Annotated in this window: 41 protein-coding genes, 1 tRNA gene and 1 pseudogene; 20 read left to right on the top strand and 23 right to left on the bottom strand. The window is 69.3% G+C overall.

Annotated features, from left to right (window positions below; genetic code table 11):
• Nucleotides 1-155 precede the first annotated feature (155 nt).
• The 8 genes from ACK4JY_RS13110 to pnp all read left to right on the top strand — a co-directional run bounded on the left by ACK4JY_RS13110 (nucleotide 156) and on the right by pnp (nucleotide 6,796).
• On the top strand, nucleotides 156-668 hold the full coding sequence (locus ACK4JY_RS13110; protein WP_409606412.1) for a hypothetical protein: 513 nt from the start codon (nucleotides 156-158) through the stop codon (nucleotides 666-668).
• Nucleotides 669-706: 38 nt separating this feature from the next.
• A complete protein-coding gene (locus tag ACK4JY_RS13105) occupies nucleotides 707-1,390 on the top strand; it encodes a hypothetical protein (protein ID WP_409606410.1) in 684 nt (227 codons plus the stop codon).
• A complete protein-coding gene (locus ACK4JY_RS13100; protein WP_409606408.1) occupies nucleotides 1,387-2,088 on the top strand; it encodes a DUF2459 domain-containing protein in 702 nt (233 codons plus the stop codon). The genes ACK4JY_RS13105 and ACK4JY_RS13100 overlap by 4 nt, the downstream gene beginning before the upstream one ends.
• Before the next feature lie 137 nt (nucleotides 2,089-2,225).
• Nucleotides 2,226-2,597: a hypothetical protein gene (locus ACK4JY_RS13095; protein WP_409606406.1), complete on the top strand. Its 372-nt coding sequence runs from the start codon at nucleotides 2,226-2,228 to the stop codon at nucleotides 2,595-2,597.
• 61 nt (nucleotides 2,598-2,658) lie between these two features.
• Nucleotides 2,659-3,102, top strand: coding sequence for a 30S ribosome-binding factor RbfA (gene rbfA / locus ACK4JY_RS13090; RefSeq protein WP_409606404.1), 444 nt, complete (start codon nucleotides 2,659-2,661; stop codon nucleotides 3,100-3,102).
• Nucleotides 3,102-4,034 carry a tRNA pseudouridine(55) synthase TruB gene (gene truB / locus ACK4JY_RS13085; RefSeq protein ID WP_409606402.1) on the top strand — a complete coding sequence of 311 codons (933 nt, stop codon included), beginning with the start codon at nucleotides 3,102-3,104 and terminating at the stop codon, nucleotides 4,032-4,034. Before rbfA ends, truB begins: the two co-directional genes overlap by 1 nt.
• Before the next feature lie 11 nt (nucleotides 4,035-4,045).
• Nucleotides 4,046-4,315 carry a 30S ribosomal protein S15 gene (gene rpsO, locus ACK4JY_RS13080; protein ID WP_409606400.1) on the top strand — a complete coding sequence of 90 codons (270 nt, stop codon included), beginning with the start codon at nucleotides 4,046-4,048 and terminating at the stop codon, nucleotides 4,313-4,315.
• Nucleotides 4,316-4,564: 249 nt separating this feature from the next.
• Nucleotides 4,565-6,796 carry a polyribonucleotide nucleotidyltransferase gene (pnp, locus tag ACK4JY_RS13075; protein ID WP_409606398.1) on the top strand — a complete coding sequence of 744 codons (2,232 nt, stop codon included), beginning with the start codon at nucleotides 4,565-4,567 and terminating at the stop codon, nucleotides 6,794-6,796.
• Nucleotides 6,797-6,870: 74 nt separating this feature from the next.
• Here the strand turns inward: pnp and ACK4JY_RS13070 are convergent, their stop codons facing one another.
• Together ACK4JY_RS13070 and ACK4JY_RS13065 are read right to left on the bottom strand one after the other, a co-directional pair.
• The gene (locus ACK4JY_RS13070) at nucleotides 6,871-7,425 is read right to left on the bottom strand and encodes an ActR/PrrA/RegA family redox response regulator transcription factor (RefSeq protein WP_409606396.1); all 555 of its coding nucleotides are present in this window, start codon (nucleotides 7,423-7,425) and stop codon (nucleotides 6,871-6,873) included.
• A gap of 70 nt (nucleotides 7,426-7,495) precedes the next feature.
• A complete protein-coding gene (locus ACK4JY_RS13065; protein ID WP_409606394.1) occupies nucleotides 7,496-8,989 on the bottom strand; it encodes an ActS/PrrB/RegB family redox-sensitive histidine kinase in 1,494 nt (497 codons plus the stop codon).
• A gap of 52 nt (nucleotides 8,990-9,041) precedes the next feature.
• On the opposite strand from ACK4JY_RS13065, the gene ACK4JY_RS13060 reads away from it, so the two are divergent.
• Together ACK4JY_RS13060 and ACK4JY_RS13055 are read left to right on the top strand one after the other, a co-directional pair.
• Entirely contained in the window at nucleotides 9,042-9,668 is a 627-nt protein-coding gene (locus tag ACK4JY_RS13060; protein WP_409606392.1) for an SCO family protein, read from the top strand.
• Between the two features lie 117 nt (nucleotides 9,669-9,785).
• Nucleotides 9,786-10,075: pseudogene (locus ACK4JY_RS13055) on the top strand (DUF6471 domain-containing protein).
• Here ACK4JY_RS13055 and ACK4JY_RS13050 read toward each other — a convergent pair.
• Nucleotides 10,072-10,563 carry an ImmA/IrrE family metallo-endopeptidase gene (locus tag ACK4JY_RS13050; RefSeq protein ID WP_409606391.1) on the bottom strand — a complete coding sequence of 164 codons (492 nt, stop codon included), beginning with the start codon at nucleotides 10,561-10,563 and terminating at the stop codon, nucleotides 10,072-10,074. The pseudogene ACK4JY_RS13055 and the gene ACK4JY_RS13050 overlap by 4 nt on opposite strands.
• Nucleotides 10,560-10,775, bottom strand: coding sequence for a hypothetical protein (locus ACK4JY_RS13045; protein ID WP_409606390.1), 216 nt, complete (start codon nucleotides 10,773-10,775; stop codon nucleotides 10,560-10,562). The genes ACK4JY_RS13050 and ACK4JY_RS13045 overlap by 4 nt, the downstream gene beginning before the upstream one ends.
• Before the next feature lie 435 nt (nucleotides 10,776-11,210).
• Between ACK4JY_RS13045 and ACK4JY_RS13040 the strand changes: the two genes are divergently transcribed.
• Nucleotides 11,211-12,491 (top strand): polyhydroxyalkanoate depolymerase, encoded by a 1,281-nt coding sequence (locus ACK4JY_RS13040; RefSeq protein WP_409606388.1) that lies wholly within the window; start codon nucleotides 11,211-11,213, stop codon nucleotides 12,489-12,491.
• Complete coding sequence (locus ACK4JY_RS13035; RefSeq protein WP_409606387.1) at nucleotides 12,457-13,173, top strand: M48 family metallopeptidase; 717 nt, start codon at nucleotides 12,457-12,459, stop codon at nucleotides 13,171-13,173. Before ACK4JY_RS13040 ends, ACK4JY_RS13035 begins: the two co-directional genes overlap by 35 nt.
• Before the next feature lie 186 nt (nucleotides 13,174-13,359).
• Here the strand turns inward: ACK4JY_RS13035 and ACK4JY_RS13030 are convergent, their stop codons facing one another.
• Complete coding sequence (locus ACK4JY_RS13030; RefSeq protein WP_409606385.1) at nucleotides 13,360-15,459, bottom strand: transglycosylase domain-containing protein; 2,100 nt, start codon at nucleotides 15,457-15,459, stop codon at nucleotides 13,360-13,362.
• Between the two features lie 118 nt (nucleotides 15,460-15,577).
• Complete coding sequence (locus tag ACK4JY_RS13025; RefSeq protein WP_409606383.1) at nucleotides 15,578-16,519, bottom strand: alpha/beta fold hydrolase; 942 nt, start codon at nucleotides 16,517-16,519, stop codon at nucleotides 15,578-15,580.
• 113 nt (nucleotides 16,520-16,632) lie between these two features.
• Between ACK4JY_RS13025 and ACK4JY_RS13020 the strand changes: the two genes are divergently transcribed.
• Nucleotides 16,633-17,763, top strand: coding sequence for a Rieske 2Fe-2S domain-containing protein (locus ACK4JY_RS13020; protein WP_409606381.1), 1,131 nt, complete (start codon nucleotides 16,633-16,635; stop codon nucleotides 17,761-17,763).
• Between the two features lie 135 nt (nucleotides 17,764-17,898).
• Complete coding sequence (locus tag ACK4JY_RS13015; RefSeq protein WP_409606379.1) at nucleotides 17,899-18,741, top strand: alpha/beta hydrolase family protein; 843 nt, start codon at nucleotides 17,899-17,901, stop codon at nucleotides 18,739-18,741.
• Nucleotides 18,742-18,873: 132 nt separating this feature from the next.
• On the opposite strand, the gene ACK4JY_RS13010 is transcribed toward ACK4JY_RS13015, so the two are convergent.
• Complete coding sequence (locus tag ACK4JY_RS13010) at nucleotides 18,874-19,539, bottom strand: TetR family transcriptional regulator (RefSeq protein ID WP_409606377.1); 666 nt, start codon at nucleotides 19,537-19,539, stop codon at nucleotides 18,874-18,876.
• Nucleotides 19,540-19,745: 206 nt separating this feature from the next.
• On the bottom strand, nucleotides 19,746-21,575 hold the full coding sequence (locus tag ACK4JY_RS13005) for a cation:proton antiporter (RefSeq protein ID WP_409606375.1): 1,830 nt from the start codon (nucleotides 21,573-21,575) through the stop codon (nucleotides 19,746-19,748).
• 154 nt (nucleotides 21,576-21,729) lie between these two features.
• On the opposite strand from ACK4JY_RS13005, the gene ACK4JY_RS13000 reads away from it, so the two are divergent.
• Nucleotides 21,730-23,871, top strand: a complete 2,142-nt coding sequence (locus tag ACK4JY_RS13000) for a M13 family metallopeptidase (RefSeq protein WP_409606373.1) — start codon at nucleotides 21,730-21,732, stop codon at nucleotides 23,869-23,871.
• A 469-nt stretch (nucleotides 23,872-24,340) separates the two neighbouring features.
• On the opposite strand, the gene hisS is transcribed toward ACK4JY_RS13000, so the two are convergent.
• The 5 genes from hisS to ACK4JY_RS12975 all read right to left on the bottom strand — a co-directional run bounded on the left by hisS (nucleotide 24,341) and on the right by ACK4JY_RS12975 (nucleotide 29,188).
• Nucleotides 24,341-25,849 carry a histidine--tRNA ligase gene (hisS, locus tag ACK4JY_RS12995; protein WP_409606371.1) on the bottom strand — a complete coding sequence of 503 codons (1,509 nt, stop codon included), beginning with the start codon at nucleotides 25,847-25,849 and terminating at the stop codon, nucleotides 24,341-24,343.
• A 59-nt stretch (nucleotides 25,850-25,908) separates the two neighbouring features.
• A complete protein-coding gene (locus tag ACK4JY_RS12990; RefSeq protein WP_409606369.1) occupies nucleotides 25,909-27,150 on the bottom strand; it encodes a DUF418 domain-containing protein in 1,242 nt (413 codons plus the stop codon).
• Nucleotides 27,151-27,278: 128 nt separating this feature from the next.
• Nucleotides 27,279-27,848 carry a phthalate transporter gene (locus ACK4JY_RS12985; RefSeq protein WP_409606367.1) on the bottom strand — a complete coding sequence of 190 codons (570 nt, stop codon included), beginning with the start codon at nucleotides 27,846-27,848 and terminating at the stop codon, nucleotides 27,279-27,281.
• Complete coding sequence (locus tag ACK4JY_RS12980) at nucleotides 27,845-28,723, bottom strand: 3-hydroxybutyryl-CoA dehydrogenase (RefSeq protein ID WP_409606365.1); 879 nt, start codon at nucleotides 28,721-28,723, stop codon at nucleotides 27,845-27,847. The genes ACK4JY_RS12985 and ACK4JY_RS12980 overlap by 4 nt, the downstream gene beginning before the upstream one ends.
• A gap of 135 nt (nucleotides 28,724-28,858) precedes the next feature.
• Nucleotides 28,859-29,188: a YggT family protein gene (locus tag ACK4JY_RS12975; RefSeq protein WP_409606363.1), complete on the bottom strand. Its 330-nt coding sequence runs from the start codon at nucleotides 29,186-29,188 to the stop codon at nucleotides 28,859-28,861.
• A 138-nt stretch (nucleotides 29,189-29,326) separates the two neighbouring features.
• Here ACK4JY_RS12975 and ACK4JY_RS12970 point away from each other — a divergent pair.
• Together ACK4JY_RS12970 and ACK4JY_RS12965 are read left to right on the top strand one after the other, a co-directional pair.
• Nucleotides 29,327-29,402 (top strand) — tRNA-Ala (locus ACK4JY_RS12970).
• 168 nt (nucleotides 29,403-29,570) lie between these two features.
• Nucleotides 29,571-30,038, top strand: a complete 468-nt coding sequence (locus ACK4JY_RS12965; protein WP_409606361.1) for a peptidase S1 — start codon at nucleotides 29,571-29,573, stop codon at nucleotides 30,036-30,038.
• 59 nt (nucleotides 30,039-30,097) lie between these two features.
• On the opposite strand, the gene ACK4JY_RS12960 is transcribed toward ACK4JY_RS12965, so the two are convergent.
• The 5 genes from ACK4JY_RS12960 to ACK4JY_RS12940 form a co-directional block, all read right to left on the bottom strand.
• Nucleotides 30,098-30,385: an HPr family phosphocarrier protein gene (locus tag ACK4JY_RS12960; RefSeq protein WP_409606359.1), complete on the bottom strand. Its 288-nt coding sequence runs from the start codon at nucleotides 30,383-30,385 to the stop codon at nucleotides 30,098-30,100.
• Nucleotides 30,382-30,786 (bottom strand): PTS sugar transporter subunit IIA, encoded by a 405-nt coding sequence (locus tag ACK4JY_RS12955; protein WP_409606357.1) that lies wholly within the window; start codon nucleotides 30,784-30,786, stop codon nucleotides 30,382-30,384. The genes ACK4JY_RS12960 and ACK4JY_RS12955 overlap by 4 nt, the downstream gene beginning before the upstream one ends.
• Nucleotides 30,787-30,875: 89 nt before the next feature.
• Nucleotides 30,876-31,319, bottom strand: coding sequence for an HPr kinase/phosphorylase (locus ACK4JY_RS12950; protein ID WP_409606355.1), 444 nt, complete (start codon nucleotides 31,317-31,319; stop codon nucleotides 30,876-30,878).
• Nucleotides 31,316-32,959 (bottom strand): sensor histidine kinase, encoded by a 1,644-nt coding sequence (locus tag ACK4JY_RS12945; protein WP_409606353.1) that lies wholly within the window; start codon nucleotides 32,957-32,959, stop codon nucleotides 31,316-31,318. Before ACK4JY_RS12945 ends, ACK4JY_RS12950 begins: the two co-directional genes overlap by 4 nt.
• Entirely contained in the window at nucleotides 32,928-33,632 is a 705-nt protein-coding gene (locus tag ACK4JY_RS12940; RefSeq protein ID WP_409606351.1) for a response regulator transcription factor, read from the bottom strand. The genes ACK4JY_RS12945 and ACK4JY_RS12940 overlap by 32 nt, the downstream gene beginning before the upstream one ends.
• Nucleotides 33,633-33,746: 114 nt before the next feature.
• Between ACK4JY_RS12940 and ACK4JY_RS12935 the strand changes: the two genes are divergently transcribed.
• Entirely contained in the window at nucleotides 33,747-35,519 is a 1,773-nt protein-coding gene (locus ACK4JY_RS12935) for a hypothetical protein (RefSeq protein ID WP_409606349.1), read from the top strand.
• 61 nt (nucleotides 35,520-35,580) lie between these two features.
• Here ACK4JY_RS12935 and ACK4JY_RS12930 read toward each other — a convergent pair whose 3' ends face one another.
• The 4 genes from ACK4JY_RS12930 to zapE all read right to left on the bottom strand — a co-directional run bounded on the left by ACK4JY_RS12930 (nucleotide 35,581) and on the right by zapE (nucleotide 39,077).
• A complete protein-coding gene (locus tag ACK4JY_RS12930; RefSeq protein ID WP_409606347.1) occupies nucleotides 35,581-35,916 on the bottom strand; it encodes a zf-TFIIB domain-containing protein in 336 nt (111 codons plus the stop codon).
• 206 nt (nucleotides 35,917-36,122) lie between these two features.
• Nucleotides 36,123-37,310, bottom strand: coding sequence for an NAD(P)/FAD-dependent oxidoreductase (locus ACK4JY_RS12925; RefSeq protein ID WP_409606345.1), 1,188 nt, complete (start codon nucleotides 37,308-37,310; stop codon nucleotides 36,123-36,125).
• Between the two features lie 43 nt (nucleotides 37,311-37,353).
• Nucleotides 37,354-37,884: a YbjN domain-containing protein gene (locus ACK4JY_RS12920; protein WP_409606343.1), complete on the bottom strand. Its 531-nt coding sequence runs from the start codon at nucleotides 37,882-37,884 to the stop codon at nucleotides 37,354-37,356.
• A gap of 68 nt (nucleotides 37,885-37,952) precedes the next feature.
• Complete coding sequence (zapE, locus tag ACK4JY_RS12915; RefSeq protein WP_409606341.1) at nucleotides 37,953-39,077, bottom strand: cell division protein ZapE; 1,125 nt, start codon at nucleotides 39,075-39,077, stop codon at nucleotides 37,953-37,955.
• 279 nt (nucleotides 39,078-39,356) lie between these two features.
• Here zapE and ACK4JY_RS12910 point away from each other — a divergent pair, with 279 nt between their 5' ends.
• A complete protein-coding gene (locus tag ACK4JY_RS12910; protein WP_409606339.1) occupies nucleotides 39,357-40,403 on the top strand; it encodes an aspartate-semialdehyde dehydrogenase in 1,047 nt (348 codons plus the stop codon).
• 38 nt (nucleotides 40,404-40,441) lie between these two features.
• The gene (rarD, locus tag ACK4JY_RS12905) at nucleotides 40,442-41,371 is read left to right on the top strand and encodes an EamA family transporter RarD (RefSeq protein ID WP_409606337.1); all 930 of its coding nucleotides are present in this window, start codon (nucleotides 40,442-40,444) and stop codon (nucleotides 41,369-41,371) included.
• Here the strand turns inward: rarD and ACK4JY_RS12900 are convergent.
• Complete coding sequence (locus ACK4JY_RS12900; protein WP_409606335.1) at nucleotides 41,368-42,504, bottom strand: serine hydrolase domain-containing protein; 1,137 nt, start codon at nucleotides 42,502-42,504, stop codon at nucleotides 41,368-41,370. The genes rarD and ACK4JY_RS12900 overlap by 4 nt on opposite strands.
• Nucleotides 42,505-42,680: the final 176 nt, after the last annotated feature.

Here is a 42,680-nt window from a genome sequence, read left to right as displayed (position 1 = left end):
TCGGGGGGTGTTCTGTGGGGGCCGCCGGCCCGCCGGGGGGGCCGCGGCTCCATCCGCCGCCCCCACCCGGCCTCGCCCATGGCTCGGCCACCCTCCCCGGGACGGGGAGGGAGAAGCGCCGTCGTTTCGCCTTATGCATTGGGGATGAAACCAGCATGCGCCGCCTCCTGATCATCGCCGCCCTGCTCTCCATCGCCGGACCGGCCATGGCCGAGACCCGCTATCTGGCGTTTGACGCCTCCGACCGGGTCACCCAGGCCCTGACCCGGGGCGTGACGCTGGAGGCCGACCGCGGCCTGTTCGGCGCCATCAGCGTTCGGCGGATCATCTCCACCTCGCAGCGCGGCTCGGCCGAGATCCGGCGCGGCGGCCCGGACGCCGTGCGCCGCGTCCTGCCCGATGGCGCCCGCGAGACGTCGGTCTACGCCATCGCTCCCGAGGGCGACGGTCGCGGTCTGTCGCGCGCCCTGTGCCCCAGTTCGGACGAGGTCTGGCTGGTGATGGGCCGGGTCCGCATGGGCCGCCCGCTGACCCTGCACGCCGTCGGCCGCTGGTCGGACGGGACTTTCCGCCACTGCGTCCAGCTGTCCTACGCCTGGCGCGGCGAATGGGCCCTGCCGCCGGGCACGGGCGTCGCCGAAGATTCCGGCGCCCCTGTCGGGCGATAGGCGTTCACCTGCCCGCCCGCCCTCGCTAGGTTGCGGCCATGACCGCCGCCACGGCCCGCCCCCCGACCGCAATGAAGCGCCTCGCCGGCGTGCTGTCGTTCGTCTGTCTGGTGCTGTTCCTGCTGGCCATCGAGCAGAAGCATACGGTCGCCGCCGTGGACGCCGTGCGGGCGGAGGCCGGGCCCGCCGCGCGCCGGGTGGCTGACTGGGCCGCCGGCCTGTCCTCGGGCGCGGCGGACGGATTTGGCGAGCTGAGGTCCAAGGTCGCCCGGCAGGCCGCCTCGTGGCGCGCTGCACCGCCCGCAGCGCCGGTGCACGATGGGGTCGCCGCCGACGGGACCCGGTCCGCCCCCGGCGTCGCGCCCCCCGCCGCGGGATCGCTGGCGCTGGTCGGCGCCGAGCTGCGCTTCGGGACGGGCGAAAGCATCCGGACCCGCCCGCTGCGCATCGCCCGGGGACGCGACAGCTTCGCCCCCGGCCAGACCTTTGCGGCGCGGCTGAGTGCGCCGGCCGACGCCCAAGTGGAACTGCGCGAGGTCGTGGCCCCGGCCCGGGGCCAGCCGGTCCCGCCGCTGACCCTGTGCGGCGGCGAGCCCGCCGGCGTCGCCGCCCTGCTGTATCGCCCGGACCGGACCGAGCTGATGCTGTTCCGCACCGGTACGGTCGGGCCCGACACCCCGCCCGCGGCCCTGTGCGGCGTGTGGAGCTTCCCGGTCCGATGAGGCGCGGTCGCCGTTCCCGCACCGGCCTCGGCGCCCTGATCGCGGCCGCCCTCGTCGGCTTGGTCGCCGCCCTGTGGACCTGGACCACGCCCGGCGACCCGATCCGCTGGCGCGCCGCCGCCGATGCGCCCGGCGTGGAGCTGCATCTGCTCGACAACGGCTTCCACACCGATCTGGCCGTGCCGCGCGCGGCGCTGGAGGCGCGCGGCGGACCTCTGGCCGGGGCGGTGCGCGGCCTGCCGGCCGGGGACTGGATCCTGATTGGCTGGGGCGACGCCAAATTCTATGTCGACCAGAGCCCGATGGAGAGCCGCCTGCCGGACGGGGCGCGGGCCTTCTTCCGGCCCGGCAACCGGTCGGTGATCATGCTCGACCCGGTCCAGCGCGACCCCCGGGCCCTGTTCGCAAAGGAGCGGCGGCGCAGCGTCCGCGTCACGCCCGCCGGCTTCGATGCCCTGGCCGCGCATGTCGAGCGGTCGCTGGACCTGTCGACCGGGTCGCCTCGGGTCGCCGCCGCCCGGGAAGGCGACGACGCCCGCTTCTTCGCCAGCCGTGAGCATTTCTCGATCGTCCGTCTGTGCAACCACTGGACGGCGGGCGTACTCAACGCCGCGGGGTTGCCGGTGCGGCCGGCCCGGTCCATCGTCTCGTCCGAACTGGTCGCCGCCATGGACCGTGCGGAGCAAACCGCCCCTTAACGACGGGATGGCAGGGTGGCCGCATGTCCGCCGCAAACACCCGTCCCCAGCCGTCGTTCCGTCGCGCCGCCCTGACGACTCTGTCCGCTTCTGCGTGCGGGGCCCTTGGCGGGTCACTCGGCCTTATTCTCTGGACGATGCTGTCCAGGAACGGATTGCCGGGCGGTCCGTTCGCTGGCCTCTTCTCCGGACTGATCCTTTGGCTGTTCACAGCGCCGTTCGCCCTCTTTCTCGGCGCGCTGCCGGCCTTCGTAGGGGTGATGCTGGTCGGCTGGCCCGTCGCCCTGCTGCTGAATATCCGGGGTTGGTTCGGTCCCGTCCCGATGATGTTCGTAGGTGCGCTTCTCGGGAGCGTCGCTGGATTCGGGATTCTGCCCATTGCCGATTTCGCGGCAGAGTTTCCGGTCGCCCTGCTGGTGGGCTCGCTCGGGGGCGCGGGCGCCGGGCTGGGCTTGTCCACGGGTTTTGGCCGGTCAGCGTCTCTGGACAGCGCAGCCTCCGGGGCCTAGACCCCCGCCCTTCGCTTTTTCAGGCCGGGTCCGAGCCCCGGCAGGCGACGAGGACAGTGTCATGAGCAGCCGCAAACCCAATCCCAAGGCCGGGACCGTCAGCCAGCGCCAGCTGCGCGCCTCGGAAATGATCCGCCACGCCCTCGTCGAGGTGATGCGCGAGAACGAGATCCGCGACCCGGCCCTGGTCGGGGTGTCGGTCACCGTCACCGAGGTGCGGCTGTCGCCGGACCTCAAGCACGCCACCTGTTTCGTCGAGCCGCTGGGCGCGGGCGTCGATACGACCGACGTCGGCGGCCATGTCGACGAGATCGTCAAGGCGCTGAACGCCCACGCCAAATTCCTGCGTGGGGCGCTGGGGCGGCATATCGACATGCGCTTCACCCCCGACCTGCGCTTCCGCCACGACGTCAGTTTCGAGGCGGCCGAGCGGCTCAACCGGCTGCTGGACGATCCGCGTGTCCAGGCCGATGTGTTCAAGCCCCTGCCCGACGACGACGCCTGATGGCGCGCAAGAAGCGCGGCGAGGTCGTCAACGGCTGGGTCTGCCTCGACAAGCCGCTGGAGATGGGCTCGACCGAGGCGGTGTCGAAGGTGCGCCGGCTGTTCAACGCCCAGAAGGCCGGTCATGCCGGGACGCTGGACCCGCTGGCCTCGGGCATTCTGCCGATCGCCCTGGGCGAGGCGACCAAGACCGTGCCCTTCATGATGGAGGCGCAGAAGGTCTATCGCTTCACCATCAACTGGGGAATTTCAACCGACAGTCTCGACCGCGAGGGCGAGATCACGGCGCGGTCCGAGGTGCGGCCCGACGTCGAGGCGGTACGCGCGGCCCTGCCCGCCTTCGTCGGCGAGATCGATCAGGTCCCGCCGCAGTTCAGCGCCATCAAGGTCGACGGCCAACGCGCCTATGATCTGGCCCGCGAAGGGGCCGAGTTCGAACTGGCCAGCCGGCGGGTGACCATCCACGAGGCCGCGGTCACCGACGCGCCCGACGCCGACCATGTCGAGATCACCATGCGCACGGGCAAGGGCGTCTATGTGCGCTCGCTGGCGCGCGATCTGGCGGTCATGCTGGGGGCCGAGGGACATGTTTCGGCCCTGCGCCGCGAGCGGGTCGGGCCGTTCTCGACGGAAAACGCCGTCACGCTGGATTTCCTGACCGATCTGGTGCATAGGGACGCCGCCTCGGAAGGCTTGCTTCCCGTCGCGACCGCCCTGGACGACATCCCGGAGCTGGCCGTGACGGATCAGGACGCCTTCTCGCTTCGTCAGGGACGACCTATCGTTCTGCTCCCCCGACAGGTCGAAACGCTCAAGAGCCACCTTCGGGAGGGTTCCAGAACCGTTTCAGCCTTTCAGGGCCAGACCCTCGTCGCTCTCGGTCAGTTGCGGGCCGGCCGGCTGGAACCCGACCGCGTATTTAACCTCCAATAGGAGTATGCCCGATGTCGATTACTGCTGAACGCAAACACGAAGTCATCGCCGACAACGCCCGCACCGAAGGCGACACCGGCTCGGCCGAGGTCCAGGTCGCGATCCTCTCGGAACGCATCGCCAACCTCACCGAACACTTCAAGACACACAAGAAGGACAACCACTCGCGCCGCGGCCTGCTCAAGATGGTCTCGCAGCGTCGTCGCCTTCTTGACCACCTGTCGAAGGTCGATCGCGAGCGCTACACGGCGCTGATCGGCAAGCTGAACCTGCGCCGCTAAGGCGACGGGGACGAGCGGAAGAGTTTTTCGAGGCGCGGGTGTCATGCCCGCGCCTCGTTCCGCATCCAGAACCACCCGCGCGCCTCGGGACTCCAAGGCGCATGACGCGAGGGCTGCATACCGGTCCTCACACCTCCCGGGTCTGTCGCGATGGCGCGGCGATCCACGGACCGAAGGACTGAACGCCCGACGCTCCACCCACTGATGGGACCCCGCGCGGAATCCGCCCGCGGGATACGAAAGAGAAAAATGTTCGATATCAAACGCAAGACGATCGACTGGGCCGGACGCCCGCTGACCCTCGAAACGGGCCGCATCGCCCGTCAGGCCGACGGCGCTGTTCTGGCCACCTACGGCGAGACCGTCGTTCTCGCCACCGTCGTCTACGGTCGCGCGCCCAAGCCGGGCCTGGATTTCTTCCCGCTGACCGTCAACTACCAGGAAAAGACCTTCGCCGCCGGCAAGATCCCGGGTGGCTATTTCAAGCGTGAAGGCCGTCCGACCGAGAAGGAGACCCTGGTCTCCCGTCTGATCGACCGCCCGATCCGCCCGCTGTTCGTCAAGGGCTTCAAGAACGAGACCCAAGTCGTCGTCACCGTGCTGCAGCACGACATGGAGAACGACCCGGACGTGCTGGGCATGATCGCCGCCTCGGCCGCCCTGACCATTTCCGGCGTGCCCTTCATGGGTCCGATCGGCTGCGCCCGCGTCGGCTATGTCGACGGCGAGTTCGTGCTCAACCCGACCCTCGACCAGATGCCTGACAGCCACCTCGACCTCGTCGTCGCCGGCACCCAGGACGCCCTGATGATGGTCGAATCCGAAGCGAAAGAGCTGTCGGAAGAGATCATGCTCAACGCCCTGATGTTCGCGCATCGCGGCATGCAGCCGGTGATCGACGCGATCATCGACCTGGCCGAGCACGCCGCCAAGGAGCCGTTCGACTTCCAGGCCGACGACGTCTCGGACATCGTCGCCTCGATCCAGTCGCTGGTCGGCGAGGACATCAAGGCCGCCTACACCCACGCCGGCAAATACGAGCGCCGCACGGGCGTCGACACGGCCAAGAAGAAGGCCGCCGAGAAGCTGGTCAAGACCGACGACAACCCGGACGGCGTCGAGAGCGCCAAATTCGGCGCGGCGTTCAAGGAATGCGAAGCCCACGTCCTGCGTCGCGACATCATCGACAACGGCCACCGCGTCGACGGCCGCGCCCTCGACAAGGTCCGCGACATCGTTTCGGAAGTCGGCATCTTCCCGCGCACCCACGGCTCGGCCCTGTTCACCCGCGGTGAGACCCAGGCCATCGTCGTCGCCACGCTCGGCACCGGCGAGGACGAACAGTACGTCGACGCCCTGGCCGGGACGTACAAGGAGAAATTCCTTCTCCACTACAACTTCCCTCCCTATTCGGTCGGCGAGACCGGGCGGATGGGCGGCGCGGGCCGTCGGGAAATCGGTCACGGCAAGCTGGCCTGGCGGGCGATCCGTCCGATGCTGCCGTCGGCGGAAGATTTCCCCTACACCATCCGTCTGGTGTCGGAGATCACCGAGTCCAACGGTTCGTCCTCGATGGCCACGGTCTGCGGATCGTCGCTGGCGCTGATGGACGCGGGCGTGCCGCTGGTTCGCCCGGTCTCGGGCATCGCCATGGGCCTGATCCTCGAGCCCTCGGGCGAGTTCGCCATCCTGTCCGACATCCTCGGTGACGAAGATCACCTCGGCGACATGGACTTCAAGGTGGCCGGCACGCGCGAAGGCATCACCAGCCTGCAGATGGACATCAAGGTCGCCGGCATCACCGAAGAGATCATGCGCAAGGCGATCGCCCAGGCTTCGGCCGGCCGCCTGCACATCCTCGACGAGATGGACAAGGCGATCGACGGCGCCCGCACCGAGCTGGGCGAGTTCGCGCCCAAGATCGAGTCGATCAAGGTTCCCACCGACAAGATCCGCGACATCATCGGCACCGGCGGCAAGATCATCCGCGAGATCGTCGAAAAGACCGGCGCCAAGATCAACATCGAGGACGACGGCACGGTGAAGATCGCCGCCTCGGAGCAGGAGAAGATCGACGCCGCCAAGGCCTGGATCACCTCCATCGTGTCCGAGCCCGAGCCCGGCATGATCTACTCGGGCAAGGTCGTGAAGGTCGTCGACTTCGGCGCCTTCGTGAACTTCTTCGGCGCCAAGGACGGCCTGGTCCACGTGTCCCAGATCGCCCTGGATCGCGTCGCCAACCCAGCCGACGTCCTGAGCGAAGGTCAGGAAGTGAAGGTCAAGTTCATCGGCATGGATGATCGCGGCAAGACCAAGCTGTCGATGAAGGTCGTCGATCAGGAAACCGGCGAGGACATCACCGACAAGATCAACGCCGAACGCGCCGAACGCGGCGAGCCGGCCCTGTCGGACGACACCGGCGGCCGTCCCAAGCGTGAAGGCGGCGGCGGTGATCGCGACCGCGGTCGCAGCCGTCGTTAAGACGCGACGTCACGTCTGAAATGCAGAAGGCCCCGGTGGAAACACCGGGGCCTTTTTGTTGGAGCTGGGAAGCCTCAGCGCGGAGCCCGCTTGGCCAGGATCCGCTGCAGTGTGCGGCGGTGCATGCCCAGCCGCCGCGCCGTCTCCGAGACGTTGTGGTCGCACAGTTCGTAGACGCGCTGGATATGCTCCCAGCGTACCCGGTCGGCGCTCATCGGATTGTCCGGCGGCTCGGGAGCCTCGCCGGTCATCAGCAGGGCCTTGACCACGTCGTCGGCGTCGGCCGGCTTTTGCAGATAGTCGACCGCCCCGGCCTTGACCGCCGCCACGGCGGTGGCGATGGCGCCGTATCCGGTCAGCATGACGATGCGGGCGTCCTCGCGCCGCTCGCGGATGGCCTCGACCACCTTCAGGCCGTTGCCGTCCTCCAGCCGCATGTCCAGCACGGCGAAGGCCGGAACGGCGGTGCGCAGCGCCTCGCGCGCCTCGGCGACCGAACCGGCCGTCACCACCTCGAAGCCGCGGCTCTCAAGCGCGCGGCCCAGCCGGGTGCGCAGGGCGTTGTCGTCGTCGAGCAACAGCAGGGTCTTGTCCGCCAGGGCGGCGATCCGGTCTTCGCTCTCGGGCATCGATGTTCTCCTTGAACCTCAAGTCGGTAACGACGCGGCTGCGGTCAAGGTTCAGCCCGGGGGTGCGACATCACGACGGCGCCACCTCGAGCGCGGGCCGCGGCCAGCGGATCGACACCCGGGCGCCGCGCGGCTGGCCCTTGCCGCCGTCGCCGGCGCCGACCGAAACCTTGCCGCCGGTCCGCTCCAGCAGGGTGTGGGCGATGAAGAAGCCCAGTCCCATGCCGCCCTGGCTGGGGGCGATGGTCTCGGGCGCCGGGTCCGACCTGGCCTTCTTGCGGCTCTTGCGGCCGGGCGCGGCGGCGGCCACCGAGGCGGCGATCTGGGCGGCGAGGGCGCGGCGCGCCTTGCCCTGCGGTCGGCTGGTCACATAGGGCTCGCCCAGACGGGGCAGGATGTCGGCCGGAATGCCGGGGCCGTCGTCGACCACCTCGATCTCGATGAAGCCGGCGTCGACCAGGGCCTGGACCCGCACCCGGCTGTTGGCGAAGTCGGCGGCGTTCTCGACCAGGGTCGACAGGCCGTGCACCACCTCGGGCAGGCGGCGCACGCGCGGGGCGGCTTCGCCCGAGGCGGTGCGCACGGAAACCTCGAACGCCAGATCGAAGCCCCGGTGCGGCTCGACGACCTCCTCCAGCAGAGCCTTGAGCCCGACGTCGGCGAAGGCCGCATCGCCCTCCCCCGGCTGCTGCGACAGCTGTTTCAGTATGTCCCGGCAACGCTCGGCCTGCTGCAGGATGAGGGCCGCGTCCTCGGCCGCCGGGCCGTCCCTGGGCGAGGCCCGCAGCAGTTCGCGCGCCACGACCTGGATGGTCGCCAGCGGCGTGCCCAGCTCATGCGCCGCCGCCGCCGCCAGCCCGCCGAGGGCGGCCAGCCGCTGCTCGCGCTGCAGCACATCCTGGGTCGTGGCCAGGGCCAGCTCCAGCTTCTCCGCGTCCGCCGCCACCCGCCAGGCGTAGGCGGCGGTGAAGACCACGCCGGTGATCAGGGCCAGGCCGGTGCCGAACCGGTAGAGGGCCGGCAGCTCCAGCTCGGTCCCCGCCTGCCACGGCAGGGGCATGGAGAAGAAGAACAGGGCGATGGTGGCGGCCAGCACCATCAGCCCCATCAAGGCCGCCTGACGCCCCGGCAGGGAGGCGGCGGCGACGGTCACCGGGGCCACCAGCAGCAGGCAGAAGGGGTTCTGCAGCCCCCCGGTCAGGGCCAGCAGGGCGCTGAGCTGCAGGATGTCGAAGCCGAGGTGGGCCGCCGTCAGCGTGCCGTCGGAGGCCGGACCGTCGCTGCGCTTGAGCCGCGCCGTGGCGTTCAGGTTCATCGCCACGCTGGCCGCGATCACCGCCAGACATCCCCACAGCGGCAGGTCGAAATGGAACCAGGCCGTGGCCACGGCGATGGTGGCGCTCTGCCCGGCGATGGCCATCCAGCGCAGAATCACCAGAGTCCGCAGCGACAGCCCCCGGCTGCGGCGCGGGGCATTGCGCCAGCTGGCGAAGCGGCCGCCGCCATCGGTGGCGGCGGGGACGGGCGCGAACTGCGGCGACGGGGGCTCTTGGGTCTGGCTCACGCCTCTTCTATAGACCTCGGCGCGCCGGCATGGCGCGTTTTCCGCCGGGGTCATGATGCCGCGCCGTTCCATCCTGCTGTTCGCCGGCGCCTGCGCCGCCATCGCCGCGGCCCTGCTCGTGGTCGCCCTGATCATGGTCAGCCGCTCGCCCGGAGCGCCCCAACCGGGCGAGGTGATCTCGACCGGTCAGGCCGACGTCGGCGGCCCGTTCCAGCTGATCAACCAGGACGGCCAACCGGTCGACGAGACGATGCTGCAGGGCAAATGGTCGCTGGTCTTCTACGGCTTCACCTACTGCCCGGACTATTGCCCGACCACGCTGCAGGCGCTGGAGGCGACGAAGCAGCGGCTGGGCGACAAGGCGAAGGACATGCAGATCGTCTTCATCAGCGTCGACCCGCAGCGCGACACGCCGCAGGCGATGAAGGACTATCTGTCCTCGGACGGCTTCCCCGAGGGCGTCATCGGCCTGACCGGGACGCCGGACCGGATCCGCGCCGCCGCCGACGCCTACAAGGCCTATTTCCAGAAGGTCGGAGAGGGCGAGGACTATACGATGAACCACTCGCTGACCGTCTATCTGATGGGCCCGGACGGCCAGTTCCGCACGGCCGTAGCCGAGGACTTGGGCCCCGAACGGTCCGCCGCGGTGATCGAACGGGCGATGGCCCGCGGCTAGACGAAATCACTCAGCCCCCGCCCGCAGGGGGATGAGGACCGCGAAGCGGTGGAGGGGGTCTCGGCCGCATCGCCGTCGGATGCGGAACCGCCCTTAATAGGGTGTTGTATCGCGGATATGCGGTTATCCCGCATCGTCGTCGGTGAGGAAAACACCGGACAAACTGATCGGTTTCGAGGAAGTTATATGGCTGACGTTTGGATCCCGCGCGTCAAGAACCTGCTGAAAGCCGAACTAAAGCGCCGGGGCGTTAGCTGCCGTGAACTGGCGGAGAAGCTGACAGCCATGGGCGTCCCGGAGAGCGAGCGGACATCGCCAGCAAGATCGCGCGGGGCGGCTTTACCGCAGCCCTCTTCGTCCAGTGCTTGGTCGCCGTCGGGGTGACTAGCATCAGGCTGGACGACTAACCGGCCCGGCCTAGACGAATGCGCATGGCGGGCTGCGACACATCGAATAGGTTGGCCAAGGCTTCTGTGCTTTGAAGGCCAAGCTGCATCTGTCGATAGATCTGATCCCTCGGCATCAAAAGATTTGCGGCAAAGCTATTGGCTTGCCTCTCATGCGTAGGAAGGATGGAAGGGTTCGGTCGCCCGCTGCCCTCTGCTCGATAGGCACGAGTGTCTCCTACCCCGTTTCCGAGAAGGTCGCGGTGATAGATGAAGTGGCCAAGTTCGTGAGCGGCGGTGAACCGCTGACGGACGCGATGGTGGCGCGAATTAATCGCTACCCTGTAGCTTCCATCTGGGCGGCGTTCGATCCAGCCGGAGACGTCATCGTCCATGTCGATGAAGTCGGGACCGAGCCCGATCTCACCAAGCAGGCTATAGACATCCACCGGGATGTTCTGAGTATAGCGCCCGATCAAAGAAACTGGGCTGGGGTTCTGCATAGTCATCCGGCCTCCTTTCCTATCTCGTCAGCCGCCTTATCGTCATCATCGGTCCCGAGGCTTGTGTCCTTCAGCAAGTCAATGTGCTGGCGGATGATCCCCGGGGCTTCCTTGTTAAGCCACTCTCGAACTGTCTCCTCGGCACACCGCTTGGCCTCGTCCTTCGCCTGACCGCGCACTAGCTTTGCCCAAGCGATGCCCCCCAAGAGGGCAATCAAGGCAAAGATCAGCGAACCCCAAGCGAACGCCGCGCCTAGAGACGCAAATGAGTTTGCTAGCGCGTCCCACTCTGGCTGTGGCGCTGCTGGCGCCGCGACCGGAACGGGGCACGGTCTACTCGCAGCTTCTATGAGCCGTTCGCAAACGCTGATCGGAATCTGAGGAGTAGCCAAACGCTCCTCCCCAGCGACCAGCCCGATTCGCCGACTAGGGCAATTCGCTTAAAAAGTCCTACGTCAACGACCGTTGATATAATGTTCTCTCTTTGTCCGCACAAGAGGGCGGTGGGGCGAAGCGGCGCTAACACCACCAACGAATGATGATTGTCATTATATTTGACGTGTTTGATGCCTACTGCCGAATAAATCTTTTTGCAGTGCGGCGCGTTCTATGTTGCCCTGCCATATACCGGCGGGGGCCGTCCCAGGACACGCATGCTGTATTCGCTTCACGAGCTCGCCTACCACTCGGCGACGCCGTTCCGGTTCGGGGCCCAGATGGCCCGCCAGTTCTGGAGCTCTCCGTTCAATCCGGCCGCCGACACCGCCGTCGGCCGCACCGCCTTCGCCTCGGCCGAGTTGTTCGAGAGCGTCACCCGCCGCTACGGCAAGCCGGCTTGGGGGCTGGAGGTGATCAATATCGACAACAAGCCGGTGCGCACGACCGAACAGGTCGTCTGGTCCTCGCCCTGGTGCCGGCTGGTGCGGTTCGCGCGCCACATCGGTGATCTGAAACGGGTCGGCAAGCCGACCGCGGCCCCGGCGGTGCTGATCGTCGCCCCGCTGTCGGGCCATTACGCCACCCTGCTGCGCGGCACGGTCGAGGGCTTTCTGCAGGACCACGACGTCTATGTCACCGACTGGGTCAACGCCCGGCAGGTGCCGATGCTGGAGGGGCGGTTCGACTTCTTCGACTATATCGACCACGTCCGGACCATGCTGGGCGTGATCGGGCCGCGCGCCCATGTCGTCGGCGTCTGCCAGCCGGGACCGCCGGTGCTGGCCGCCTGCGCCCTGATGGCCGAGGACAAGGATCCGAACCGGCCGGCGTCGATGACCTTCATGGGCTCGCCGATCGACGCCCGGCTGTCGCCGACGGTGACCAATGAACTGGCCGAGGAGAAACCCTTCGCCTGGTTCAAGTCGAACATGATCCACACCGTGCCCTGGCCCTATCCGGGTTTCGGCCGGCGGGTCTATCCGGGCTTCGTCCAGCTCTACAGCTTCATGTCGATGAACGAGGCGCGGCACCGCGACGCCCACCACGAATATTTCCAGAACCTGGTCAACGGCGACGGCGACGAGGTCGAGAAGCACGAGGAATTCTACAACGAATACCTGTCGGTGCTGGACCTGAGCGAGGAATTCTACCTCCAGACGATCGACATCGTCTTCCAGCAGCACCTGCTGCCGCGCGGCCTGCTGGAGCACCGCGGCCGCAAGGTCGATCTGGCCAAGATCAAGGACATCGGCCTGATGACCGTCGAGGGGGCGCGGGACGACATCTCGGGCGTCGGCCAGACCCAGGCGGCCCACGGCCTGTGCACCGCCATTCCGGACAAGCGGCGCACCCTGTACGTCCATCCCGAGGTCGGCCACTACGGCGTCTTCAACGGCCGCCGCTTCCGCGACGACATCTATCCGCGGGTGCGCGACTTCATCGCCAGCAACGAGGCCATCAGTGCAGTACCGGAACGGGCAGCGGCTGCCGCCTGACGCCGTCGGCGTCCCGGCCCGGCTGTCGGTCAATCCGCGTGCCCGCCGTCTGTCGATCCGCATCGACGGCCGCGCCGGCGAAGCGGTGCTGGTCGCGCCCTCCGAGCGCAAGCTGGGCGAGGTCGTCGCCTTCGCCCGCACCAAGGCCGGCTGGATGCGCGAGCGGCTGGCCGAGCGGGTTGAAGGCGCGCCGCTCGAGCCCGGCGGGACGGTGCCCCTGTTCGGCCGGGACACGCGGCTGGTGACGACCGGCGGCGCGGGCGCGGCGCGGCTGATCGACGGGCCCGACGGCCCGGTGATCCAGTCGGGCGGCGAGGGCGACGCCTTCTCGCGCCGGGTCGAGAACCTGATCAAACGGATGGCGCGGCAGGTGCTGGTCGAGCGGACCGAACATCATCTGCGCACCCTGGGCCAGCGGCCGGTGAAGGTGTCGATCGCCGACACCAGGAGCCGCTGGGGCTCCTGCAGCCCGCACAACCGCACCATCCGCTACAGCTGGCGCGTGATCATGGCCCCGCCGGCCGTGGTCGACTATCTGGCCGCCCACGAGGTGGCGCATCTGGTCCACGCCGACCACAGCCCGGCCTATTGGTCGGTGGTCCAGCGGCTGGTCGGCGACCACCGCCCGTTCCGCAAATGGCTGCGCGAGAACGGCCCGGCGCTGCACGCGGTGGGGCGGTAGCCGAACCGACCAGTTCGCGACGATTTCGACCACAGTCGACCGCAGGAAGCGGCTGCAGTCTGACCAGTTCGATCATGCAATCGGCTGAAGAAAACGGCACACGATGGACACCCCTCCCGCCCCCGTCATCCTCGGGTCAAGCCCGAGGATGACGGTGTGAAGAGGGGCGCCGCGTCGCGGTCCCGGTCAGAAGAACAGCGCGTCGGCCTTCTTCTGCGGCGGCGGCGCCGGTTCGGGCTGGGGCTGGGGCTGGGTCGGGCGCAGGACCGGGCCGTCGTCGCGCGTCGGGGCCGGCTCGCGTCGCGGCTGCTCCGGTTCGGGCAGGGGCGCGTCCAGCGGGTCGACGCCCTCGTCGGCCGGCGGATTGTCGCCGAACAGGTCGCCGATGCTGCCGATCAGGTTCTCGACCGGACTGGGCGGCTGCCAGCCCTCGGGCATGGCCGGGCCGTTGGGGATGGCCGGGGCGTTCAGACGCGGCAGGGCCGCCTCCATGAAGCCCTTCCAGATCGCCGCCGGCGACGAGCCGCCGGTGACGCCGCGCATCGGCGTATTGTCGTCCTTGCCGACCCAGACGGCGGTGACGAAGCCGCCGGTGTAGCCGACGAACCAAGCGTCCTTGTAGTCGGAGGTGGTGCCGGTCTTGCCCGCCGTGTCGCGTCCGGCGATGGCCGCCGAGCGCCCGGTGCCCGAGGTCATGACCCCGCGCAGCATCTGGTTCTGGTAGTAGAGGAAGGGGTTGGAGATGGCCTGCACCGGCCCGGATTCGCGGCTGGCGCGCTGGTAGATGACCCGGCCCTGGGGGGTGCGGATGCGGCTGATGCCATAGGCCCGGACGCGCTTGCCGCCGTTGGCGAAGGCGTCATAGGCCTGGGCCATGTCGATCGGCGAGACCTCGACCGCGCCCAGCGCCATGGCCGGCTCCAGCCCGATCCGCGAGGTGATGCCCAGCCGCCGCGCCGTGCGCGCGACATTGTCGCGGCCGATCTGGTCGGCCATGGCCGCCGCCACCGTATTGGTCGACTGGGCCACGGCGTTGGCCAGGCTCATCTCGCCGGCGAAGGTGCCGGAATAGTTGCGCGGCGACCAGTTGCCGATGCGGATCGGGGCGTCGTTGACCCGCGTCTCGGGGGTATAGCCGCTCTCCAGCGCCGTCAGATAGACGAACGGCTTCCACGCCGAGCCGGCCTGACGCCGCGCGTCGACGGCGCGGTTGAACTGGCTGTCGGCGTATGAGGCGCCGCCGATCATCGCCCGCACCCGGCCCTCGCCGTCCAGCGCCACCAGCGCCGCCTGTTGCACGCCCTTCGACCGGTCGCGGTCGAGGATGCGTCTGACGGCCCGTTCCGCCGACGTCTGCAGCGTCAGATCCAGCGTCGTCTCGACGATCATGTCCTCGGTCGGCTCGCCCACCAGCTCCCGGATCTGCTTGTCGAGCCAGTCGACAAAATACTGCGCATGCTGACTCGCCAGCGTCCGCGACACCCGCACCGGCTCGGTCACGGCCTGGGCGCGCTGTTCGGGGCTGATCACCCCGGCCTCGACCATTTCGTTCAGCACCACGGTGGCGCGCGTCGCCGCCCGTTCGCTCTCGGACACCGGCGAATAGCGCGACGGGGCCTTCAGCAGCCCGGCCAGAAGGGCGGCCTCGCCGACCGTCAGGTCCTTGGCGCCCTTGTCGAAATAGCGCTGCGAGGCGGCCTCGATGCCATAGGCCCCGGCGCCGAAATAGACCCGGTTCAGATACAGGGCGAGGATCTCTTCCTTGGAGAATTTCATCTCCAGCCAGACCGCCAGCATCAGCTCCTGCATCTTGCGCTTCATGTTCTGGTCGGGCGACAGGAACAGGTTCTTGGCCAATTGCTGGGTCAGGGTCGAGCCGCCCTGGACCACGCGCCCGGCGCGCATGTTGGCGGCGACGGCGCGGGTCATACCGACCGGGTCGAAGCCGGGGTGGTGATAGAATCGCCGGTCCTCGATGGCGATGAAGGCCGCGGGGACATAGTCGGGCAGGGCGTCCAGATCGGCCGGCGGGGCCATCTGGCTGCCGCGCACGGCGATCAGCGCCCCGTTGCGATCCAGATAGGTGATCGAGGGCTGGCGGTCGACATTGTACAGGGTCGAGGTGTCGGGCAGGTCGCGCGCGAAGACGGCGAAGAAGACGACCAGGAAGATGATCGCCCATACCGCCAGCACGGCGCCCCAGTAGAGCAGCCGCTGCAGGGGCGTCCGCGCCGATTTCGGCTGCCCGCCGTCGCCGCGCCCGAAGCTGAAGCCGGAACCCGCCATTGAAACCTCATCCTGTCCGGCTCCGGTCTTAGCCGTTCACCGGACGCCCGCATACGCCCCTCACGTCGTCACGCGACCGTGAAGGGCATTTCCGCCGAAACCATGACGGTTGCGGGGTCTATTCTAAAAACGCGTTCACCTCGGCGGCGAAGGCGGCCGGCTGGTCCAGCATGATGAAGTGGGCGCTGTCGTCGATCCGCTTCAGGCTTGCGCCGGGCAGGGTGGCGAACGAGGCGTTGTAGATGCCGTCCGTCATGGCGGGCGTCATGCCCGGCATCTCGAAGGCGACGTACAGGACCCGGGTCGGCGCGGTGATGGCGGCCAGCTCGGGGCGCAGATCGGTCAGGATCAGTTCGCGATAGGCCGAGGCGGCGACCTGGCGGTCGCTGGTCGCCGCGTCTTCAAGCGGGCCGGCGCGGGCGGCCTCGGTCCGGATCATGCCGGTCACGGTCGTCGCCATCCGCTGGCGATAGGCGTCTTCGGGACCGGTGGTCTGGCTGGCGTAGATCGCCTCCGCCGTGGGCGCGAGGCTTTCGGCGGTCGGATTGGTCCCGGGCGCGGCGAACATGGCGCCGATGAACGGCACCATGTCCACGACCATCAGCTTGCCGACGCTGTCGGGGTGGCGGGCGGCGACCATCATGGCGATGGTCCCGCCCATCGAGTGGCCGATCAGCGCCGGCTTCTCCAGTCCCTGCTCGGTGATGTAGCGGGCGATGTCCTCGGCCACCGGGGCGGCCACCGGCCCCTCGGCATTGTCCTCGGGCTCCGCGCCGGCGAAGCCCTGCACATGGAGACGGTGGACCCGGTAGCGGCCCTTCAGTTCCTCGGTCAGGCCGTCCCAGACCTCGGGCGAGGAGGCGAGGCCGGGGATCAGGATGACGTCGCCGACCGGCTCGGCGGGGCCGTCGACACGGACATGAAAGCGGCCGGACTCGAAGTCGGCGTGGTGGTGGCCATGCCCCGCCTGGGCCTCGGACCCGTGATGCTGGGCGAGGGCGGGCGCGGCGGCGCCCAGGGCGAGGACGGCGGCGGCGCTGAAGGCGGCGAAAGTCTTCATGGGTGTATCCTCGACGACGGGCGGCGCGCCCGCTTCTGTTCTGTCGGCACAGTGGCCTCGAACCCTTGCGCCTGGTCAAGACTTCATCGTCCCGGCCCGCTAAAGTGCCGCTCATGACGCCCGCAGACGCCCCCGCCTCCGTTCCCGCCGCCGCCGGCTCGCCGGCCTCCGCGCCCCCGACCGCCGCCTTCGGCAAGGGGTTCGTGCTCGACACCTGGTATTTCGTCGCCCTGTCGCGCGACGTGGCCGCGGCCTCGCTGAAGCGGCACGAGCTGCTGGGCGAGCCGGTGCTGATCGGCCGGACGCGGGCCGGTCAGGCCTACGCCATGCGCGACATCTGCCCACATCGCGCCGCGCCGCTGTCGGCCGGCCGGCTGGTCGAGAAGCCGGGCGAGGGCGAGACCATCGAATGCTGCTACCACGGCTGGCGCTTCCGCCCCGACGGCGTCTGCGCCGCTATCCCGTCGCTGGTCGAGGATCAGGCCTATGAGCCCGGGCGCATCCGGGTGCGGTCCTATCCGGTGCGCGAGAGTCAGGGGATGGTCTTCGTCTGGGTCGCCTCTGACCCGCGCAACCCGGCGGAACCCGACCACGAGCCGCCGGTCTTCCCCGGCGTGGTCGGGGGCGAGGCGAAACTGGTCGAATGGATGGATTTCGACTCCCACATCGACCACGCCGTCGTCGGTCTGATGGACCCGGCCCACGGCCCCTATGTGCATCAGCAGTGGTGGTGGCGGTCGGAGCATTCGATGCACGAAAAGGCCAAGGCCTTTGAGCCGCGCGAGCTTGGTTTCGCGATGGTCCGCCACGCGCCGTCGTCGAACAGCCGGGCCTACAAGATCCTCGGCGGCGCGCCGGCGACCGAGATCACCTTCCGCCTGCCGGGCTATCGCTGGGAGCATATCCAGGTCGGCGAGAAGCAGGTGCTGGCCCTGACCTGCCTGACGCCCGTCAGCGAAACGAGGACGCGCATCACCCAGATTTTCTGGTCCGACCACTGGGTCTTCGCTCTCGCCAAACCGTTCCTGCGGCTGGGCGTGGTCGCCTTCCTCAAACAGGACGGCGGCATGGTGAACCTGCAGAACGAGGGGCTGCGCTACGACCCGTCCCTGATCTGGATCGACGACGCCGACAAACAGGCGAAATGGTACCAGCAGCTCAAACGCGAATGGGGAAAGAGCCGCGCCGAGGGGCGGGCGTTCGCCAACCCGGTCAAGCCGGCGACCCTGCGCTGGAAGAGCTGAGGCTGACGCCCGGATCGCGTCGCCTTGAATTCCACGTCATGACAGAAGCTTAAGCTGCCGGACTGTCCGGGAGACGCTACGAGGGCGCCTCTGCTCGCGGCGTCCCGCCGCCAGTTCCTCCAGTCCGGGTCTCCCATGAAATCGATCGCCATTTCCGCCGCCTTGCTGGCCCTGCCCGCGATCGCCCTGGCCCAGGAGCCCGCCCGGGACGTGTCGATACCGTCCGGCGACACGACGCTTTCCGCCCGCGTTCTGGACGGGGTCGGCGAGGGCGCCCGTCCGGCGATCGTGCTGTTCAACGGCTTCCCCGCCGGGCCGAACATTCCGCGCATCGCCACCGACCTGCAGGCGGCCGGCTTCACCGTGCTGCTGCCCCAGTATCGCGGCACCGGAGCCTCGAGCGGGTTCATCAGCCTGGATAACTCGCGCGAGGATGGGGCGGCCGCCGTCGCTTGGCTGAAGCAGGACGCCACCAGCGGGGCGGACGCCGCGAAGATCGGCGTGCTCGGCGTCAGCTATGGCGGCTGGGTCGCGCTGCAGACGGCGGCGGATGACCGCACCGTCCGGTGCGCCGTCGCCCTCGTTCCGGCCGACATGGGCGTGGTGGGCGCGCGCTGGGGCTCGGACGACGAATACCGGGCGGCGTGGAAGACCGATCTGGACAGCTTCGCCGAGGATCCCGCCTCTACGCGTTTTGGACCGGACGGCGTCGATGGCTTCATGAACGCCATCACCGCCGAAGCGGCCACGTCCGGCCTCGCCCGGCGCGCCGCCGATCTGGCGGATCGTCCGATCTTCGTCGCTGGAGGTCGTCGCGATCCCGCCGCCCCTTTCGCGGATCACTACAAGCCGCTGGTCGACGCCCTCCGCGCGGCCGACGCCCCATTCGCGGCCCTGGAGTTCGACGGCGGGCATAGTCCGTCTGAAGCTTCCGCGGCGGCGCAGAGCTTCATCGAGCAAAGCTGTTTCGGCGATTGATCCGGCCGGTCCGTGGCCCGGCGGCGACCGTCGCCGGGCCATCCTGCAGGGCGACGACCGATCCGAACGCGAGACCAAAAAAAGGCCGCGACGGCGACGTCGCGGCCTTTCCCGTATCCGATAAGGTCGCGCCTACTGCCGCGAGATGACGCCGGCGAGGATGGCGTCGACCTGCTTGGCCATCCGCTCGGTCAGCTGTTCCATGGCCCAGCCGTCATAGGCCGCCTGACGATAGTTCGACAGGAAGGCGGCGTAGATCAGTTCGCCCAGCAGGCGGACGTCGGCGTCCTGGCGCAGCTCGCCTTCGCGCACGCCGGCCTGCAGGGTGTCGGTGACGACGGCGACCAGCGGCTGAATGGCCTGGCGGGTGCGCATCTCGGCGGCGACCGGCTGGAACCACGAGCGGGCCATCACGGCCTGGACCAGCGGCAGCTGCTCCAGCGAGCCATGATAGCCGGCGCCGAGGGCGGCCAGCAGACGGGCGCGGACCGCGCCTTCGGCGGCGGCGGCGGCCTTCATCGTTTCGGCCAGCTGGACCAGATCGGTCGCCAGCACGGCTTCGAACAGCTCGGCCTTGTCCTGGAAGTTGGCGAACACCGCGCCGGTCGACATGCCGGCGCCCTTGGCGATGTCGCGGATGGTGGCGGGCTCGTAGCCGCGCTCGGCGAACAGCTGGCGGGCGGCGTCGAGAACCTTCTGCCGTGTGCGGACCTTGGCGGCCTGACGACGGTTCAGACGCGGGGTCTCAACTTCGGTCTCGGAATCGGAGGGGGAGGGGGACAGGGCGATATCTCGCATAAACGGGTACTCGACTAAACAGCAGCTCGCGCCGCCATCGAAACTGACCGCCGAAGCGTTGGGGGGATAGCGGAACGCGCCGGGCGACCGCAGGTGTCATCGCTTGTGACGAAAGGGGCAATCATCACGCAACGATGACCAAAATGGGGTGCGGAGATTAATGAGGCGATGACCGCCGGGGTTAACGCCGCGACATCTTGACCGTTTCAGGTCCGCGAGGCGGAGCGCAGGGCCCGCGCGCGACGGGGCCGGAGCTGGTTGTCCGGCATCGCATCCTGAAACAGCACGCGGTAGCGGTCGCGCCGCTCGTGGATCGAGGCCAGCACCAGCCCCATCGGCACGCCGAGATCCACGAGGGTGTTCTCGGCCAGCTGCAGCGCCGCCTCGGTCGTCTCGGGCACGGCGTCGGTGACGCCTAGCTGGTACAGCCGCACGGCGTGCCGTTCATCGCGGGCGCGGGCGATCAGGATCAGGTCGGGCCGCAGCATCCGCGCCGTCGTCACCACCTCGTCCACCTGGGCCGGGGCGTCCATGGTGACGATCACCGCCCGGGCGGTGTCGATGCCGCACAGCCTCATCATCTCGGGGCGGGCGGCGTCGCCATAGAAGACATTGGCCCGCTCGGTCCGGCCCTTGGCGACGGTGGCGGGATTGGAATCCACCGCCAGATACGGCTGGCCGTGCTCGGTCAGCATCTCGCCGACCAGCCGGCCGACCCGGCCGAAGCCGACGATCAGCACCTTGTCGTCGATGTCGGACGGTTCCAGCGCCTCTTCCGGCAGGTCGGGGACGCCGGGCCGGGCCTCGCGGGTCAGCCGTCCGGCGATCGCCGCCATGGCCGGGATGGTGAAGATGCTGATCGTCGCGGCGACCAGCACGGTGCCGGTGAAGGCCGGGGAGGCGATGCCCTCGACCAGGCCGGCGCCGAGGATGACGAAGGCGAACTCCCCGGCCGGGCCCAGCACCAGCGCGGTCTCGATCGCCGCCTTGGTCTTGACCCCCCACAGCCGCGCCGCGCCGAAGATCAGGCCGACCTTGATCGCCGTCAGGGCGAGGGCGAGGCCAAACACGCCGAGCGGATTGGCGACCACGACGTCGAGGTCGAGGCTGATGCCGACGCCGACGAAGAAGACGCCCAGCAGCAGGCCCTTGAACGGCTCGATCGACAGTTCGACCTCGCGCCGGAACTCGGTCTCGGCCAGCAGGATGCCGGCGATCAGGGCCCCGAGGCTCATCGACAGACCGGCCGCCTGGGCCGCCACCCCGGCGCCGACCACGACCAGCAGGCTGGCGGCGACGAACATCTCCTGCCCCTGGCCGCGGGCCTTGGCCCGGGCCACCGAGCGGAACATCGGCCGCAGCACCAGCCGGCCCAGCCCGACCAGCAGGGCCAGGCCGATCGCCGCCGGCACCAGGGTCAGCAGGGCGGTCCGCAGCGTCCCCGCGTCGATCTCGCCCCCGCCCTGGGCGAGGGCGGCCAGCACGGTGACGGTGATCAGGATCGGCGCCACGGCCAGATCCTGGGCCAGCAGGACGGCGAAGGTGGCGCGGCCCGAGGCGGTCTGCACCCGCCCCCGCTCGGCCAGCACCGGCATCACGACGGCGGTGGACGAGAGCGACAGGCCGAGGCCGAGCACCGCCGCCGAGACGAGGGTCTGGCCCAGCAGCATGAACAGCGCCGCCAGCACCACGGTGCACGCCGCCACCTGCGTCAGGCCGAGACCGAACACCAGTTTGCGCATCGACTTGAGCCGCTCCCACGACAGCTCGAGGCCGATCATGAACAGCAGGAAGGCGACGCCCAGCTCTGACAGGGAGCGGATCTGGGCGGCGTCGGAAATGGTCAGCCACGACAGCCAGGGCGCGCTGTCGGCGAGACGCGCCAGGCCATCGGGGCCCAACAGAACGCCCGCCGCGAGGAAGCCGAGGATGGGGCTGATCTTCAACCGGTTGAACAGCGGAACCATGACGCCCGCCGCGGCCAGAAAGACCACCAGATCCTTGTATTCGCCGCCCGCGCCGCCGTGACCCGTCATCCGCCCTCCATCGCCGGCAGCCTACAGGGACAAGCGCGGCCGTGTCCGTGTTTCCGGCTCATCATGACAAAAAATTCAGACGACAGGCCCTCCGCCGCGCGTAGGGTCGCCGATGAACTTCCGGAACCGGAAGACAATTCCAGGGAAACCCCAGATGAAGAAGCTGCTTATCGGCGCCGCGGTCGGCGCCCTGCTCCTGCCCGCCGCCCCCGCCCTGGCCCAGCATTTCGACGCCGACGGCCACGACCACGCCTGCGTCGACGAATCCTGCACCGTCTTCGAACTGTTCCAGACGCCCGCGCCGGGCGCGACCGTCCAGGGCTATCAGGGCGTCGAGACACCGAAATACGGAACCTGGGGTTTCGACCTGGCCGGCCGCGACACCTCGGTGTCGCCGGGCGACAGCTTCTTCCGCCACGCCAACGGCGCCGCCTTCGACCGTCTGGAGATCCCGTCCGACCGTACCAGCTACGGCTCGTTTAACCTCCTGCGCGAACTGTCGGACAACCGCGTCAAGGTGATGATCGACGGTCTGGCGGCCCGCACCGACCTGGCGCCCGGCTCCGATGAGCAGAAGATCGCCGACGCCTACCGCGCCTATATGGACGAGGCCCGGATCGAGGCGCTGGACGCCCAGCCGCTGCAGCCCTACCTCGACGCCATCCGCGCCGCCGACACCCACGACAAGGCCGCGGTCTACATGGGCTCGACCCAGGGCCGGATCGGCGGAACCATCTTCGGCACCGGCATCACCACCGACCAGAAGGCGCCGACGCGCTATGTCGTCTCGACCGGCCAGTCCGGCCTCGGCCTGCCCAACCGCGACTATTATCTGGAGGAGCGCTGGACCGAGAAGAAGGCCCTGTACCGCGCCTATGTCGAGCGCATGCTGGAGATGATCGGCTGGGACGACCCGGCCGCCAACGCCGACGCCATCCTCGCCTTCGAGACGCGCATCGCCGAGGCCCACTGGACCCCGGTCGAGAACCGCAACCGCGATGAGACCTACAACGAATACACCATCGCCCAGCTGGCCGCCGAGGCGCCCGGCTTCCCGTGGCAGGACTATTATTCGGCCGTCGGCGTCGGCGAGGTCCCGCGCCTGATCGTCCGTCAGGACACGGCCATGCCCAAGATCGCCGCCATCTACGCCGAGACGCCGATCGAGGTGATCCAGGCCTGGCAGGCCTTCCACACCACCGATGACGGGGCCTCGCGCCTGTCGCGCCGCTTCGCCGACGCCCAGTGGGAGTTCCGCTCGCGCGACCTGAACGGCCAGCCGATGCAGCGCGCCCGCGACAAGCGCGGCATCAGCTTCGCCGAGGGCATGCTGGGCGAGGCCGTCGGCCGCCAGTATGTGGCGGAATATTTCCCCGCCGACTCCAAGGCCAAGATGGAAGAACTGGTCGCCAACCTGCGCGTGGCGCTCGGCAATCGCATCAACACCTATGACTGGATGAGCGACGCGACCAAGGCCGCGGCCCAGGACAAGCTGGCGAAATTCACCGTCAAGATCGGCTATCCGGACAAATGGCGCGACTATTCGGCCCTGGAAATCCGCCCGGACGACCTGTTCGGCAATGGCGAGCGCGCCGGCCTGTTCCAGTGGAACTACCAGCTGGCCCGCCTCAACCAGCCGGTCGACAAGGACGAGTGGGGCATGACCCCGCAGACGGTGAACGCCTACTACAACTCGACCAATAACGAGATCGTCTTCCCGGCGGCGATCCTGCAGCCGCCCTTCTTCGATCCGGACGCCGACCCGGCCGTCAACTACGGCGGCATCGGCGGCGTCATCGGCCACGAGATCGGCCACGGCTTCGACGACCAGGGCTCCAAGTCCGACGGCGACGGCGTCCTGCGCAACTGGTGGACCGACGAGGACAAGGCGAACTTCACCGCCCTGACCACCCGTCTCGGCGACCAGTACGACCAGTTCGAGCCGATCCCCGGCTTCAAGGTCAACGGCGACCTGACGATGGGCGAGAACATCGGCGACGCCGCCGGCACGGCCGTGGGTCTCGAGGCCTACCACCTGTCGCTGAACGGCCAGCCGGCCCCGGTGCTGGACGGCGTCACGGGCGACCAGCGCTTCTTCTACGGCTGGGCCCAGGTGTGGCAGTCGAAATATCGCGACGACGCCCTGCGCAACCAGATCGCCACCGATCCGCACAGCCCGGCCGAGTTCCGGGTCATCGGCCCGGTGCGCAACATCGACGCCTGGTATGAGGCCTTCGACGTCCAGCCGGGCTCGAAATACTACCTCGCCCCGGAAGACCGCGTTCGCATCTGGTAGGCGACGGCCGCATCGAACAGCGAAGGGCCGGGGCGGCGACGCTCCGGCCTTTTTCGTTCCGGCCCTGCGCCCCTGCTTTCGTCATCCTCCGGCGAGGCGCACGAGACCGGGGGGCCCAGCGGCGCGCGTGAGCGCGAACCTGTCGAGCGCGCACCTGCTGACAAACCAGCCTGTCTGTACAGATCGCCTTCGGCGCCGCTGGGTCCCCCGGTCTGCGCGGCTGCGCCGCTTGCCGGACGACGAAAGCCGTGGGGTTTCAGGCACGAAAAAGCCCGCCGCGGGGGATACGTCGCGGCGGGCTTCTCTCGCTCTCTACGGAGCGGACGTTTCCTCCCCGAAACGCCTCCGAAAGATTGGCCGCGCTGAAGCGCGGCGGCTTTCGAGTGACGAAACTATGACGACAATCCGCCCGCCAAGTCAATGAAGTCGCAGCCGAAACTGGCGAATTTCATGTGTTATCAATGATAACTCACGCATCCGTGTCCGGGCGACCGACGATCCGCCGGACGGTGGCGACAAGGTCGGCGCGAGCCGTAACCACCTGACCGGGCCGCTCGGCCTTCCAGGCGTCGTTGTCGGTGATCCCCGCCGCGAGCGCCCGGCCGACGTCGAGATCCTTGATCGTCACCTGACCGGCCGCGATCTCGTCGCCGCCGAGGATGACCACCGCCGGGGCGCCGCGGCGGTCGGCGTATTTCATCTGCGCCTTCATGCCGGCCCGGCCGAGGTAGAGCTCGGCGGCGACTCCGGCGTTGCGCAGTTCGGACACGGCGTCGAGATAGTGCTGCATGTCGGCTTCGGAAAAGACGATGACCACGACCGGGCCGCGCACCGCGTCCTCGCCGCCGCGCCCGGCCGCGCGGAGGGCCGAGGCCAGCCGCGACACCCCGAACGAGAAGCCCGTGGCCGGCAGCCGCTCGCCGGTGAAACGCGCCACCAGATCGTCGTAGCGACCGCCGCCGCCGATCGAACCGAAGCGCACCGCCCGGCCCTTGTCGTCGGTGGTCTCCAGCAGCAGCTCGGCCTCGAACACCGCGCCGGTGTAATATTCCAGCCCGCGCACGATGGTCGGGTCGAAACGCACGGCCTCCTGGCCGACCTTCATCGCGGCCAGCGCCCGGTCGATGGCCGCCAGCTCCTCCAGCGCCTGCTCGCCCGCGGCGCCGAGACCCCCTGCGCGCGCCACCGCCTCCAGCGTTTCCGCGCGCGACAGGGCCGCGTCGCCGGCCGAGGCGAGGAAGGCCTCGATGGTGGCGGCTACGCCGAGCGGCAGATTGGCGCCCTTCGTATAGTCGCCCGACTCGTCGAGCCGCCCTTCGCCCAGCAGGGACGAGACGCCCGCCCAGCCCAGCCGGTCGAACTTGTCGATGGCCCGCAGGGCGGTCAGGCGCTGGGCCGGATCGGTCACCCCGCCGGCCTCGAACAGGCCGTCGAACAGCTTGCGGTTCGACACCCGGATCACCGCCTGGTCGGGGGCGAGACCCGCTGCCTGCAAACCCTCGCAGGCCATGGCGATGATCTCGGCGTCGGCCTCGGGCCGGTCCGAGCCGACGGTGTCGGCGTCGCACTGGACGAATTCGCGGAAGCGGCCGGGGCCGGGCTTCTCGTTGCGCCACACCGGGCCAAAGGCGTAGCGGCGGAACGGCTTGGGCAGGGTCTCCCAGTTCTGGGCCGCGAACCGGGCCAGCGGCGCCGTCAGGTCGTAGCGCAGGGCCATCCACTCGCCATTCCCCTCGGCGTCGGGATCGTCCTGCAGGGCGAACACGCCCTCGTTCGGGCGGTCGGCGTCGGGCAGGAATTTGCCCAGGGCGTCGGCGTATTCGAAGGCGCCCGTGTCCAGCGGCTCGAAGCCCCAGCGCTCGTAGACGGCCGAGACCCGGGTCACAAGCCGGCGCTCGGCGATCAGGTCGCGACCGCGGCGGTCGGCGAACCCCCGGGGGCTGCGGGCTTCGGGGCGGAGGGGGGCGGCGTCTGTCATGCCGCGCGATTAAGCCATCGCCCGCCGTCGGGCAACGATCCCCCTGCCCGCCAGACGCCTCAGATCGAGACCGCCTCCGTGCGCGACCCGCCGGCGACCTTGCGCAGCGGCACCATCCGTCCGTAGGTCAGGCAGCGCCACAGCCACTCCAGCGGTCCCATCTGGAACATCGACAGCCACAAGGGCGACCAGATCAGCTGGGCGACCCAGACGGCGCCCACCGCCGCCCACAGCTGTCCCGGACCCCAGGCGAGATCGCCGAACAGATGCGGGCCCCACGGCAGGTAGAAGAGGGTCGCCATGATCAGGGTCTGGGTCAGGTAGTTGGTGAAGGCCATCCGCCCGACCGGGGCGAGCCGCGCGGTCAGGAAGCGCAGACCGAACCGGCTCATCAGGATCAGCAGGCTGACATAGCCGAGGGTGATCACCCAGGCGAAGCTGCCGGCCACGCCGGCCAGACCGGCCGAGGGCGGCGTCACGCCGCGGGCGGCGCTGGAATCCATCCATTGGTACCAGCCGAGGGCCGCCAGATTGGCCGCGCCGAGGGCCAGAACCAGAAGATAGAGCCAGGTCGGCGACTTGCCGATGAGGAAGCCGGCCTTGAACAGGCCGAGACCCAGCAGCATCAGCGGCACGGTGACCGGGATCAGCGTCAGGCTGAAGGTCTGCAGGATCAGCCACGTTTTGGCGTTCTCGATCTGCGCCCCGGGCCAGCCGGTCTGATAGGTCTGGATCGTCGCAGCGAGGGTTTCCTGGCTGCCGAAAGGACTGGCGCCGCCGCTGGCCGCCGCGTCGCCCATCAGGCCGGCCGCCATCATGGCCGCGGCCGACAAAAGCGCGAGCAGCAGGCTGACCCCGCCGCCGACCCAGATCAGCCGCCTGGCCGGCCACGACCGCATCAGCATCACGATCAGGCCGCAGTAGGCATAGTGCAGCAGGATGTCCCCGAACCAGAAGGCCAGTCCGTGGATCAGGCCGAAGAGGCCCAGCCACAACAGCCGGCGCCGCAACAGCCCGCCGCGCGCCTCGTCGGACCGCTCGCCGCCGATCAGGAAGATCGACACGCCGAACAGCATCGAGAACAGCGAGCGGAACTTGTCCTGGAAGAAGACGTCGGTGACCCAGTGGCCGAGGATATTGGCCTGGTCGTGTGGATAGGGGGGAACCAGATTGGTCCCCGCCCCCAGGGCGAAAGGCCAGGCGAACATCATGGCGTTGACGGCGAGGATGCCGAGAATGGCCCAGCCGCGCAGCATGTCGAGCGTGAAGATGCGGTCCCTGGGCGCCACAGGCGCCAGCATGGGCGCCGACATCGGCGTTTGAGACGTATCGGCCAAGGCCATGGCGTTCCCCCCTTGGGATAAAGACAAGGGAGCTTTACATGGGCGGGGCGCGGCGGAAACTAAATTCGCCGTAACCCGGCTGGCGGTCAGTTCGTGGGACGTTCGGCCATCAGGCCCAGCCGGTCGCGGACTTCCGGCTGCGGCCGGAAGGCGATGAAGGCGACACACAGGCCAGCCCACAACGCGTAGCTGACGCCGACCAGCACCGCGACCGAAAGGCCGCCGACGCCATAGATCAGCAGCGAGGTCTCGCTGCCGCCCACAGCCTCGCCGAAATTGGCGGCGTGCAACCACTGCAGCACCGACTGGACGAGGGCGAACAGGGCGCCGAGGGCCGCCGCCAGCAGGCCGCCATAGAACATGAAGCGCCAGATCACGCCGAGACGGGTCACTGGCCGCCCGGTCCGCTGCCGTTCCCTGTCCAGCAGCCACAGGCCGGCGGGGGTCGCCAGCAGGCCGATGAACAGGACCAGCAGCCGCCAGTCGACTTCCAGTCCGGGCATCCAGTTGCTGGGCGGCCAGATCGGCAGGGTCAGGATCAGCGGCGGCCACAACCCGCCGGCGACCGCCGCCAGCACGATGCGGTAGGGCTCGCGCCGCCACGCCACCCGCTGCTGCCCGGGGAAGTCCTCGGGCCGTTCCAGCCGCCGGATCATCGGGTCGGCACCGGCGTGTCGCCGGAATAGTCGTAGAAGCCGCGCCCCGACTTGCGCCCCAGCCAGCCGGCCTCGACATATTTCACCAGCAGCGGACAGGGCCGGTATTTGCTGTCGGCGAGGCCCTCGTACAGCACGTTCATGATCGCCAGCACCACGTCCAGACCCATGAAGTCGGCCAGCTCCAGCGGCCCCATCGGGTGGTTGGCCCCCAGCTTCAACGCCGTGTCGATCGAGCTGACATTCCCGACGCCCTCGTACAGCGTATAGATCGCCTCATTGATCATGGGCACGAGGATGCGGTTGACGATGAAGGCGGGGAAGTCCTCGGCGTTGGTGGTGGTCTTGCCCAGGCTCTCGGCGAAGGCCACGGCCGCGTCATAGGTCTCGGCCGAGGTGGCGATGCCGCGGATGATCTCGACCAGCTTCATCACCGGGGCCGGCTTCATGAAATGCAGGCCGATGAACCGCTCGGGCCGGTCGGTGGCCGAGGCCAGACGGGTGATCGAGATCGACGAGGTGTTGGACGCCAGCAGGGTGGCGGGGCCCAGGTGCGGGACCAGCTCCGACAGGATGGACTTCTTGACCGCCTCGTCCTCGACAGCCGCCTCGATGACCAGATCGGCGCGGGCCGCCTCGGCCAGCGACGTCGCCGGGCGGATGCGGGCGAGGGCGGCGTCGGCGTCGGCCTGGGTCGCCAGTCCGCGCGCGACCTGCCGCGCCAGGCTGGCGGCGACCGCCGCCTGGGCCTCGGGCACGCGCTCCGGCGCGGCGTCATAGAGGCGCACGTCGTAGCCGCCCGCAGCCACGGCCTGGGCGATGCCGGCGCCCATCTGGCCCGCGCCGACGATGGCGACTGATCGGATCGTGGTCATGAATTCCGGTGCATTGGCGGCCGCGAGGCCCGATCGGAGCGGCACATTAGGCGGCCTGCGGGACGGCGCAAGACTGGATGTCGGCCCCGCGAACAAGGCGACGGCAGCGTGACTTTCGGGCGGCGCCCGGTCGCATCAGACGCCGGTGAACAGCTGAACCAGGGCGGCGTGAGAGGCCGGGAGCAGAAACAGCTGAATTCCGCGAATGACGAGGATGGCCACGATCGGCGAAAGATCCATGCCGCCGAGCGGCGGAATGATCCGGCGGAACGGCGCCAGCACGGGGCTGACCACGCTGTCGAGGAAGCTGGCGATCTGGTTCACGAACCGGTTGCGATGGTTGATGATGTCGAAGGCGAACAGCCAGCTCAGCACGGCGCTGATGATGATCGCCAGCAGCAGCAACTGCAGCACTGCATTGGTGATGAAGAATACGAAGTTCAGAATTCCGAAAACCAGATCCACGCGCATAGTCCTCCATCGACGGCGGCTCCGGTTCTAGAGGCTCCGCCGCCAAACGCCAATCGGTACGGCGGGGTGGATGGCGGTTGACACCACCGGGCCGCCGCTCGTATGTCGCGCCCTCGCCTGTACCCGGAAATCGGGGCCGTAGCTCAGTTGGTAGAGCGCGTCGTTCGCAATGACGAGGTCAGGGGTTCGACTCCCCTCGGCTCCACCATCCTGCTCAGCGCTGGCGCGCTTGGCAGGACAGGCTCCATCCCTTGGGTCCGGTCGCTGACCGGCCCTCCAGGACCTGAAAACGCGGTTCCACGAGCTTGACGCAGGCTCGCGATTGGCGTCGTGTCCGTCCGGGCTGATCCACAGGATTCATCGGGGACTCGACGACATGAAAAGACTTATCAGCGCGCTGGCGCTTGCCGCCACCCTCGCCACGCCGGGCATGGCCGTCGCCCAGAACGCAGGTCTGACAGCCAATTTCGGCGAGATCCGTCTCAGCGCCGGCTTCACGCCGGACCCCTACCGGGTCGACATCACCGCCGGCGGCTCGATCGACGCCTATACCGACACCGACCTGCCCGGCGCCTGCGTCGGCGACATCTCGAATGCGCCGGACTATGAGGTCACCTACAGCGCCGGCTCGCTGCCGCTGGTGTTCCGCACCCGGTCGTCGACCGACACGACCCTGATCATCAACGGTCCGGACGGCGCCTGGTACTGCGACGACGACAGCTGGGGCGACGGCGACGCGGAAGTCCGCTTCAACAAGCCCGCCAGCGGAACCTACGATGTCTGGATCGGCACGTTCAACGGCGGAACCGCCTCGGCCTCGCTGCTGATCACCGAAACCCCCTAGCCGGCCGCGTCAACCGGTGCAGGGACACCCCGCCGGTCCGCCGGCGGGGGTTTTTCGCGCTACTGATCCTCGTCGAAGCGCCGCGCGACCAGATCGGCCAGCGCCGCCACCGCCGCCTCGGCCTCAGGGCCGGTGGCGACGATGTCGATGCCGCAGCCGTTGCCGGCCCCCAGCATCAGCAGGCCCATGATCGACAGGGCGTTGACCGTGACGCCGTCGCGGGTGACGTGGATCTCGGCGTCGAAGCCGGTGGCCAGCTTGACGAATTTGGCGCTGGCCCGGGCGTGCAGCCCGCGGGTGTTGCAGATGTTGGCCGTCGCCGTGGCCCGCGGCGCCGCGTCGCTCATTTCTCGCCCTGCAGAACCCAGCTGGCCACCGAGATGTATTTGCGGCCGGCGTCCTGGGCGTGGGCGACGCAGGCCTGCAGCGGCTCGCGCCCGCGCACGCTGGCCAGTTTGATCAGCATCGGCAGGTTCAGCCCGGCGATGACCTCGGCATGGGTCTCCTCCATCACCGAGATGGCCAGGTTGGACGGCGTGCCGCCGAACATGTCGGTCAGCAGGATGACGCCGTCGCCGTCGTCGACCGCGCCGGCGGCGTCGACGATGTCGCGGCGGCGGCGCTCCATGTCGTCCTCGGGCCCGATGCAGATGGCGGCGACGCCCCGCTGGGGCCCGACGACATGCTCCATGGCCGACAGGAATTCGGAGGCCAGACCCCCGTGGGTGACAATCACCAGGCCGATCATGAAGGCTTCACCAAGACTCGCGCCCCCGCGTCCCGTCGGTCCGCTGGACCGGTCGCAAGCCGCGCGGAATAGCCCAAACCGGCGGCGGGTTAAAGTCGGGCGAGCGCCGCCGCGACCTTTTCGACCGCCGAGGCCTCGAATCCGGTCAGGCGCAGCAGCGGCAGGGCCACACCCTCGAGGGTGCGCACGGCCGTTTCCGGCAGCCGTTCGACCGGCTCCTCGACCAGTTCCACGACCAGCGACAGCCGCGTCGGGCCCCGGGCGCAGACGGGGATGATCCCCACCCCGCGGGCCTCCATCCGGTCGGAGATCGCCTCCGGGGCGACCGCATAAAGGATCCCGGCCGAGGGGGTCACATGGACGTAGTCGTCGGCCACCAGCCGCCAGCCGCGCCCCAGCAGGCGCAGGGCCAGGTCGCTCTTGCCCGCGCCGGACGGTCCGGTGATCAGCGCCGCGCGCCAGCCGACCCCCGCCCGCCAGTGCGCCGCCACGGTTCCGTGCAGCGGCTGCCGCCCGCTCACGTCGGCCGTCACGTCCGCCGTCCGGTCGCGGCGGCCGGCAGGGCGACCTCAAAACGCGCGCCGAGGGTCTCGCCGTCGGGGCCCGTGCGGTTCTCCGCCCAGACCCGTCCGCCGTGCGCCTCGACGATCTGTTTGACGATTGACAGGCCGAGCCCGGAATTGGTCCCGAACGCCGTGCCGCGCGGCCGCGAGGTGTAGAATCGCTCGAACACGGTCTCGAGATTCTCGGGCGGGACGCCCGGTCCCTCATCGTCGACTCGCACCCGCACGGGGCGGTCGGGATCGATCTGGTCTCGCGACAGGCTGACCCGCACCTCACCGCCGGGGGGGCTGAAGGAGCGGGCGTTGTCGATCAGATTGCGGAACACCTGGCCCAGCGGCCCGTCGCGGCCGCGGATGGGGGCATGCTCGGGGGTCGAGGCGGTGAAGGCGACCGGCACGCCGCCGCCCTGCAGGTTGGCCTGATAGACTCCGACGATTTCGCTCAGCAGCACGGTCAGGTCGATCGGCCGCGGCCGGTCGCGATTCAGCTCGGCGTCCAGCCGCGAGGCGTTGGAGATGTCGGTGATCAGCCGGTCCAGGCGGCGCACGTCCTGTTGCAGCAGGCCGGTCAGCTTCTCGCGCTGCGCCTCGGTCTTGACCAGCGGCAGGGTCTCCAGCGCCGAGCGGATCGAGGTCAGGGGGTTCTTGATCTCGTGCGAGACATCGGCGGCGAACCGTTCGATGGCGTCCATCCGGTCCGACAGGGTCTCGGTCATGGTCTCCAGCGATCGCGCCAGATCGCCGATCTCGTCCTTGCGGTGGTCGAGGTCGGGCAGGGAGATGGCCCGCGCCCGCTGCAGCCGCACCGCATCGGCCGCCGCCGACAGCCGCATCACCGGCCGCGCCACGAACAGATGCAGCAGCAGGGACGACAGCAGCGAGACGAACAGGGCCACCAGGGCGAACGGCATCAGCGCCAGCCGCTGCGCCGCCAGCGTCTCGTCGACGTCGCCGGCCTCCAGCGTCAGCACGCCCAGCACCTGTTCGACATGGCGCACCGGTATCGACACCGACACCACCCGGTCGCCGCTTTCGGAGGTCCGCACGGTCGCCGAGGACCGGCCTTCGAGGGCGATCTCGACCTCTTCGGCCACCGCCGCCCGCGCCCGTTCCAGGTCGCGGGCGTCGCGCGCCTGCGCCTCGGGCGCCGCCGCCGCCGGGGGCGTGCCGGCCGGGAGGGCGGGCGGCAGGGGCTCGCCCGGGATCGCCTCGGTCACCGTATAGCTGTCGGCGACGAGGATGCCGTCGACGTCGAACAGCCGCGCCCGCTGGCCTTCCGGGATGAAATTGTCCCGCAGCCAGCGGCTCGCCTCGATCGGGTCCAGATAGGGCGTCGGTTCGCCGCGCGTCACGCCGATCTGCGGCTCGCCCAGCACCTGTACCAGCAGTTCCGCCTGGGCGGTCAGGGTCTCCTGGCGCGCCTCGATCAGGCCCCGGGTCCATTCGTTCAGCAGCAGGGCGCCGACGAACAGGATCAGCAAGCTGAGCAGGTTGAGGGCGAGGATGAAACCGCCCAGCCGCGAGCCGCCGAACCGCTGCGGGCGGCGCGGCCGGTCGTCCTCGGCCGTTTCGGCCGGCTCAGCTTTCGCGGTAGCGGTATCCGACGCCATACAGGGTCTCGATGGCGTCGAACTCGGGGTCGACCACCCGGAACTTCTTTCGCATCCGCTTGACGTGACTGTCGATGGTGCGGTCATCGACATAGACCTGATCGTCGTAGGCGGCGTCCATCAGGTTGTCGCGGCTCTTCACGAATCCGGGCCGCTGGGCCAGGGCCTGCAGCAGCAGGAACTCCGTCACCGTCAGCTTGACCGGCCGGCCGTCCCAGGTGCTCTCGTGCCGCGCCGGGTCCATCGACAGCTTGCCGCGCTTGATCGCCTTGGCCGAACCCTCCGCCGAGGGCTCGGGCTCACCGCCGTCGGCGCCGGTGCGCCGCAGCAGCGCCTTGACCCGCTCGATCAGCAGCCGCTGGCTGAACGGTTTGTGGATGTAGTCGTCGGCGCCGAGGTTGAAGCCGAGGATCTCGTCGATCTCCTCGTCCTTCGAGGTCAGCATGATGACCGGGATCTGGCTGGTCTGACGCAGGCGGCGCAGCACCTCCATCCCGTCCATGCGCGGCATCTTCACATCGAGGATGGCGAGGTCCGGCGGGCTGGATTCCAGCGCCTCAAGCCCGGACGCGCCGTCGTGCCAGGCCGTGACCTTGTGGCCATGGCTTTCCAGCGCCAGCGAGACGGAGGCCACGATATTCTCGTCGTCGTCGACCAGGGTGATGTTCGCCAAGGCGCTCTCCTTGCAGGCTTCCCGTCCGCACTCAACGCGCGGCAAGCGTAACCGTTCTAGATCCACTGGGTGATGATTGCGGCGCTAAAATGGGCCGCCGCGCCTGAATGCGCAATGAAACCCGACCTTAAAGCCTTTGGCGCCATGAAGGAGGCCCAGCACTGCGAGCGTTTCATGGCCGGTCCCGTCCACTACGAAGTCTATGTCCGCAAGACCGCCCCGGCCCCCTGGAGTCTGCAGGTGGCGACGGAGGATCGCGCCAGGGCGATCCGGACGGCCGAGGAGTTTCTCGCCGACAACCGCGCCGCCGCCGTCCGGGTCACCAAGGAGACCCTCGACCCCGACACCATGCATTTCAACAGCGTCACCGTGCTGACGCGGGGCGCTCCCGAGGTGAAACGACCGCGGGTGGTCGCCGAGGACGCGGCGCCCCGCTGCGGCTCGCCCCAGGATCTTTACGCCCCGACGTCGCGCGAGATGGTCGGCCGGGTGCTCGAGGAGTGGCTGAGCCGCCAGGGCGTGACAGCCTTCGAACTGCTGCACCGGCCCGACCTGGCCGAGAAGCTCGAGGCTTCCGGCGTCGAACTCCAGCACGCCATCCAGAAGGTCGCCGTGCCGGAAAGCCAGATCGCCGGTCAGCCGGTGCACGATCTGGTCCGCCACTACCAGAAGCTCGCCGAGCGGACGATCGAGCGCCTGCTGCTGGCCGGCCGCCGCGACCAGTTCCCGGGTCTTGAGAACCACTCTCTCGCCGACCTCGCCCATCGCCTCGCCGGCCAGCCGGATCGCGCCTTCATCATGGGCGGCGTCGTCTCCCGCGCCCTCGCCGGCGTCCGCGGCGGCCGGGCCCGGCTCGACCGGCTGATGGACTTGGCCGATCGTGCGCCGATGGACGGCCCGCCGCACGCCATGGTCCTGGTCGCGCTCGAACAGGTGATGTGCGAGATGTTCGCGGCCCGCACCAATCTCGCCGATGTGCTAGGCCCGGCCCTCGACCAGGGCGCATCCCTCGCCGCCGTCGTGCGGATGGTCGCCCCGCGCGAGGTCGCCGCCCTGATCCGCCAGGATGCCCGCCTCGCCCTTCATGTGCCCGTGGTCGAGGGGCCTGCCGCCCGGCTTGGCGAGCGGGTCGCGGCTGGTCAGTTTCCGCTGCTGTCGGCCGCCCTCGCGCGGATGGTGGTGCGCGAACTGATGAGCCCCCGCCGCCTGCGCCCCAACGACGCCGCCGGCGAGATCGACATCCTGCGCACACTCGCCATGACGCTGACGGCCACGGCCGGCCGGCTGCTGACCCTCGAGGAGGTCCAGACGGCCTTCAACGAACGCTCGAAGGCCCTGGTCACCGCCGATTTCGTCGCCGCCTATGTGAAGTCCTGCACCACCGTCCTGTGCGAGGCCGAGGCCCTGACCCGCCTGTGCGAGAACGTCACCGGCATGGCCAACAAGCGCGCCTCCGCCCGCTGGCTGTCGGCCTGTGTCGGTTCGCTGCGTTTCGAGACCGAGATGCGGACCGCTTCTGACCAGACCCCGGCACAGAAGCTGGGCGTGCTCGCCGCCCTCGGCCGGGCCGTGCGCGGCTGCGGCCTGACCGATCGTGACGAGGCCGAGATCGTCACCTTGATCGGCGCGGTCGGGGGAACCGTCGAGGCGGAGGCCCGCATCACCACCCTGCTGGCGCGCTCGCCCGCGCCGCTGCCGCAGAAACTGGCGGTGTTGCTGCGCATGGCCTCGGGCGATACGGCCCCGGCGGGTCCGGCCGCCGATCGCGCCAGGGCCGAGGCGGTCCGTCTGTTCCGCGCCCCCGGCAACCGCGCTGCCCTCGCCGCCGAGCCCGAAAAGCTGGCTCCGCTCAAGGGTTTGATGAAGGCGGCAGGTCTGGCGGCCTGATTGCGTCGAATCGCACCCGTCAGGTCCTGAAGGGCCGACGACCGCGACCCTTCAGGAAGCGTCAGTCGAAGATGTCGAAGATGCTGTCGCGCTTCTTCTTGCGATATTTGTAGTCGTCGTCGCGGTCGTCCCGGTAGCGCGGCGGCTCGCGATAGCCCTGTTGCGGCTGCTGTCCCCACGGTTGCGGCGCAGCCTGCGGCGGATAGGGTTGGGGCGCGGCCTGCGGCGGCGGCGCGGCCGAAGCGCGACCCTCCTCGGTCGCCACCGCCATCAGCTTCTCCAGTTCGCCGCGATCGAGCCAGACGCCGCGGCAGTTCGGGCACATGTCGAACTGGACGCCGCCGCGCTCCAGCGTCTGCATCGCGGCGTTGTCATTGGGGCACATCAGCAGGGGCATCGAGCGTTCTCCACGCGGATTGAGAGGGGTCGGGCGCCCCGGCGCCGAGCTCGGGCCAGGGTCGAACGCCGAAGCGCCCGATGCGGTCCGACATCGCGCGCCGCCGACGGCGAAGGGGATCCGTCGGAAGCCGCGCCAGAGGGGCCCGTCCCGCGGTGGCAGGATGGGGCAGACTAAGGATGCTGGCAACAGGCGGAACGTCGCGGTCAGCAGGCCTGTCCCGCCGCCCAGCCCGAGGACCAGGCCCACTGGAAATTATAGCCGCCCAGCCAGCCCGTGACATCGACCGCCTCGCCGACTACATACAGTCCGGGTACGGAGCGTGCCCCCAGTGTCTGCTGATCCAGTTCGTTGGTCGCCACCCCGCCCAGGGTCACCTCGGCGGTGCGATAGCCTTCCGATCCCACCGGCTTGACGCTCCAGCTGTTGACCGCCCCGTCGAGCCGCCGCAGCGCCTTGTCCGACAGGTCGGCGAGGTTTCCCACGACCTGTTCCTGTGCCACCAGCGTTTCGGCCAGCCGCTTCGGCACGATCTGGCCCAGCGCCGTTTGCGCGGCCTGGCGTCCATTCTCCGCCTTCATCGCCTTCAGTCGGGCGAAGACCTCGACGCCGGGGGCCATGGCCACCGAGATCGCCTCGCCCTCGCGCCAGTACGAGCTGATCTGCAGGATGGACGGGCCGCTCAGGCCGCGGTGGGTGAACAGGAGGCCCTCGGCGAACCGGGTCTTGCCGCGGCTGACCACCGCCTCGACCGACACCCCGGCCAGCGACTTCAGCCGTTCCAGCAGGCCGGCCTCGAAGGTCAGCGGAACCAGCGCCGGTCGCGTCTCCGTGACCCGCAGGCCGAACGCCCGCGCCGTGTCGAAGGCCCAGCCTGTCGCCCCCATCTTGGGGATCGACTTGCCGCCCGTCGCCAGCACCAGCGACTGCGCCCGCACCACCGACCCGTCCGACAAGGCCGCCTCGAAGCCGTCGCCGGCGCGCTCGATCCGCTCCACCGAAACGCCCAGAGACAGGCGCGTTCCCGCCTCGCGCATGTCGTCCGTCAGCATACGGATGATCTGATTCGCCGAGTCGTCGCAGAATAGCTGTCCCAAGGTCTTCTCGTGCCAGGCGATGCCGGCCCGATCCACCCGCTTGATGAAGTCGTGCTGGCTGAACCGGCGCAGGGCCGAGGTGGCGAAGCGCGGGTTCTCGCCGAGGAAATTGCCCGGCCCGGTCCCCAGATTGGTGAAGTTGCAGCGTCCGCCGCCCGAGATGCGGATCTTCTCCCCCGGCGCCGACGCATGATCCACCACCCGCACCGAGCGGCCCCGCCGCCCGGCCTCGATGGCGCACATCATCCCGGCGGCACCCGCCCCGACGATCAGGACATCGACAGTGTCAGCCTTCATCCGCCCGCGTTAGCAGGCCGGCGGCGGGGCGGCGAGGGCCCGGCTACTCAGAGGCCTGGAAATAGCCCACGGTGGTTCCGAAGGCGCCGACGAGATCCAGCCACAGGGCGGTGGGGTCGGCCAGCTGTTCGACGTCGGCGCTATGGATCAGGACATCGTACTGGACCACGGCCGTCGGATCGCCGCCCGCTTCGCCCGGGGCGAAGAAGGCCTTGAGGAAGCGGCGCTCGCGGTTCCAGTCATTGACCATAGCCTGGGTGACGCCCGGATTGGAAAAGCTGGCGGCGTACTGGATATCGCCGCAGACATCGGCCTGGCAGCTGTAGAAGAAGATCACCCACGACAGCGGTCCGTCGGTGACGTTCAGCCAGGTCTCGCCCTCCTCGCGATTGACGGCGCTAACCGTTCCGCCCTTGGAGGTCAGCCACGCCCGCACGGCCTCGACGGAGACGCCCGGATCGGCGGCGGTCTGGGCCGGGGCGGTCTGGCCGGTGGCCAGGCCGGGGGTCTGGGCGCTGGCGGGCGCGGCGAAGGCCAGGGCGGCGGCGGCGGCGAGGGTCGCGAAACGGATCATCGAGGGGTCTCCTGCGGGCCTTCACCTATCGACGGATGGAGGGCGAAAGCAAGGCCGCCCCGGCGGCCTCAGTCCCGCTCGCGCGCCAGCCACTCGGCCCCGGCCATCTCATTGAGGCGCGACACGGTCCGCTCGAACTCGAAGGCCCCGACGCCCTTGCGATACAGCGCCTCGGGCGGCGCCTCGGCCAGGGCGACCAGCCGCGTCCCGGCTTCATAGAGGGCGTCGATCAGCGTCACGAAGCGGCGCGCCTCCTGTTGTTTCGCCGGACCCAGCACCGGGATGTCCTCGACGAACAGGGTCTGGAACCGCTCGGCGATGGCCAGATAGTCCTGCGGGCCCAGCGCCGCCCCGCACAGCTGGGCGAAGGTCGCCCGCGCCAGACCGCCGTCGGTGCGCTCGATCACCACCTCGCGGCCCAGGACCTTCAGATGCGCCGGACACTCCTCCTGTTCGCCCTTCAGATCGGCCCACAGCGCCTCGAACCCGGCCCGCGCCGCCGCGTCCGGCGGGGCGAACCAGACCCGGTCGCCCATCAGCCGGTCCAGCCGCCAGTCGCGCGCCCCGGCCACCGACACCACCTCGCAGCGCGCCTCGATCAGATCGACGAACGGCAGGAAGAGCTCGCGATTGATCCCGTTCAGATACAGCTGGTCCGGGGCCCGGTTCGAGGTCACCGCCAGCACCACCTTCTGCTCGAACAGGGCCTCGAACAGCCGGCCGAGGATCAGGGCGTCGGCGATGTCGGTGACCTGCAATTCGTCGAAGCACAGCAGCCGCGCCTCCGAGGCGATCAGGGCCGCCACCGGGATGATCGGATCGTCGCCCTTCGACTGGCCGAAGACCGCCTCGCGCGCTTCGGCGTCACCCTCGCGCCACTGGCGCATCAGGCCGTGGACCCGGGCCATGAAGGCGTGGAAATGGGCGCGTTTCTTCCGCGGCTCGGGCACGCAGGCGTAGAACAGGTCCATCAGGATGGACTTGCCCCGCCCCGGCGGGCCCCACAGATAGACGCCGCGCACCTCGGGCCGTCCGCCCAGCAGCCCGCCGAACAGCCCGCCCAGCGGCCCCTTGCGTCCGAGCTCGATCTCCAGCCGGGACAGGGCCTCGACCACCGGAACCTGTGACGGATCGGGCGTCAGCCGGCCGTCGGCCAGCCGCTTCTGATAGGCGCGAGAGATCTTCGAAGGCATGCCGAGGCCATAGCCGCCCCGTCGGCGGCTGGATAGTTGGCGGCGGCAAATGAAAGCCGTCCGCCGCGGGCTGTGACCCCCGCCATAAGCCGCGCGAATGGCTGATCCCGTCGTTCTCGGGCTCCGCGGCGTCCGCCAACGCTGAAAAGCGATTGCTTCGCGCCCGCGAAAGCCCACATAGAGCGTCACGGCCCGGATAGGCCGGGCCTCCAATCAATTCCGCGCTCAAGCAGCGAGACGCCGCGTGTCGAGCGGTAGCGCGTCCGAAGGACATAAAAGATGGGCTATCGCGTCGCCATCGTGGGCGCCACCGGCAATGTCGGCCGGGAAATGCTGAACATCCTCGAGGAACTGGAATTCCCCGTCGACGAGATGCACGCCGTCGCCTCGCGCAAGTCGAAGGGCATGGACGTCGCTTGGGGCGACCGCACGATCAAATGCCAGGACATCGACGGCTTCGACTTCTCCAGCGTCGACATCGTGCTGATGAGCGCCGGCGGCGAGGTCTCGCGCGCCTGGTCCGAGAAGATCGGCAAGGCCGGCCCGATCGTCATCGACAACTCCTCGGCCTTCCGCAAGGACCCGGACGTGCCGCTGATCGTGCCCGAGGTGAACCCGGACGCGATCAAGCTGGCGCGCAAAAAGAACATCATCGCCAACCCCAACTGCTCGACCGCCCAGCTGGTGGTGGCGCTCAAGCCGCTGCACGACGCGGCGAAGATCAAACGCGCCGTGGTCTCGACCTATCAATCGGTCTCGGGCGCCGGCAAGGCGGGGATGGACGAGCTGTGGAACCAGACCAAGGCCATCTACGGCCTCGGCGACGCCACGCCGAAACTGTTCCCCAAACAGATCGCCTTCAACGTCATCCCGATGATCGGGTCGTTCCGCGACGACGGCTATACCGACGAGGAAGCCAAGATGTGGGACGAGACCCACAAGATCCTCGATCCGGACATCCAGCTGACCGTCACCTGCGTGCGCGTGCCGGTGTTCGTCGGCCATTCGGAATCGGTGAACCTCGAGTTCGATCGCCCGATCAGCCCCGACGAGGCCCGCGCCATCCTGCGCGAGGCCCCCGGCGTCATGGTCATCGATAAGCAGGAACACGACGGCTACATCACCCCCGTCGACGCCGCCGGCGAGCACGCCGTCTATGTCAGCCGCATCCGCAAGGATCCGACCGTCGAGAACGGCCTGTCGCTCTGGGTCGTCTCCGACAACCTGCGCAAGGGCGCCGCCCTGAACGCGGTCCAGATCGCCCAGCTGCTGGACGAGACGGGCACGATCAAGCCGTCGTCGGGCTATCGCACCATCACCGTCTGATCCGTCCGCTCGCCGCTCCCCCGGCGAAGGAGTTCCCCATGACCGCCGTCACCGGTCCCGATCAGGGCCGCGCCGCCCTGGTGTCCGCCTTCGGCTGCTACGTCCTGTGGGGCGTCATGCCGCTGCTGTTCATGGCCCAGGCGGCGGCCGGGTTCGATTCGTTCGAAATCCTCGCCCACCGCGCCCTGTGGGCCGTGGCGGTGGCCGGGCTGCTGGTGTTTCTGGCCGGACAGGGCGGTCAGGTGCGCGCCGTCCTGGCGACGCCGAAGACCCTCGCCTGGCTGACGCTTTCGACGATGCTGATCGCCATCAACTGGGGCGTCTATGTCTGGGCCACGACCCATGGCGCGACGCTGGAGGCCAGCCTCGGCTACTATATCAACCCGCTGCTCAACATGGTCGTCGGCCTGTGGCTGTTCCGCGAGAAGATCGACCGCTGGGGCTGGGTCGCCATCGGCCTGGCCGCCGTCGGCGTGCTGTTCCAGGCCCTCGCCCTCGGCCGGCCGCCGTGGATCTCGATCATCCTCGCCATCAGCTTCGCCTCCTATGGCGTGATCCGCAAACGCGTGCCGATCGACGCCCAGGCCGGGCTGCTGGTCGAGTGCCTGCTGCTGGTGCCGTTCGGCCTCGCCTGGGTGCTGTGGCTGCAGAACACCGGCGGCGGCGTCGCCTTCGACAGCCCGACCAACACCCTGTGGGCCCTCGCCAACGGTCCGGCGACGGTGCTGCCGCTGGCCCTGTTCGCCTGGTCGGCGCGGCGCCTGCCGCTGTCGACCATCGGCTTCATCCAGTTCCTCGCCCCGACGTTGCAGTTCGTGGTCGGCGTCTGGGCCGGCGAGGATCTGACGCCCCTTCGGGTGATCAGCTTCGCCTTCATCTGGGGCGGGGCCGGGGTTTTCGCCGCCGCCGCCTGGCTCCGCGTCCGCGCCGCCCGCCGCGCCCTCAAGGACGCCGCGACCCCGGTCTAGAGCGCCGCGTACAGGGCGTCGTGCAGCCGCACCGCCCGCGGGTCGCCGATCAGATGGGGCGACTGGCGCGTCATCACATAGGCGGCCGACAGGTTCGCGTCCGGGTCGACGAAGGCGCAGCTGCCGCCCCAGCCGCAATGGCCCGCCGCCGTCGGATTGGGGCCGAAGATGTGCAGCCCCTCATTGCGCATCAGCCCCGCCGCCCAGCTGATGTCGAACGGCAGCACCCGGTCCGGCCCGTGAATCCGCTCGCGCCGCATCTCCACCAGCACCTCCGGCGACAGCAGGGTCCGCCCGTCCAGCACCCCGCCATTGGCGACCACATTGACCAGCCGGGCGATGTCCTTCGCCGTGCCGTGCAGATTGGCCGAGGGGATCTCCATCTTGCGCCACTCGGCCGAGCCGCGCCCTCCGGGGGCCGAGCCCTTGTCGAGGAAGGCGGCCTGCTTGACCGCGTCGACGGGCCCCAGATCCGGCGCGGAGGTCGGCTTGCGCAGCTGCGCCACCCGGTCGTGCTCGGCCTCGGGCAAGCCGATCCAAAGGTCCAGGCCGGGGAATTCCTCGCGCAGCGCCGTCCCCATGGTCCGCCCGTCGACCCGCCGGAATAGTTCGCCGGCCAGATAGCCGATGGTGATCGGGTGATAGCCGCTGGCGCTCCCCGGCCGCCACATCGGGGCCTGGGCGCACAGCCGCTCCAGCACCGCCTCGCGGTCGAACCACAGGCCCGGCTCGATCGCCTCGTCGAAGCCGGGCAGGCCGGCCTGATGGCTCATCAACTGGCCGACGGTGATGGCCGCCTTGCCGGCCTGGCCGAACGCCGGCCAATAGCCCGCCGCCGGCTTGTCGTACTCCAGCAGGCCGCGCTCGACGCACAGGGCGATCAGGGTCGCCATCACCGCCTTGCCGGTGGAATAGACCGGCACGAGGGTGTCGGCCTCAAACGGCCGGGTCCGCGCCGTGTCGGCCCAGCCGGCGCGCAGGTCGATCACCGTCTCGCCCTCGATGCAGACGCTGAAGGCGGCGGCCAGTTCGTCCAGCCCCTCGGGCGCATCGGTGAAGTTGGCGGCGAAGGCGTCCTTCACGGCGGCGAAGCGGGGCGGGCAGGGGCCGTGGATCTCGGGGAGGTCGGTCATGGAGACGTCCTAGACAAGCGTGGGCCGGGCGTCACCCGTCGATCTCAGCGCGGGTCGGCCTCGCCGCCAGCGATCCCGGCCCCCACGCCCATGCCGAGGCCGCCGCCCGCGCCGCCGCCCATGCCGCCGCCACCTCCACCGCCGCCGCCACCACCGCCGGCCCGACCCGCGCCGCC

The organism is Brevundimonas sp. (genome assembly GCF_046295595.1).
GTDB lineage: Bacteria > Pseudomonadota > Alphaproteobacteria > Caulobacterales > Caulobacteraceae > Brevundimonas.
The sequence above is the reverse complement of the archived record's forward strand: the minus strand, read 5'-3'. Positions and strand labels throughout refer to the sequence as shown.

Bases quoted from the DNA above. Each gene is read 5' to 3' on its own strand.
- ACK4JY_RS13110 (WP_409606412.1), top strand. From the start codon at position 156: ATGCGCCGCCTCCTGATCATCGCCGCCCTGCTCTCCATCGCCGGACCG.
- ACK4JY_RS13105 (WP_409606410.1), top strand. From the start codon at position 707: ATGACCGCCGCCACGGCCCGCCCCCCGACCGCAATGAAGCGCCTCGCC.
- ACK4JY_RS13100 (WP_409606408.1), top strand. From the start codon at position 1,387: ATGAGGCGCGGTCGCCGTTCCCGCACCGGCCTCGGCGCCCTGATCGCG.
- ACK4JY_RS13095 (WP_409606406.1), top strand. From the start codon at position 2,226: ATGCTGTCCAGGAACGGATTGCCGGGCGGTCCGTTCGCTGGCCTCTTC.
- rbfA (WP_409606404.1), top strand. From the start codon at position 2,659: ATGAGCAGCCGCAAACCCAATCCCAAGGCCGGGACCGTCAGCCAGCGC.
- truB (WP_409606402.1), top strand. From the start codon at position 3,102: ATGGCGCGCAAGAAGCGCGGCGAGGTCGTCAACGGCTGGGTCTGCCTC.
- rpsO (WP_409606400.1), top strand. From the start codon at position 4,046: ATGTCGATTACTGCTGAACGCAAACACGAAGTCATCGCCGACAACGCC.
- pnp (WP_409606398.1), top strand. From the start codon at position 4,565: ATGTTCGATATCAAACGCAAGACGATCGACTGGGCCGGACGCCCGCTG.
- ACK4JY_RS13070 (WP_409606396.1), bottom strand. From the start codon at position 7,425: ATGCCCGAGAGCGAAGACCGGATCGCCGCCCTGGCGGACAAGACCCTG.
- ACK4JY_RS13060 (WP_409606392.1), top strand. From the start codon at position 9,042: ATGATGCCGCGCCGTTCCATCCTGCTGTTCGCCGGCGCCTGCGCCGCC.
- ACK4JY_RS13050 (WP_409606391.1), bottom strand. From the start codon at position 10,563: ATGACTATGCAGAACCCCAGCCCAGTTTCTTTGATCGGGCGCTATACT.
- ACK4JY_RS13040 (WP_409606388.1), top strand. From the start codon at position 11,211: ATGCTGTATTCGCTTCACGAGCTCGCCTACCACTCGGCGACGCCGTTC.
- ACK4JY_RS13030 (WP_409606385.1), bottom strand. From the start codon at position 15,459: ATGGCGGGTTCCGGCTTCAGCTTCGGGCGCGGCGACGGCGGGCAGCCG.
- ACK4JY_RS13025 (WP_409606383.1), bottom strand. From the start codon at position 16,519: ATGAAGACTTTCGCCGCCTTCAGCGCCGCCGCCGTCCTCGCCCTGGGC.
- ACK4JY_RS13020 (WP_409606381.1), top strand. From the start codon at position 16,633: ATGACGCCCGCAGACGCCCCCGCCTCCGTTCCCGCCGCCGCCGGCTCG.
- ACK4JY_RS13015 (WP_409606379.1), top strand. From the start codon at position 17,899: ATGAAATCGATCGCCATTTCCGCCGCCTTGCTGGCCCTGCCCGCGATC.
- ACK4JY_RS13010 (WP_409606377.1), bottom strand. From the start codon at position 19,539: ATGCGAGATATCGCCCTGTCCCCCTCCCCCTCCGATTCCGAGACCGAA.
- ACK4JY_RS13005 (WP_409606375.1), bottom strand. From the start codon at position 21,575: ATGACGGGTCACGGCGGCGCGGGCGGCGAATACAAGGATCTGGTGGTC.
- ACK4JY_RS13000 (WP_409606373.1), top strand. From the start codon at position 21,730: ATGAAGAAGCTGCTTATCGGCGCCGCGGTCGGCGCCCTGCTCCTGCCC.
- hisS (WP_409606371.1), bottom strand. From the start codon at position 25,849: ATGACAGACGCCGCCCCCCTCCGCCCCGAAGCCCGCAGCCCCCGGGGG.
- ACK4JY_RS12990 (WP_409606369.1), bottom strand. From the start codon at position 27,150: ATGCTGGCGCCTGTGGCGCCCAGGGACCGCATCTTCACGCTCGACATG.
- ACK4JY_RS12985 (WP_409606367.1), bottom strand. From the start codon at position 27,848: ATGATCCGGCGGCTGGAACGGCCCGAGGACTTCCCCGGGCAGCAGCGG.
- ACK4JY_RS12980 (WP_409606365.1), bottom strand. From the start codon at position 28,723: ATGACCACGATCCGATCAGTCGCCATCGTCGGCGCGGGCCAGATGGGC.
- ACK4JY_RS12965 (WP_409606361.1), top strand. From the start codon at position 29,571: ATGAAAAGACTTATCAGCGCGCTGGCGCTTGCCGCCACCCTCGCCACG.
- ACK4JY_RS12960 (WP_409606359.1), bottom strand. From the start codon at position 30,385: ATGAGCGACGCGGCGCCGCGGGCCACGGCGACGGCCAACATCTGCAAC.
- ACK4JY_RS12955 (WP_409606357.1), bottom strand. From the start codon at position 30,786: ATGATCGGCCTGGTGATTGTCACCCACGGGGGTCTGGCCTCCGAATTC.
- ACK4JY_RS12945 (WP_409606353.1), bottom strand. From the start codon at position 32,959: ATGGCGTCGGATACCGCTACCGCGAAAGCTGAGCCGGCCGAAACGGCC.
- ACK4JY_RS12935 (WP_409606349.1), top strand. From the start codon at position 33,747: ATGAAACCCGACCTTAAAGCCTTTGGCGCCATGAAGGAGGCCCAGCAC.
- ACK4JY_RS12930 (WP_409606347.1), bottom strand. From the start codon at position 35,916: ATGCCCCTGCTGATGTGCCCCAATGACAACGCCGCGATGCAGACGCTG.
- ACK4JY_RS12925 (WP_409606345.1), bottom strand. From the start codon at position 37,310: ATGAAGGCTGACACTGTCGATGTCCTGATCGTCGGGGCGGGTGCCGCC.
- ACK4JY_RS12920 (WP_409606343.1), bottom strand. From the start codon at position 37,884: ATGATCCGTTTCGCGACCCTCGCCGCCGCCGCCGCCCTGGCCTTCGCC.
- zapE (WP_409606341.1), bottom strand. From the start codon at position 39,077: ATGCCTTCGAAGATCTCTCGCGCCTATCAGAAGCGGCTGGCCGACGGC.
- ACK4JY_RS12910 (WP_409606339.1), top strand. From the start codon at position 39,357: ATGGGCTATCGCGTCGCCATCGTGGGCGCCACCGGCAATGTCGGCCGG.
- rarD (WP_409606337.1), top strand. From the start codon at position 40,442: ATGACCGCCGTCACCGGTCCCGATCAGGGCCGCGCCGCCCTGGTGTCC.
- ACK4JY_RS12900 (WP_409606335.1), bottom strand. From the start codon at position 42,504: ATGACCGACCTCCCCGAGATCCACGGCCCCTGCCCGCCCCGCTTCGCC.